This is a genomic window from Pectobacterium versatile (assembly GCF_020166435.1).
Classification (GTDB): Bacteria; Pseudomonadota; Gammaproteobacteria; order Enterobacterales; family Enterobacteriaceae; genus Pectobacterium; species Pectobacterium versatile.
The window spans coordinates 173014-221615 of record NZ_JAINZP010000007.1; the positions used below are offsets into that span (position 1 = coordinate 173014).

Genomic DNA, 48602 nt, shown 5'->3' on the forward strand with positions numbered 1-48602 from the left:
GAAATGCCTGGCCCAGCGTCATGGAATGGCCGAGCACCGCACCTAACATAAACTGGTCTAGCGCGGTTAACATGCCGATGTGCACTAATGCCACATTTAAAAAAGGCAGCCGGACACTCAGCGGAACGCGGCTGACGGGGTAGTCATCTATTTTTTCCATGTAGATAGGTTCTCTTATATAAATTGAATGCCTTTCTCGATGAGAGAGTTAGGAATATAACCATCGATTCCAAGATGGCGACAAAATTCCTCAAATTGAGGTAAAGAATGCGCCTCTGCTTTTTGATACATATTATATATTCTGTTCTCGATTGTTTTTGGTGATACGTTCATTTTTCTGGCTATTTCTTTATTTGATAAGCGCTGTAGTATCAAGAAGATAATATCCAGTTCTGATTGGGTGAAAATACTGGTTGTTAATTCGGTTTTTAACGTGGTCGGCTTCTTTTGGTCTATATAGATGAGCGGAGACCGCGTATCCAGAGGCCTTGCATTCCACATCGTACCAATGCAAAGCTTATTTTCATCAAAGATGGGGATCTTTTCACTGACGAAGGGCGTCAGTATTTTCTTTCCATACCAATAGTGTGTTTCGATAACAGTGACTCTATTTTCACTATTTTCTGTTAATCTATCGTGTTCTTTTAAATCGTCAGAAAGTTCCGCCCAACTGGCAGGAAATTCATCATCTAGTCGTCCTTCAATATCAAAACGCATTGGCGTATTGGTATAAAGGTAAGCGGCTTTATTCATGTAAACATGGCGTGATGATAAATCTTTAATACCCCATGGTTCATTTAAACATTCCATCATAATAATCAAATTACGAATATAATCAGTCATGTTTGCTTGTGATGATGGCATCCTGCCCTCCTTAATAGGCTGGAATTAATTCAGCGGATCAATTTAGCTAAGTAATGTCGAGTATGCTTGTGCGCATATCCCGGTAGGTTCCCATATTCTTTGTAGCCCAATTTTTCGTAAAATCCCTTCGCCTGAAATCCGAATGTATCCACATAAGCCAGATGGCAACCACGCTTTAATGCTTCTTTTTCAGCAACCTGCATGAGTTGGCGGCCAAGTCCACTTTTACGATATTTCTCGCTGACCCAAAGATATTGAACTTCTAATGCACCCCACCAGGTTCTGGAGATTAACCCTGCGATAATATTGTTTTCATCGTCTTTGAAATTTAAAAAGAGAGGGGAAATATCAACAGCTTCGTACTGTTCATTGTGTTTCCAAAGGCTTGCTATTACAAATTCTTCTTCATCCGAATCTGGTGTGTTAGTAATATGTAGATTCATTACAATAAAACCTCATTATTAGCACGCTAAATTATACTTCCAATGTGAATGCTTCTTTATCATATCAAATATATTTAGGCAAGAGTGAATTTCACTCGTTCTTAGGTGGCTATATTACTCTATGATAAACAGCATAATCTGATAAGCATTGATTGTATTTTGATGATAATCAGAAAGTAAGCACGTATTTGCCTCACCAGGGAAAATACCAGATCATTTATAATGAAAATGTATGTTTTGTCGAAAAATGTGTTTTTTATGAGGGGGTAATTACTTGCTGATCTTCTTGAAAACCGATGCTGGCTAAACACAATATGCTGACTAAAAACAAGGTGGAGGCCATGATAAATCCGACCTCCTTTATCCTGCATATCTTTAACTTATTTCTGCCTCAATTTCCGCCAGAGAAACAATGCGACGTTCTGCCGCGGCACGCGTTGCGGCTTCTGCCATCATTTGAGCGCGCAGTCCATCATAAACGCCGGGGACGGAAATGGCTTCTGGCGTACCAGCATTGCGCACAAATACCGTAAAAGCCTGAATCGCGGCCGCATAGCTCGGTGCCATGCGGATCATGGGATCTTTCGGCAGCCCTTCCGTCAGGACTTTGTCATCAAAAATACGCATGACGCTGCCCTCGGTAATGCGTGATGATTCAGCCAGCCCGCCTGTACCAAACACTTCAATGCGATCGTCATAGCCATATACGGCGCGACGGGCGTTATCGATTTGGCAAAGCGCCCCGCTGGCGGTGCGCAGTGTCACCATCGCGGTATCGACGTCGTTAGCTTCAAGAAACAGCGGGTCGGCAATCACCGAACCGAAGGCCGCGATATCCGTAACTTCTTCACCAGTTAACCAGCGCACCAGATCAAAAAAGTGGATCATCTTGTCATAAAACAGGCCGCCGGAAACGCGCAGATATTCCAGAGAGGGAATGCCGTTAGGGCCGCGTGACGTGATTTGCACAGTCTGTACTCGACCCAGACGCCCCTGTGTAATGTCCGTTTGTATTGCGGCATGGTTACGATCGAAACGGCGATTAAAGCCAACCATCACCTGCTGCTGCTGTTCACCTAATTCAATCAGCGTGCTGTGGGCTTCTGCCAGCGTTGAGGCCAGCGGCTTTTCGCAATACACCTTTTTTCCTGCTCGCACGGCCGCCAGCATTAGCGGGCAATGTGTCTCTGTTGATGACGCGATGATGACGGCATCAATGTCATGAGCCGCGATGATGGCTTCTGCGTCAGGGAATACACGGGCACCGTGCTCAGCGGCAATGGCTTCTGCCCGTGCCGCTACGGGGTCGGTAACAGCAACCAGCCGTGCGAACGGGTGGTTTTTCAGGTGTTGAGCGTGTACCGAGGCAATGCGCCCGGCACCAATAAGTCCGATAGAAATCAAAACGGTTCTCCAGTAATTATTCGGTAATCATGAGCTATTGCAGGCCATTAGCCGACGGTCATGGGGAGATCGTCCGCGTCTGCCCATTCGGACAGCGAGGCATCGTAAAGGGCGACATTAGGATGGCCGAGTAACATCAGGACAAAAACGTCGGCACTGGCAGCCACGCCGTGTCCGCAATAGGCAATGACTTTTTTATTATCGAGATCGAGCGCGGCAGCGGCCTCACGCAGCCGATCCAGCGGAAGATAGGTTCCACTGTCGGCATCGAACAGGCTGGCGGCAGGCAAATTATGGCTACCAGTGATGCGTCCGGCACGACCGTAATTGTTCCCCTCTGCGCCGGAGAACTGCGCGGGCTGGCGTGCGCTAAGGATGCAAATGTGTTGGTTACCGATGGCGGCCAGCACTTCAGTTTTCTCGGCAATCAGGTGCGGGCGCAGCGAAGCGATGAACTGGCCTGCTGGACGATGGCGACCTTTGCCACTTTCCAGCGGCAGGTGTTCGCGCCGCCACTTTTGCAATCCGCCATCCAGCACAGCGACGTTATCAAAGCCAAAAACGCGTAACAGCCACCAGACGCGAGTCGCCCACCACGGATCGGCGCTGGAATAAACCACAACGCGAGTGTCGGGACGAACGCCAAAGCGTGTCATGGCAGCAGCGAAGTTCTCTGGCGTAGGGAGCATGTATTTATAGCGGTGGGTGTTATCAGACAGGTCGGCTTGTACATCAATAAACTGCGCGCCGGGGATATGGCCAGCGTGAAAATCAGCCCGTGCCGGTTCTGCGCGGTATAGCGTTTTTTCATCAGGAACTAAACGGGTGGTACAGTCAAAAATCAATATATCGGGGTCGGTCAGGTGGGCGGCGAGCCATTCGGTACTCACCAGCCCGTCAGCATGTGACGTCTTCATTGTGTTTTGTCCGTTACTCTCACAGCACCTTGTCCAGAAAGGCTTGTGTCCGAGGGTCCTGTGGATGATCAAAGAATGCCTGCGGTGTGTTGCTTTCGACGATTTTTCCTTTGTCGGTAAAGTAAATACGGTCGGCAACCTCGCGGGCAAAGCGCATTTCGTGGGTGACCAAAATGCAAGTCATGCCATCACGCGCCACATCCTGAATGGTGGTCAGCACTTCTTTGACCATTTCAGGGTCTAGCGCTGCTGTTACTTCATCAAACATCATCACTTCCGGGTTCATACATAGCGCCCGCGCAATGGCGACGCGCTGCTGTTGCCCGCCGGACAGTTCGCCCGGATAGGCGCTGGCCTTGGCTTCCAGATGCACTTTTGCCAACAGCTCACGGGCGCGCGCTTCCACGTCTCGCGCTGGCTGTTTCAACACCTGCATAGGGGCCATCATGATGTTTTCCAGGACGGTACGATGCGGGAAGAGGTTGTAGCTCTGGAAAACCATTCCTACCTTACGTCGCAGTGCCAGCGCATCCAGCTTGGGATCGTTCACCTCAATGCCACCGACGGTGATCGAGCCTGCATTGATGGGAGCCAGCGCATTGATGCAGCGCAGCAGCGTGGATTTGCCGGAGCCGGAAGGGCCGATGATGCAAACAATTTCCGAACGGGCGACGGACAAGGAAATACCGCTCAGCACGTTTGTTTTGCCAAAGGATTTATGAACATCAGTCAGGATTACCTGTGCAGGTGGCGTGTGCGTATCAGTCATCAGCGGGTTCCAAATTGCCACGTCCGTTCTAAACGGCGTGAAAATAGCGAGATCGGAAAAACAAAGGCAAAAAAGAGGATCAGCGTAATGCCATAGGCTGGCAGAATCAGGCCGGGGCGTGTTTCCGTGGTTAGAATCGTTTGGGTGATTGTCATGACTTCCTGCACGCCGACCACATTGGCCAACGATGTTGCCATGACCACTGAACAATAGAGGTTCATGGTAGGCGGTACCATCTGGCGTATCGCCTGCGGTAAAATGATCGTGAGCGTGGTGCGAACGCTACCAAAGGCGAGGGCGGCAGCGGCTTCCCACTGTGTCGTGGGGATGGATTTCAGCCCGCCGCGCACAATCTCCGAGGTATAGCCACTGACGGGGATAGCCAGTGCCACAACGGCTTTCACCCAGTCGGGAAAGCTGAACCACGTACCTGCAATCTTGATCTCAAACGGCAGCAGGAACATCACGTAAAACATGATGACTAGCCAAGGGCTGTTGCGAAAGAATAAGGTCAGAATGCGAGCAGGCAGCCGGATAATCGCAACATTGGCCATCTGGGCGGCGCCCAGCAGCGTACCGGCCAGCATGCCAATCGCCATACTCAGAATCGAAATGAGTAAATTGAGCCCGAACCCTTTTAGAATCAGCGGTAGCCAGGGAAGTAATACCGCGGAAGCGCTACCTGCGGGGAAAATTGCGTCTATGATCGTCATCGTCCTAGCCCCGGTACTTTTAGCCAACGCTCCAGCAGTTTCACCAGCAGGGTGAATATGCCCATTAATCCCAAATAGCTGAGCAGCACCACGTTCATCATTTCGAGCACATTAAAGTGTTCCGTCCAGATTTCATGCGCCACATACAGGGCTTCAGGCACCGCGATGGCATAGGCAAGCGCGGTGCTTTTGACTATCTGAGCCATGTTATTACCCAGCGCCGGCAGGCTGGTGCGAAAGGCCAGCGGCAAAATGATATGAACCATGGCGCGGGTGCGGTTGTAACCGAGGGATTCTGCCGCTTCGACGGTCGTTCTCGGCACGGCTTCAATACCTGCCCGCAGGATCTCTGCGACAAAGGCGCCGTATTGCAATGACAGGGCGATAACTACGAATTGAAACGGCGAGACCAGCGGCAGTTCGCCGTTTTGTCCGTAGGTGGAAAGATGGAAGTAGGAGCCGATACCAAAGAATAAAAAGTAGAGCTGGGCGAGCCCCGGTGTATTCCTAAATAGTTCGACATAGGCAGTGACCAGCCAGCGCAAAGGCTGCAGGCTGGACTGTCTGGCAAACACGCACAGAAAGCCAATGAGCATTGAGCCGAGGAGCGACCAGACTGCCAGCTCAACGGCAAGGGTAAGCCCCGTAAAGTATTTACGGGCTTCCCATGCGTTGTAAAACACCGAAAAGTTCCAGCCCGTTTGCTCGTAGAGTGCTTTAAACCCATCGGCGATAAATAACATCATTGTTACAGCTTAATGGCTTCTTCGTGGGCTTTTACGGCAAACGGTGCCGGTTTCAGTCCCCATTTTTTGGCCAATTCAATGATGGTGCCTTGCTTGTTCCAGTCTTTGATCACATCGGAAATGAAGTGGGTAAACTGCGGCTCGTTAAAGCGAACGGCCAGACCCCACGGGCCTTCGGTAAACGGCGTCAGGTTCTGGATGATGTAATCTTTCCAGATGCCTTCTTTGTCGTTAAGAAAACGAGCCTGAAGATAACTGTCATCGGATACCAGCGCGGCACAGCGACCGTCACGTAAGGACTGATCGACTTCCTGCTGAGTCTGGAAAGCAACGATGTTCGCGCCAAACTTCTGTTCTAACGGGACGTTCCAGCTCGATCCCTGATTGCTACAAATCGCTTTGCCTTTCACCTCTTCCCAGTTCGAGAAAGTCACGCCTTTTTTCGTCAGCAGCGCTGGGCCTGCGGCGTAATAGTAAGGTTCGACAAACTGAACCAGTTTCTTACGCTCTTCGCTAACCGTCAGTGAGGTAAACAGGATGTCGCATTTGCCCTGTTGCAAGAATTGCACGCGGTTTGCGGGCAGAACAGGCACCAGATCGACTTTGACCGTTTTACCCAGTTGCGTGGACAGGCGTTGAGTAAAGTCGTTCAGCAGATCGATGTGCAGGCCTTTGGTTTCCCCCGATGACTCGAGAAAGGCCAGTGGCGGGTTGTTGACGTTAGTACAGACTGAAATTACACCGCGATCGGCGATTTTTTCCAGTACGTCAGCGTGGGCAATCGTGGGAATGAATGATGCGGTAAGCGCAACACCACTCAAGGTCATCAGAGAACTCAGCGTTGTTTTTGACATATGATCAATTTACCTTAGTTAAGATAAGAGCCTCTGATATATTTTGCTAACGAGGCAGCCCACAGATAGAGGGGAATGTAGGGGGAACTGCCATTTTGTGTCAATAAAATCAACATTCGATTAAGTTGTATATATATCAACTTTTTGTATATGCCCGTTAAATGGAGAGAATGGAAACGTGAAAACCCGCAACGTCCAGCCTGTGGCGAACATAGCTGAAGAGGCGACTCGAACTGAAAATGTAAAAGGGGAGCTTAAGACGCTGACAAAAGGTCTGGCGGCACTGGATTTGCTGATGCACAACCAAACGGTGCGAACTAGCGATGTCGCTGATGTGCTTGCAATCGATAAAAGCAGCGCGTCACGTATTCTGCAAACGCTGGCTCAGGCGGGCTATGCGCAATCTGGCGAGCGCCGCAGCTTTGTGCTGGGGCCAAAATTGGCCGATAGGCCGAATACCGTGCGCCCAAAGAAAAGCCTGCGCGTGTGCGCTCGTCCGGTTCTGGAACGCCTATCTGCCCGTACCGGAGAAGCGGTACATTTATCGATTCTGGCAGATGAGCAGGTTTTATATCTGGATACGATCGAATCCAGCTACTCTTTGCGGGTTGATAGCCGTCCTGGCACTCTGGCACCTCTGGCGTATACCGCGATTGGCCGGATTTTTCTGGCGCTGGCGGGAGCACCCTTGCCCGATCAATTGCAGGCGCAAACGGAGCACACCATCACCGACCCACGTCTCTTTCAGATGGCGCTACAGACTATCGCACAGCAGGGTTATGCACTGCATGATGAAGAGTTTCATTTGGGTATTCGCGGTGCGGCTGCGCCCTTGTTCGATCGCAACGGTTACGTTATTGGCGCCGTTGGCGTTTCTGGCCCAACCGTACGTATTCACACCGAAGACCTCGATGCGTTGGGTGTGCTGGTGCGTGAAGAAGCGAATAAATTTATCATTGAATAATCGGATGAGACCGCGCGTTCCGGCGTGTCTCTCACCGTATGACATCAGGTTAAGGTCAATTCGGAATATGATGTAATATTGCTGTATATGCAAAATTTAAGATAGTTGTTGATTTAGGGATGGGTTGCGGCAGACTGGTAAAAAGAGAGGAATCGGGGCCAGCCCATCAACGAGAACACGATTTATCATGAAACCTGAAACGAAGGTTATCCATGCCGGACGCCATCCAGATGATTTTCTTGGTGCGGTTAATACACCGGTCTACCGTACATCCACGGTAATTTGCAATTCGATGGCGGAGTGGGACAGTAAACAGCGCCAGCAAACCTCTTTCGATGAGCCAGAACTCTTCTACGGCCGCCACGGCACCCCAACCACGAAGTCGTTGCAAGAGGCCATCGCAGAGCTGGAAGGTGGCTATAAATCCTTTGTTTATCCCTCCGGCGTGTCCGCGTGCGCGACAGCCATTTTAGCGTTTACCTCGGCAGATGATCATGTGCTGGTGCCTGACAGTGTCTATGGCCCAGTGCGCCAGATTGCTGGCACGCTGTTGAAAAGATTTCGTATCAACGTCGAGTTTTACGATCCGGCGCTGGGGGCGGATATTGAAAAATTATTCCGACCTGAAACCCGTGTGGTATACACCGAAGCGCCAGGTTCAATGACGTTTGAAATGCAGGATATACCGGCCATTGCTGAGGCCGCTCATCGTCATGGTGCCATTGTCGTGATGGATAACACTTGGGCTAGCCCGCTGTATTTTCAACCCTTTACTAAAGGCGTAGATATCTCTGTGCAGGCGGCGACAAAATACATTGTCGGCCATTCTGATGTCATGATGGGGATTGTGACCACCACCGAAGCGACCTACCAACGTCTGAAAGCGACCACGCATGAGCTGGGTTTGCTTGCCAGCCCTGACGATTGTTATCTGGCGCAGCGCGGTTTGCGCACGTTGCATGTCCGCTTGGAACGCCATTATCAAACGGGGCTTCGGCTTGCCGAATTTATTGCCCGCCAGCCAGAAGTTGCCCGCGTCATTCACCCTGCGTTACCCGGCGATCCGGGACATGCCCTGTGGAAACGTGATTTCACGGGGGCATCGGGGCTCTTTGCGTTTGCGCTCCACCCTGCGTTAAGCCACAAACGCACTGCGTTTGTTGAAGCGCTCACCTTGTTTGGCATTGGCGGTTCCTGGGGAGGCTACGAAAGCCTAATCCTACCGCTGAACCCCGTCCGATCTGTTCACCCTGATGCGCATCCTGGGACGTTGCTGCGTATTCATGCGGGATTAGAGAGTGTGGACGATCTGTTGGCCGATCTGGAACGGGCTTTTGCCCTTATTCGCCAATCTTAGCCTGCCATTCGAGGCATTTCATCGAACGACAAATCATTCTAAAAGAGAGTCATGCTATGCGAATTATTGCCTGTGGGGATTTACTGTTTTCCAGTCGCAATCTGGCCGCGCGAGTAGATAAAAATATCGTTGATCAGCTTGCGGCGGCGGATGCGGTTTTCGCCAATGCCGAATTTTGTTGCCCAAAACCCACCACGCCACCTGCGGCGGGTCGTGGCTATATCACGGCGGTGAAGCAGGCAACGCTGGACGAGTTTGTTGATTTAAATATCAAGCTGGTTTCTTTTGCCAACAACCACACGGGGGATTTTGGCTGGGAAGGCGTCGTTGATACCATTGATGCAGCAGAAGAACGCGGGCTGATTCACTGCGGCGTAGGGCGTAACCTTGATGATGCCCGTGCGGCGCGGTTCCTCGATACGCCAAAAGGGCGAGTCGGTGTCGTTGCCGTCAGCAGCACCCGTTCGGAAATCTTTGCCGCGAGTGTCGCAGGGGGCAGTGTGGTTGCACGCCCTGGTCTTAACCCGCTACGTTGGGGGCGAGCTTACGTATTACCGGACAAGGAATTCGAGCAACTACAGGGGATCACTGAACTGCTTGGCGTCGCTGCCAGTAACCGTGAAGGTGCCCGAATTGAAGTGATGGCAGATCAGGGGCCCGATCGTTTTAAATTCGGTTCGCTGTTTGAAAGTTCGATACAGATAGAGCGCGGTGAACAGGCTCACGTTCGCACGTTTATGAATGAAGAAGACTGCGCCGCGATTCTGAAAAGCGTACGCGATGCGGCAAACCGTTCTGATGTCGCCATCGTCAGCCTTCATACGCATGAAGGGGAAGGCGATGGCTGGTATGCTCCACATCCCCCAGCATTTATCGAAGATTTTGCCCGCCGGGCCATTGATGCGGGGGCATCAGCCGTGGTGGGGCATGGCGCGCATTTCCTGCGTGGGGTGGAAATTTATAATAAACGCCCGATTTTTTACAATCTGGGCAGCCTGCTGATGGAGTTTGAAGCGGGTGAATCGATTATCGCGCCAGAAATGTATGCCGCTTATGGCTACGAGCACGATGCGCGTCCTTCCGATTTGCACCGGGCGCGCGCAAAAGATCAGGAGGGGAATTTCATTGGCTTCAATGCTGAATCCCGTTTCTCCAAAAACTGTGCCGCGCTGCTGGATTACGCCGACGGGGCGCTACAGTTCACATTATTGCCTCTCGATCTGGGTATGAACCGTGAACGCCCGCTCGATCGTGGCTTACCCGTTACGGTGTCTGCGGCTCTCGGGCATGAAATTGCGGCCGATCTGACGCGTATGAGTGCACGCTATGGCACGGTATTACGCTATGACGAGGCGCTCGGAACGATCGCGATTGAATCAGCCTAGACGGCAATTCTCTGTCAGCCTATGCCTCATGAAAGAGGCATAGGTGAATATTTTCCTGCTCGTTTTTCCTCTATGCTTCTCTTTTCTCACTTTACCGGGCTGTTATACCCGTCATACTTCACGCTGCTTTGGGTTGGCTGCGTTTAGCGATCTTTGGCTTTTCTGTGCAAATCTTGGCAAGAAATGCCCCTTTTTACCCTGTTTGTCTCTGTCGGAGAGTCGATCGAATGTCGTTAAAAGCCTTACGCACGTTGGTCGCGATTGCTCAGTATGGATCGTTTGCCCGCGCGGCTGAAGCTGTATGCCTGACGCAATCTGCCGTCAGCCTGCATGTCCGCAGCCTGGAAGAAGACTTCAAGGTGTCGCTTTTCGATCGCTCACGTCGCATCCCAGTACTCACCGAAGCCGGACATCGTGCGGTGGAGCAGGCGCGGGATATCCTTGCGCAGTATGACGGCATCGCCGCCGAGTTAGGCGAGGGTGGGGAACTGGCCGGACGCCTGCGAATTGGCGCGATCCAGACCGCACTGGCTGGCGTTTTGCCCGCCGCGCTGGCTGCATTGCGTCGCGCTCATCCACGCCTGCGTGTTCTGGTGAATTCGGGGATGTCGGCGGAGCTGGCAATTCGCATTGATGCTGGCGAACTGGACGCCGCTGTGACCACTGAGCCGGTAAAACCTTATCCAACCGGTCTGGTGAGCACGCCGCTGTATCAGGAGGGATTCTGGATCGTTGCCCCACCGGCGCTAGCGTCTCTGGATGCCAGACAGCTCCTGCAAGATCGTCCTTTCATTCGTTTCGATCGTCGAGCCTGGGCTGGGCGAACTATCGATCGCGAGCTGCGCCGTCAGCGGCTGCGGGTACAAACCGATATGGAGCTGGACAGTCAGGACGCGATTATTCAGATGGTCGCCAGTGGGCTTGGCGTAGCGGTGATTCCACTGTCCGAGCGGGAGAAGAACCGTTTGGATAATCTGGTCTGTATCCCATTCGGCGAACCTCAGCAGCAGCGTCGTGTTGTGCTGCTGGAGCGCGAAGACCGCCCAGCGGCACGCCTTGCTGCGGCGCTGGCGGAAGCGATTCGAACACAGTCTGGTGACGATGTCATCCATGAGAAATAATTGAGTTAATGTCGATTTAATCTCGTTTTTTTCTCATCAGAAGTCCCGCTATGGTAGTGCCTGTTTCTTCACTTTCAGGTACTGACTCATGGTGTCCACTTCGCAGTCTATTTCCCCTCCACTATCACCGATTTTGCAAATGGCTCGGCGAGCCGCAGCGCGACGAGCCGAAGGGCATGATGTTATCGATCTGACATTAGGTGAGCCTGATTTCAGCGCGCCTGAGCATGTGATTAGTGCGGCGCATGAGGCACTCGCACAGCCGTTGACCTACTCACCGGCGAATGGTCTACCGCGCTTACGTCAGGCGATTCGGGCGCGGTTGCAGCAGGATCGTGGGCTAACGTATGGCGATGATCAGATTGCCGTTGGCTGTGGTGCAAAGCAGATTATCTTCAATGCGTTCCTCGCCACGCTACGGCCAGGGGATGAGGTCATCATTCCTGCACCCTATTGGGCAAGCTACCCCGACATGGTGCGGATGTTTGGTGGCGTGCCGATTATCCTGCCAACGGAAACGCGGAACGGGTTTCGGCTGGAGCCGTCATCCCTTGCGGCAGCGCTGAGTGACCGTACACGCTGGCTGGTACTTAATGCGCCGGGAAATCCGTCGGGTGCCACTTATGAGCCAGCGACATTGCTGGCCTTCGCGGAAATTCTTCGTCAGCATCCTCAGGTGCGTGTGCTCTCGGACGATATCTATGCGCACATCCGCTTTGGTTCGGAGCCTTATGCCACGCTGGCGGCGGTGGCAGAGGATATGAGAGAGCGTACGCTAGTGGTTGATGGCGTTTCCAAAGCGTATGCCATGACGGGCTGGCGCGTGGGGTGGGGCTGCGGCTCGGCGGAATTGGTTCGGGCGATCACATCGATACAATCGCAGAACTGTACGCAGACCAGCACGCTCAGCCAATTGGCGGCTATCGCTGCGTTGGAAGGGCCGCAGGATGGGTTGGCAGAACGAGCGGTAATCTATCGGCAGCGTCGCGACGCGGCGTTGACGGAGTTACGCCGTAGCCCATGTATCGACGTGATGACGCCCGATGGGGCTTTTTACCTGTTGCCGAAAATTCACGGTGTGCGTGACGATAATGCGTTGGCATTGCGCCTGCTTGATGCGGGCGTCGCGACGGTTCCTGGAAGCGCATTTGGTGTTCCGGGTCACCTGCGTCTGTCTTTCGCTACCGATTTGGCAGTTTTGGTCGAAGGATGCAGACGGATTGTCACTGCGCTGGAGGCAAGCGAATGATCGTCTCGCTCCTGCTGGCGCTGTTGCCTATCGTGCTACTGATCGTGTTGGGATCGTGGTTACGTCAGCACGCTTTTCTGACGGCGGCATTTTGGCCACAGGCTGAAAGGCTGGGCTATTACCTTCTGCTTCCCGCACTATTTCTGCATGGGCTGGCGACAGCGCGTCTGGATGGCGTGCCGGTAGCGGCGATGATCCTGACGCTGGTGTGCTCGACACTGGCTGTCGCTGTCGGGCTGGTCGCAGTACGCCGCTGCTTTCCTGTTGATGATGCAGCGTTTACCTCGGTATTTCAGGGCGGTGTCCGTTTTAATAACTACGTTGGCGTGTCTGCCGCTGCCGGGCTATTTGGTGCACACGGTGTGGCGCTTGCCGCCGTCGCGAACGCGGCAATTGTGCCGACGGTCAATATTCTTTGTGTCTTGATCTTCGCCCGCTACGGCAAGGCTGGGACGCCGTCATTCAAGAATATCGTGCGGCTGCTGGCGCTAAACCCGCTGGTGGTGGCCTGTGCCATCGGCATTACTTTGCAGATTACCGGGTTAGGGTTGCCGCCGGGGATTGAACCAGTAATGAAATCATTGGGACAGGCGTCGCTGCCGCTTGGGCTGCTGTGCGTGGGCGCGGCGCTGGATTTCTCTGCCGCGCGCAGCTGGCTGCGTCCTGTAGTGATTGCATCATGCGCGAAATTTATTGCGATGCCGCTGGTGACGATCGTCGCCTGCCACCTCTTTGGTCTGTCTGGCCCCGCGGCGATTGCCGCACTGCTGTTTCAGGCGCTGCCGACGGCATCGTCGTCTTACATTATGGCTCGTCAACTGGGGGGCGATGCGCCATTGATGGCGGGCATCATTGCGGTTCAGACACTGGTGGCGGGCATTGCGCTGCCGATTGCCGTCCTTGGGCTGAGCGGACTGTTATAAATTCCTCGAATGTTCTTTTTGTAACAATGCCTTGCTAACGGCATCAGTCTTTCACGTTCAGCCAGTTTTCTTTGTCATGATGAAGGCAAAATTTTACTATTCCCCAGATGTGGCCAATAAAGTCCTACTCCAGTGATTTGATATGCCAAAACCATTCACTTTGGAAGCTCGTGTCGGTGATAAGGGGGACTTTCGTTTGCGGGGCGATGGCACTGGCAAGTGTGTCAAGAAAGGTATTTAACGCCTGATACTGGTGAGCGAAAGTGTTGCACCGTTTATCAACGCAGTGGTTGAATCAATAAGCGAATTTTGCCGATATTGATGTGTCGAAGTTAAAGCATCACAGAAAAAAATCTGACATACTTTACTGACTGGCATAGGGTGATCTCATTGAGTTTTTTGGCGAAAATCAGTAGATCATAGAACTCTATGCCTGTCTCTTTTTCTGGGGATTCGTCAGCCTTCTGGGTAATAAAAAGCCGCCTTCTATGAAGGCGGCTTTTTATTACCCAGCCATTAGCCAGAAAGAGACTAATGGTATTTTAACGTAAAATAATGTTTTATCTTTCGCTGGCCATAACTGAATATTAACATCGTAATTTTGATATTTAATATTATCCAGAAGTAATGCATTCCCTCCAGGGTAATTATGAGGAGCATCGGCATTTCCTTCATAATAATTTATTTTTTCTACAGCCCCACCATCAAAAGAAATGCTGGCTTCACCTTTTTTACTATTAGGGTCTTTATCGAGAAGGTTAATATCAAGGGTTGTATTAAAAGGAACGCTGTGAATATTCACGTCAATCGTGATGTTGGCGCTGAAATCGCTGATGGAATTGACGTTGATAGTACCACAATTATCCATGCTACCAAAAGAAAATAATTGCCATGAAGCCGGTAATTTTTGACCTGTAGTTGCTGCTGTTCCTACAAAATCTGTAATTTTAGCCATTTTAATCCTCTATTGATTGTTTTTTATTAACGTCATATGTCATTAAAACATAATAAATAGGTTGTAATGCTGGGATTTATTTGTTTTTTTGACGTGTCGTATTTATTGTTATTGTAATTCCCGACGTGTTCAATATGATTTATGGATGAGGGTAATAAAGCATAGGCCAATTTAATTTCACAATGAATAATGCTTTTTTGTGTTTTTTAGTCAAATAATAATGGTTTTTTTAACTTAAATTTATACCAAGTAATTTTTGACATAGTAGATCTCTTTGGGAGAATTTATTCTAAATGAATTTTTCAACGAGGTTGATGGCGATAATAGCGTACAGCTAAGGAATTACGGTAAGCAGGCCGATGCCGATGCTGTTATACATCCGATGTTTGACCTATCTATCTGATTAATAATCAACATAATGGCCTGCATCGGGGTAATATGTTTGAAGAATTTGGCAATGGCTGAGGCGAGGCGCGCCTTTTTGGTGTGGTTAGATGATTCGGTTGTCGTCGCTGTCATTTTTTACACCTTGCGTAGGTAGGTTACAAAATTGTTATAAAAAATAAGTGAAAGGAATAACCACCCCACAGTAGTGGCGAAAATGAAGGTGGCACCCGCAATTTCAACTTCGGCCCCCGTACTTCACATTCAAAATTGTTACATTTCCTACGGGTGGTGTAAGAAACCTAAAAACGGCTTCTTCTTACGCATGGAGGGCTTTTTCAATGTCGCGACGCATTCCCTAATCCTGATAGCGTCCCTGATGCTATTATCTTTCAGTTCAGTGAGGAAGGGATACAGCAGGTAGCCTATGAGGATACGGAACATTACCAAATCACGCGTCTTTCCTGAACAACTCCGAGCGTATGTTACGTGAGCTAATGGTGGAGTAGGGGCTAAAGAGCGAGGTCACTCAAGCAGGGATGGAACCGCCCCTGCTTGAGTGACGGCAAGGAGATTATTGCGATAATCCTGCCACACTGTAATTCACTGGAAGCCAGCGATAGCCGTTGGTGGTGCCGTTACGTTCCAGACGCGTACCCACGTGGCCGATGCCGGGGAAGGGCAGATGAGCACCTGCAACCCAGTAACCCTGGCTGGCGGCGTCGGCCAGCGCCTTATTACGGGATTCCGTCGCCTGATCCATATTTGAGTCAAAGCTGATGGTGGTGTCTGGTAAGCTCATTTGCACCGCTTCCGCATGAATGATGTCTCCCCAGGCCAGCAGTTTTTTGCCTTCGCTCTCGATCAGAAAAGACGTGTGCCCTGGCGTATGTCCCGGACTCGGAATGGCGGTGATGCCGGGTAACAATGTTGCCTGCTGAGCCGGGAACGTTTTCAGCTTGTTCTCTTTACTAATAGCATCAAAGGTACTTTGCACGCGTTGAAACGCGGATTTTCTGTTCTCTGGTGCGTTCTTCAGGTTATCCGAGCTTAGCCAGAAGTCGGTTTCTGGCTGGCTGACATACACGGTGGCATTCGGGTAGCTGAGTTTCTTGTCCTGCACCAGACCGCCAAAATGGTCGCCGTGCAGGTGAGTCATCAAGACGGTATCGATCTGTTCAGGTTTGTAGCCCGCCGCAATCAGATTCGGCATTACTTTTCCCACCGTAGGGTTGCTCTGCTTGCCGTTGCCCGTATCTATTAAAATCAGGTGTTTCCCAGTATTGACCAAATAGGCGTTGATAGAGGTTTCCACCTGCGGCGTCAGCGATTTCTCTGCCAGCAGTTCGGTGATTTTTTCCGGTGGGGTGCGCTGCAACAACTTATCCATCGGCATGGTGTTGGTGCCGTCAGACAGCGCGGTAATTTCAAACTGGCCCAGCATCATGCGGTAATAGCCCGGCTGAGTTTTAATCTGCGCGATATCCTGTGCCTGAACAAATGCAGGCACGAACGTGCATGAGATGAGCAATAAGGCTAGAGGTTTCAATAACTTCATTTATTTTTGTCCTTGTTAATAATGAAAGCAGGCGAAATCGTAACAACAGATTGATTATTGACGCATGGGGCGAATTACTCAACCGTCCCACGGTTTGGCGTGTTCCCGCTGAGTTTTCCACGGCGCAGCCGCCCACCTGCAACGCGAATGATTTAGGGTATAATGTGTTTTTTAAGTGAACGAGACAGTGAAAAACATGCAGTACCCGATTAATGAAATGTTCCAGACGTTACAGGGTGAAGGCTATTTTACCGGGGTTCCGGCGGTGTTTGTGCGCCTGCAAGGGTGCCCAGTAGGCTGTAGCTGGTGCGATACCAAACATACCTGGGACAAACTGGCAGAGCGGGAAACCTCATTGGATCAGGTGCTGGTAAAAACGGAAGAAAGCGATGCCTGGGGAGCGGCGAGCGCGGATGACATTCTGGCGCTGATGGTGCAGCAAGGCTACACGGCACGCCACATTGTGATCACCGGTGGTGAACCCTGCATCCACGATTTAGCACCGCTAACGCTACAGTTGGAAAAACAGGGTTTCAGCTGCCAGATCGAAACCAGCGGCACTCACGAGGTGCGCTGTTCGCCCAAAACCTGGGTGACGGTATCGCCGAAGGTGAATATGCGCGGCGGTATGAAGGTGCTCGATCAGGCGTTGCAACGGGCGGATGAGATTAAACATCCGGTGGCGCGTGAACGTGATATTGAAGCGTTGGATGCGTTGCTGGCGCGGCTTGATGATGATAAACCGCGTATTGTGGCGCTACAGCCGATCAGTCAGAAAGAGGATGCGACCAAACTGTGCATCGCGACCTGCATCGCCCGTAACTGGCGGCTTTCCATGCAGACGCATAAATACCTGAATATTGCCTGATATGTATCGACTGCTAGTAGCGGCGTGAGAGAGGAATGCTCACGCCAGACTACAGCACCACCACTTCTTTGTTACTCGCCTTTATAGACGCAGCCGGCGGTGCAGGTTTCTTTCACCATTACGGCGCTGAGCAGCGGTAATGTCGGCTTTAACTGCTGCCAGATCCAGTGCGCGAGCACTTCGCTGGTCGGGTTTTCCAGACCGGGGATCTCATTCAGATAGTGATGATCCAACCGTTCCCATGTGGGCTTGAAGGCAGCTTTCAGTTCTGAGAAATCCATCACCCAACCGGTATACGGATCTACTTCACCGGTAATTTCCAGCCTCACCATGAAAGAGTGCCCATGCAGTCGCCCGCATTTGTGACCGTCTGGTACGTGCGGCAAATGATGCGCGGCTTCAAACTGAAAATCTTTAAATAGCGTAGTGACCATAGCGATGTTCCCGGTTTCGTTCTGAAAAAGGAGCTTTCAGAACAGAGTATGCAAAAAACCGTCGCATACTACCCGAAAGTGTCGCGTGAATCACTTATCGCCTACTTCATTAGGCTATTTCATTTGCCTGGCTGCACCAATAATGCCTACTGGATCGACGACTATTCTTCCAACTCCACGATTGCCACGTGATGCCAGCCTGATGGTAGCGGATCGGGGCGGTGGATCGTCATGTGGCTGGTGGTCAGGTTCACAACGCCACGGGCAAATAGCGCGGGCATGCCGCCTGGGTAATGGTCGACACCGAAGGCGCGACCTGTCGCCGGATTGACCCGATACGCATTGTCCAGCCCCATACCCGTCGGGCGTTCTGGGTTACAAGGAGGGCGAACATCGTACATGCCCTGTTCCGGTGAGTCGCTCTGCCGCTGTTCGAGATGCACGACATGGAAATGGATATCCCTAATGTAGCCTGCGGGCGTGCTGTGCAGGTTAATCGCTCCCTCGCTGATCCCTGCGATCTGAGAAAATTGCACTGCCTCGATCCGGCCTGGTTCGATGGCGGGATCGCGATAGCGCACGGAGATAAAGATCGGATCGGCTTTGCCCCAATGGCAGGGATGTGCAGCAACGCACTGGAACGTGATGTTGCTGAACTGTAGACGTCGGAACGCGCCACCATCGCGCGAGATCAGGCCGATCGCACGGTTGGTATCGTAAATGGCGCAGTTGCTGACGGAAATATCTTCAATGTCGGCAAAGGTTTCGGTGCCGATCTTCAGAGCGCAGCTTTTGGAGCGCAGCAGGCAATTGCTGATGACCACCTGCTGTACCTTCCGTTGCAGGTGGGGGGGCTTGTGGGTAGTTTTGATACAGAGCGCATCGTCGGCAGCGCTCAGAGAGCAGTTGCTGATTTGCACTTGCTGGCAGCTATCAAGATCCAGCGCGTCGGTATTTGCCATGCTCAGATCGTTATCAATCGTCAACCGCTCGACGATGATCTGACGGCAACTGACCAGATGCACGGTCCACATCGGGGCGTGTTCAATCGTAAAATCACACAGGCGGACGTGCTCGCAATCCTCAAAGACCACAACGCGTGGGCGATGCTGTGCAGGCAGGCGATAGCCCTGATCGTCGGGTTCCGCAGAGAAATAGGCGCCGGCATTTCCCATGATCTTACCCTGACCACAGATCGTGATATTGCGTTGTTGGTAGGCATAAAGAAATGCACGGTGCGACAGCTCGGCCATGCTGATCGTCGTGGCCTGCGCAAACTGTTCATAGTCACCGCTGACGATGAGCTCAGCGCCCGCCTCCAATTGCAGACAAAAATTGGAAGGTAGCAACAATCCCCCTAACAGATAGCGCCCCGGTTCCACCGTCAGGGTGCCGCCGCCCTGTGCCGCAATCCGATCGATAGCCTGCTGAAAGATGGCGGTATCCGGCGTGATGCCGTCGGCAGCGGGGGAGTATGACTGAATAGAGTGCTTCATCGCTTTATCCTATCTGATCGAGCCTGTTCCGATTGCAGCACGTTTGCGGGTTTTTAGCTGTGTCTGTCATGGTGAAATCTGCGGAGGTTGGAGCGGGCTTCACAGCGCACGGCGCGCGGCGTAAGGGAATGTGAAAGGCATAACGAAGAGGACGATGCGGCGCGTTATGCCGTGTGTGTTTCATCACACTTTTGCGCCGTTTTCTCGCTTTTGCCGCGCGCATGGCGTGGTTTTGTTGTTTTTGTGTTTCTTATTTGTGAATTAAATCTCTTTTTGGTGTGGTGCACCGGTTAATGATGTGAGGCACCTCCCTGCCACATCACATAGGGCTCACACCGCGTGGTTGAAACGCCCGCTAACGTGGTGCGGTCATCAGCATTTCTTCCGTCAGCCCCGCAAATCACGCGTTTTCCCGCCGTGATGGCTAGCGCGATAAAACGGGTTCTGCCTATCTTGTCAGGGTCGAGAAATGGTTTGATTCACGGCTATGTACCTACCTGCTTTCTCATCTATATCGCCACACCAGTACGCCAGACACACACAATAATAATGTCGTTGGGGGAAAAATGAGATTACCTGGACTGATTGTCATCGCCTTCTCTGCGCTCTGTTCGTTCGCGCAGGCTGCTGAACCCGTGGAATTACGCCTCTCCTGGTGGGGAGGAAACAGCCGTCATCAGGCGACCTTGACGGCGCTGGAAGCGTTTCAGAAAAAGTATCCGAACATCAGCGTGAGACCAGAATATACCGGTTGGGACGGGCACCTATCCCGCCTGACGACGCAGATTGCCAGCGGTGAAGAACCGGATGTGCTACAGGTAAACTGGAACTGGTTGCCGATTTTTTCCAAGACGGGCACCGGATTTTATGATCTGAATAAGCTGACCGATACGCTGAAATTACAGGATTTCCCCGAAGATGCGCTGAAACCCGCGACAATTGACGGCAAGGTGAACGCGATTTCCACCTCGCTGAATGCGCTGGTGATGTACTACAACACGGAAACCTGGAAGAAGGCGGGGCTGCCGTATCCCACCACTTGGGATGAGCTGTTCCATGCGGGCAAGGTGTTTAAAGAGAAACTGGGCGATAACTATTTCCCTATCGCCTCGCCTGCGCAGGACAGCGGTGAAGGCGTGCTGGAGTTGATCAACTATTACATGACGCAGAAATACCAGATCGGCATGATCGATGAAAAGAACAAGCGCTTTAACTACAGCGAGGCGCAGTGGATCGAGGCGTTTCGCTTCTATAAGCGTTTGATCGACGAACATGTGATGCCGTCTTCGAAGTATTACAACGCGTTTGGTAAAGTCGGGATGTATGAAACACGCCCCTGGATTAACGGGGAATACGGCGGGGCACACCTGTGGATTTCGGTCGTGAAGAAATACGCCGATCCGCTGGCGGCACCCGGTAAGCTCGAATTAGGGCCTTACATTATGACGCCGGGATCGGATAACTCTGGGCAGTTCTTCAAACCGTCGATGCTGTTTGCTATCAGTAAAAACACGAAACATCCGAAAGAAGCGGCGCTGTTGCTGAATTATCTGATGAACGATCCTGAAGGTGCGCTGCTGATGGGCACCGAGCGCGGCATTCCGCTCAGCCGTATCGCCAGACAAACGCTGGAAGAAAAGCAGAAACTGGATACGAACGATCTATCGGTTGCAGGGCTCTCAATGGCGCTAGAAAAACCGATGCAAACGCCTGTTTCCTCTTATCTTGAAGATCCGCAGCTTGCCAGCCTGATCCTGCAAACCATCGAACAGCTCGACTATGGCAAGAAGAGCGTGGAAGAATCGGCGAAAAACTTCAGCAGTTCAGGTGAGCGCATTCTGAAACGGGTGGTTCGCTAGGTCGTTGCTGACTAAGATCGTGATTAATTAAGGTAGTGACTGTCGGTGCGTTACGTGAGTTCAGCCAACTGCTGTTGCAGGCTATCGGCTAACGCGCGTGGACGCCCGGCGTCAAACATCACATGCAGACTCACCGGATAATCCCGGTGTTGCAGGCAGAAATCCTCCATCTCATGCCCAATCCCGTACAGCGCCTGAATATTGGTTTTGGCGATTTCCCGCAGCGTCCAGTTGTTCTCCACCTGTTTGCAGTAGTGCAGCGTAAAGAAGGCTTTCTGTGCGTGAACAAAGGCGCGACAGTACAGCGTCAGACCACGCCATTCCTGCTGCCAGCGCACGCTAAGCGCTTCTGGCATCGTGTGTTCGCGGGAGAATTGCAGTGCGGCCTGCTGGCACTGTTCCGCCAACAGCCAGGCGGCATCTTTCTCTTTCGCAATGTGATAGAGATTCTGCGAAGCCAGTTCCGCATGCTGCGGATCGAACGTAATATCCTGACCGGAACCCGGCAGCCAGTGGTTACGGTTGAGCTGGCCGTACAGGCTCCAGATCGCTTGACCAAAGCTGGTCGGCAGCAGGCTGTGACGGTGGAAAACGTGGTGACGCGCATACAGCGATAGGGAAATGGCCTGATGAGCCTGATCCAACAAGGCGAGCATCGCATGCAGCACGGTATCGTCCGGCTGCCATTGGTAGCGCGTCATTAGCCACTGTGCAAACAGCGTGCTTTCGTTTGCCGCTGCGGTCTGGTTAGTCAGCAGTCGGGAACAGGCAAACAGCGTAAATTCGCTGAGCGTGCCGATCACGCTGTGATTATCTACGCCTTCCCAACTGATGCGGCACAGGGCGCTGACAATCGCGGGATTTTTCTCCCGGCACCACAACAGTCTTCCTTGAACTTCGGTGTAGCGCAGGAAGGGGAGATTGCCCCAGCCGACCTCTTCGCCAGCCAGATCCAGCTCAACCCAGACTTCACGCCCGTTGATGTCCAGCAGCGCCGGATTATTGGGGAACTCAGGCCAGAAGCGTTCCGGCGTGACTTTGATGGCGACGGAGACCGATTCTGGCAGCGTGCGAATGGCGTTCAGGACATTACCGATATCCTGATGGCTGGCAGGAAACGCACGCAATACCAAATGGCGCTGGTGGTAGTGCATCACACGGGCGACGGCGGAAAATAGACGGTGATAGATCTGCTCGCTGTCGGCGTTGGTCGGCCAGTGCGTGGTAACGGGAACGACGCCGTTGATCGCATCGCCGGAAGGGGCGGAAAAGCGCAGCAGGCTATCGCTGTTGGAGATCGCCAGAAGCAGGCCGCTCAGCCGTGGAATTTGCTGCATCAACAGTTCGACTTTGGCGGCAAGGTAGTCGCACCAAAAATCGGTATCCATGCGAAGGCTATGTGTGTCGTCGAGTAATTCTGGGTGATGAAGCAGTAAATCCGTGGGAAACGACAGCTCTTTGCATTGCAGATATAGCGCTAGCCCCTGTTCACGGCAGTGCGCCGCGACCTGATTCAGGTAAACACAGCGGGAACGCTGCTGGCTGCTGATGCGATCGTCAAAACGCGCATTATTGTAGGCTTCCGGCGTCACCAGTTTATCCAGCAAATCCGCTGCGCCCAGCACCAGCGTATTAAAGCCGTGCTCACGGGCATAATCGACGACCGAGATGACTTGTTGCCAGTGCCAAATGTCTTGCGTATTGAGCTCCAGTGCGCGTCGTTGCCACATCATTTTTCTCCCGTTGCCACTGGCGTGAGTATCGCATTGATGTGCTATCGCAAAGGATAAATTCCTGAAGCGAACGCCAGAAATGTGAGCCTGTTCGCTTCTTTATAGAAGAGCGGTCAATACCGGATAATTTCAAAAATAGGCTCTCCAGAGGCGTCCAGTCAGCTATAACACTTTAAGCAATAAGGACTATCAGAAAAACCATTTAGTCATTTTGGTTATTTAATATTTCCATCATTTCTTTAATTGTTAAGATGCAGACCGTTACCCTTATCCTCCATCCATCTTTTTATTGCCTATTTTTGTATTAGCGTCGTTGGCTAACAGCACAGGCACAAGGAAACAGAAATCACAATGACTACTCCGGTTTCCCCCACTTCATTGCTTCCGCTGAGTGTGGAGCAATTAACGCGTTTACAGGCGGCAACCGGTGATTTCTCATCGACGCAGCTAGCCTGGCTATCCGGCTATTTCTGGGGTTTAGTACAGCAGCCAGGGAATGTGCAACTGGGGGCGATCGCTGCCACGGCAACGACAGCATCCGCAGTCACGGTGCTGGTACAAACGATTACGCTGATTTCCGCCTCACAGACCGGCAATGCGCGCCGGGTCGCAGAACAGCTGCGTGACGATCTGCTGGCAGCCAAGCTGTCCGTCAATCTGGTCAATGCGGGTGATTACAAATTCAAGCAAATCGGGCAGGAAAAACTGCTGCTGATTGTGGCCTCGACGCAGGGGGAAGGGGAGCCGCCGGAAGAGGCGGTCGCGCTGCACAAGTTCCTGCTGTCCAAAAAAGCCCCAGAAATGAAAGACACCGCGTTTGCCGTGTTTGGTCTGGGCGATACTTCTTACGAATTCTTCAGCAAGGCGGGTAAGGATTTCGATAGCCGTCTGGCTGAGCTAGGTGCGGAACGCCTGCTGGATCGCGTTGATGCCGATGTCGATTATCAGGGGCTTGCCGAACAATGGCGACGCCAACTGGTGGACATTTTACAGGCGCGGGTGCCGGTTCAGGGTGACGCCGTCGCGCAGATTGCCGCTCAGGGCGCACTGGATGAAATTACCAGCAGCCCGTACAGCAAAGCTTCACCGCTGCATGCCACGTTTGCCGTCAATCAGAAAGTGACTGGGCGTAACTCCGAAAAGGATGTTCGCCATATCGAGATCGATCTGGGCGATTCTGATTTGCGTTACCAGCCGGGAGATGCGTTGGGCGTGTGGTTCGATAACGATCCCGCGCTGGTGCAGGAATTGCTGGAACTACTGTGGCTGAAAGGCGATGAGTCTGTCAGCGTTGACGGCAAGACGCTGCCATTATCGCAGGCGTTGAAAAGCCACTTTGAGCTGACGCAGAACACGGCACCGATTGTCGAGAAGTATGCGGCACTGTCGCGTAATGAAACGCTGCTGTCGCTGTTGGCCGATAAGCCTGCGCTTCAGCAGTTTGCACAGCGTACACCGCTGGTCGATATGGTGCGACAAGCGCCGACTGAACTGACGGCGGAGCAACTGCTGGGTCTGCTGCGTCCGCTGACGCCGCGTCTTTACTCTATTGCCTCCTCGCAGGCGGAAGCCGAAAGTGAAGTGCACATCACCGTTGGCGTGGTGCGCTACGAATACGAAGGCCGCGCGCGTGCCGGTGGCGCATCCAGCTATCTGGCCGACAGGCTGAGCGAAGACGACGAAATCCGCGTCTTCATCGAACATAACGATAACTTCCGTCTGCCTGCTAACTCCGATGCACCGGTCATCATGATTGGGCCGGGCACTGGCATTGCGCCGTTCCGTGCGTTTATGCAGCAGCGCGATGCCGAAGGGGCAGAAGGGAAAAACTGGCTGTTCTTTGGTAACCCGCACTTTACGGAAGATTTTCTGTATCAGGTTGAATGGCAGCGCTACGTCAAAGATGGACTGCTAACCCATATCGACCTGGCCTGGTCACGCGATCAGGCGAACAAGGTGTATGTGCAGGACAAACTGCGAGAAAAAGGTGCGGAAGTCTGGCGCTGGATTCAGGACGGTGCACACTTGTACGTGTGTGGTGATGCCAACCGTATGGCAAAAGACGTCGAGCGGGCACTGCTGGATCTGATAGTTGAGCATGGCGGCATGGACAGTGAACAGGCCGATGAGTTTTTAAGCGATCTGCGCCTTGAGCGCCGTTATCAGCGAGATGTGTACTAATGAGTGAAAAATACGTTTTCAGTGAAAAACACCCCGGCCCCTTAGTGGTAGAAGGGAAACTCGCTGACGCAGAGCGCATGAAGACAGAAAGTAACTTTCTGCGCGGCACGATTGCTGAAGACCTGAACGATGGTCTGACCGGTGGCTTTAAGGGCGATAACTTTCTGCTGATCCGTTTCCACGGTATGTATCAGCAGGATGACCGCGATATTCGCGCCGAACGTGCCGAGCAGAAGCTGGAGCCGCGCCATGCGATGCTGCTGCGCTGCCGTCTGCCTGGTGGCGTGATGACGCCAGAGCAGTGGCTGCGGATCGACAAATTTGCGACTGAAAATACGATCTACGGCAGTATTCGTATCACGAACCGTCAGACGTTCCAGTATCACGGCATTCTCAAATCGAACGTGAAACCGGTACATCAGATGCTGAATAGCATCGGGCTGGATGCGCTGGCGACGGCGAATGACATGAACCGCAACGTGCTGTGTACGTCTAACCCGATCGAATCCGAACTGCATCAGCAGGCGTATGAGTGGGCTAAAAAGATTTCTGAGCATCTGCTGCCGCGCACGCGGGCCTATGCTGAGATCTGGATGGATCAGGAGAAAGTGGCAACGACGGATGAAGAGCCGATTTTAGGTTCAACGTATCTGCCGCGTAAATTCAAAACCACGGTCGTGATCCCGCCGCAGAATGATATCGATCTGCATGCGAACGATCTCAACTTCGTTGCGATTGCCGATAACGGCCGTCTGGTGGGCTTCAACGTGCTGGTGGGCGGTGGGCTTTCTATTGCGCACGGCGATAAAGAAACCTATCCGCGTACCGCCAGTGAGCTGGGCTACATTTCCATTGAGCATACGCTGGCCATCGCAGAAGCGGTGGTGACCACGCAGCGCGATTGGGGTAACCGGACTAACCGTAAAAACGCGAAAACCAAATACACGCTGGAGCGTGTAGGCGTGGATAACTTCAAGCAGGAAGTGGAAGCGCGTGCCGGTGTGAAATTTGAAGCCGTGCGCCCTTATGAATTCACTGGACGTGGCGATCGCATTGGCTGGGTAAAAGGCATCGACAATAAATGGCATCTGACGCTGTTTATCGAAAACGGTCGTGTTCTGGATTATCCGGGGCGTCCGCTGAAAACCGGTCTGGCGGAAATTGCCAAGATCCACAAAGGGGATTTCCGGTTAACGGCGAACCAGAATTTGATCATCGCGGGCGTTCCTGCGCGTAGCAAAGCGAAGATTGATGCGCTGGCGCGTGAGCACGGCCTAATCGATGACGGCGTCAGCGAGCAGCGTAAGAATTCGATGGCCTGTGTGTCGTTCCCGACCTGTCCACTGGCAATGGCGGAAGCCGAACGCTTCCTGCCGGAGTTCGTCACGAAAGTGGAAGGCATCATGCAGCAGCACGGCGTGGGCGATGAACATATCGTTCTGCGTGTGACGGGCTGCCCGAACGGCTGCGGCCGTGCGATGCTGGCAGAAATCGGCCTGGTGGGTAAAGCTATGGGGCGTTATAACGTGCACCTTGGCGGGAATCGCGAGGGGACACGCATTCCCCGCATGTATCGCGAAAATATTAATGAAACCGAGATCCTCGCGGACATCGATCGGCTTATCGGGCTGTGGGCGCAAGATCGCCAGCCGAATGAAGGCTTCGGTGATTTCGTGATTCGTACCAACATCATTAAACCGGTGCTGGATCCCGCTCGCGATTTTTATGACTGACAGGAGAGCCTGATGGCCGAATTTAATCTTGAGGCGCTCAACGCGTTACCGAAAGCGGAACAGACAGCTGAGTTGGCTACGGTGAACAGTCAGCTTGAATCGCTGTCTGCGCAGGAAAGAGTGAGCTGGGCGCTGGAGAATCTGCCGGGCGACTATGTTTTGTCGTCCAGCTTCGGCATTCAGGCGGCGGTATCGCTGCATCTGGTGACGCAACAGCGGCCGGATATTCCGGTTATCCTCACGGATACGGGCTATCTGTTTCCTGAAACCTATCAGTTTATTGATGCGCTGACAGAGCAGTTAACGCTGAATCTGCAAGTGTATCGCGCAACGGAGTCTCCGGCCTGGCAAGAGGCGCGCTACGGTAAGCTGTGGGAGCAGGGCGTGGAAGGCATCGAACGCTATAACCTGCTGAACAAAGTCGAGCCGATGAACCGTGCGCTGAGTGAGCTAAAAGCGAAAACCTGGTTTGCTGGCCTGCGCCGCGAGCAGTCTGGCAGTCGTGGGGAATTACCGGTGCTGGCGATTCAACGTGGCGTCTTCAAATTCCTGCCGATTATCGATTGGGATAATCGGACTGTGTATCAATACCTGAAAGGAAATGGCCTGAGTTACCATCCACTATGGGATCAAGGCTATCTATCCGTCGGCGATACACACACCACCCGCAAATGGGAACCGGGTATGGCCGAAGAAGAAACACGCTTCTTTGGCCTGAAACGCGAATGCGGACTGCACGAAGGGTAAAAGGCATCTGACACATTGTCGTTTGCCTGCCATGCTGTCTCTTAGCCATATTTTTATGTAGATGCAGATACGGTTTCGTGCGCCACAATATTGCCATTCCATGCTACTTCGTAGCACGCGCCCGACACGGGGCGGCTCAGCGCCGCTCGCCCCGTGACCCCTGGCTTTCCGGCGCAAATTATGCCGCGAATGCGGTGCCTTCGTCGGTATCGGGCTTTACGGCCCGCTTGCGACACGTTCCATACGTGGCGCAAGCTTTCGCCGCGTCCCTGCGGCTCATCCTAAGCTCGCTATCTCCTCAGCATAATTTTTTACGCCGGAGAAGAGCAAAATCTGCGAAGCCTGTGGGTTTGTGTATAAGAAACCGTCTTTATTAGGGGAAACCCCCACCTAATCACAGTTGTGAACAGGGTGTTATTCCATTACGGAACTTGTCATTCCAATTCGGCATTTCATAAGTGTTCTGTCCGCACCGTATAGTCGCATTATCTATTTTTTTGCTTAGTTAAGGCGACTGTGAACTATCTCCCTTTATTTGCCGATCTTCGTCAGCGTCCGGTACTGGTTGTGGGCGGCGGCGAGGTTGCTACGCGCAAAATCGATCTGCTGCAACGCGCGGGTGCGGAGATAAAAATTGTCGCACAGGCGCTGGCGGAACCGTTGGCGGCTCAGCATCAGGCTGGGCAGGTTGAATGGCTGGCGCATACTTTTACGCCAGAGCTGTTATCCGGCGTGTTTCTGGTCATTGCCGCTACGGATGACGCCGAGCTGAATGCCGCGGTATTTGAGGCGGCGAACCAGCGTCATTTGCTGGTGAACGTGGTGGACGATCAGCCGAAGTGCTCGTTTATTTTCCCCTCGATTGTCGATCGCTCTCCGCTGGTGGTGGCGATTTCCTCGGGTGGACAGGCACCGGTGCTGGCGCGTCTGCTGCGTGAAAAACTGGAATCATTACTGCCTGCCAGTTTGGGCACGATGGCGGACATCGCCGGAAGCTGGCGCGACAGAATTAAAACCCGACTGCATTCGATGCCAGCACGTCGTCGCTTTTGGGAGCGGCTGTTTGTCGGACGCTTTGCGTCGCTGGTGTCTGCTGGTCAACTGGCGCAGGCCGAAGACGAATTGCAGCAGCAACTGGTGCATCAGCAAGAGGAACAGCAGCAACCAGTGGCCGCACGCGGTGAAGTCGCACTGGTTGGTGCAGGCCCCGGCGATGCCGGACTGCTGACACTGCGTGGATTACAGGTGATGCAGCAGGCGGACGTGGTGCTGTATGACCATTTGGTCAGCGCTGACGTGCTGGATCTGGTGCGCCGCGACGCAGAACGCATCTGTGTTGGAAAACGTGCCAGTGCGCATTCGTTGCCGCAGGATGAGATTAATCAGCTACTGGTGAAGCTGGCGCAGGAAGGGAAGCGGGTAGTACGCCTGAAAGGCGGCGATCCCTTCATTTTCGGCCGCGGCGGCGAAGAGTTACAAGCGGTCGCGCAGGCGGGTATCACATTTCAGGTCGTGCCCGGCGTGACGGCTGCGGCGGGCGTCACGGCGTATGCGGGGATTCCGTTAACGCACCGTGACTACGCGCAGAGCGTGCTTTTTATTACCGGACACTGTCGCCCGGATGGCGACGAGTTGGACTGGTCAACGCTGGCGCGTGGCCGCCAGACGCTGGCGATTTACATGGGAACGATGAAGGCTGCGGAGATTTCGCAGCAACTGATCGCGCATGGCCGTTCATCGCAGACACCCGTTGCCGTGATCAGTCGCGGCACCCGACACGATCAGCAGGTGCAAATCGGTACGCTGCAAGAATTAGAACATTTGGCACGGCAAGCGCCGACACCAGCGTTGCTGGTGATTGGCGAGGTGGTGGATCTACATCATCAGATTGCCTGGTTTGGTCAGACAACGCCGACGGTGCCGCAAGACAGCCGCCCAGCGGTAGTAAACTTGGCTTAAGGAAAGGGTATGGACGAGAAACGACTCACGCATTTACGGCAGCTTGAAGCCGAAAGCATTCACATCATCCGCGAAGTGGCGGCCGAGTTCAGTAATCCGGTGATGATGTACTCCATCGGCAAAGACTCTTCGGTGATGCTGCATCTGGCGCGCAAGGCGTTCTATCCGGGAGCGCTGCCTTTCCCGCTGCTGCACGTTGATACCGGCTGGAAATTTCGTGAAATGTACGAATTCCGCGACCAGACGGCAAAGGCCTACGGCTGTGAACTGCTGGTGCACCGCAACCCGCAGGGGGAAGCGCTGGGGATTAACCCCTTTGTGCACGGCAGCGCCAAACACACCGACATCATGAAAACGGAAGGGCTGAAGCAGGCGCTGGATAAATACGGTTTTGATGCCGCGTTTGGCGGGGCGCGCCGCGATGAAGAGAAATCGCGTGCTAAAGAACGTATTTACTCCTTCCGCGACCGCTTCCACCGCTGGGATCCGAAGAACCAGCGCCCAGAGCTGTGGCATAACTACAACGGCCAGATCAACAAAGGCGAGAGCATCCGCGTTTTCCCGCTCTCCAACTGGACCGAGCTGGATATCTGGCAATACATCTATCTGGAAAACATCGATATTGTTCCGCTGTATCTGGCCGCGCCGCGTCCGGTGGTGGAACGCGATGGCATGCTGTTGATGGTGGATGACGATCGCATCGATCTGCAACCGGGCGAAGTGATCGAACAACGCATGGTGCGATTCCGCACGCTGGGCTGCTGGCCGCTGACGGGGGCGGTAGCATCGGAGGCGCAGACGCTGCCGGAAATCATCGAAGAGATGCTGATTTCCACGACCAGTGAGCGTCAGGGAAGGGTAATTGACCGCGATCAGGCAGGTTCAATGGAGCTGAAAAAGCGTCAAGGGTATTTCTGAGGAATCGTCGAATGAGCCAAATTTCGTTAAAAGACACAGCGGCAGAAAATGCGGCTGAGAAAGATGCAGTCGTCATCAACAATGCGATTGCACAACAGATCGCCGAGCAGGGCGGTGTGGAAGCTTATTTACATGCGCAGCAGGATAAAACGCTGCTGCGTTTCCTGACCTGCGGTAGCGTCGACGACGGAAAAAGTACGCTGATTGGCCGGTTGCTGCACGATACGCGCCAAATTTATGAAGATCAGCTCAGTACGCTGCACAATGACAGCAAGCGTATTGGAACGCAGGGCGAAAAGCTGGATCTAGCATTGTTGGTCGATGGGCTTCAGGCCGAGCGTGAGCAGGGCATCACGATTGACGTGGCTTACCGCTATTTTTCTACGGAAAAGCGCAAATTCATCATCGCCGATACGCCGGGACACGAGCAGTACACCCGCAACATGGCGACTGGCGCATCAACCTGTGAGCTGGCGATTCTGCTGATTGACGCTCGCAAAGGCGTATTGGATCAAACCCGTCGTCACAGCTTTATTGCGACCCTGCTGGGGATTCGCGATCTGGTGGTGGCGGTGAACAAAATGGACTTAGTGGATTATCAGCAAACGGTGTTTGAGCAGTTTAAGCAGGATTATCTGGATTTTGCTCAGCAACTGCCTGCCGACCTGAATATCACCTTTGTGCCGATTTCCGCGCTGGATGGCGACAATGTCGCGACGCCGAGTACGACGATGGGCTGGTATACCGGGCCGACGCTGCTGGACGTGCTGGAAACGGTCAATGTGGCACAGCGCACGCTGGAACAGCCGATGCGCTTCCCGGTGCAATATGTGAACCGCCCGAATCTGGATTTCCGTGGCTACGCAGGAACGCTGGCATCCGGCATTATCCGCGTTGGGCAACGGATTAAAGTGCTGCCGTCCGGCGTAGAATCTACCGTCAGCCGTATTGTGACCTTTGACGGTGATTTACCGCAGGCGCAGGCGGGTGAAGCGATTACGCTGGTGCTGGCGGATGAGGTAGATATCAGCCGCGGTGACCTGCTGGTCGATAGCAGCGAGTCGCTGAAAGCGGTGCAGCATGCGCTGGTGGATGTCGTCTGGATGGCGGAGCAGCCGCTGGTGCCGGGACAAAGTTACGACATCAAGATTGGCGGCAAGAAAACGCGCGCTCGGGTCGAGAATATTCAGTATCAGGTTGAGATCAATACGCTGACGCAACGTGTAGCGGAGAACCTGCCGCTGAATGGTATCGGTTCGGTTGAGCTGATTTTTGATGAGCCGCTGGTGCTGGACAACTATCAGCACAACGCGGTGACGGGCGGGATGATCTTCATCGATCGTTTGAGCAACGTCACAGTGGGCGCGGGTCTGGTGCGGGAACCTATCGAGCAGGTGTATCAGGAGCCGGGCGCGTACAGCGCGTTTGAGCTGGAACTGAATGCGCTGGTGCGTCGCCACTTCCCACATTGGGGTGCGCGCGATCTGCTGGGAGGCAAATAACGTGTCTTTACGCGATGAACCGACTGACGATAACGTCGTCTGGCATGCGCACGATGTCACCCGAGAGTCGCGCGAAACGCTGCATGGTCATCAGGGCGTTGTTATCTGGTTTACCGGGTTGTCTGGATCCGGTAAATCCACGCTGGCGGGGGCGCTGGAACAGGTGCTACATCAGCGTGGTGTCAGCACCTACCTGCTGGATGGCGATAACGTGCGGCACGGGTTGTGCCGCGATTTAGGCTTCACCGACGACGATCGGCGCGAAAACATCCGCCGCGTGGGTGAGGTCGCAAAACTGATGGTGGACGCGGGTCTGGTCGTCCTGACTGCGTTTATCTCGCCGCACCGCGCCGAGCGTAAAATGGTGCAGGATTTACTGGGCGAAGGGCAGTTCATCGAGGTCTTCGTGGATACGCCGTTAGCGACCTGTGAAGCGCGCGATCCCAAGGGTTTGTATAAAAAAGCCCGTGCGGGAGAGCTGCGTAATTTCACTGGGATCGACTCGGCATATGAAGCACCGGAAGCGCCGGATAGTCATCTGAATGGCGAACAATTAGTAACACATTTGACAGACCAATTGTTAGATCTGCTGGGCAAGCGAGCTATTATCAAGCTCTGATATCCCGCTTTTTTCACCGCGCCAGTGGGTGATAAGGGGACGAATGGGAAAGATTATGCAAAATGCCACGCAGTTAACGATTAGCAAGACTCGGCCAGCGCAACAAGAAGAGGATGACGGCGTTTCCTACCTGTTTATGGGGGCGGTCACGGGGTTCTCTTTTTATTGGTTGGCCTTCACTATCCCTTTTTTGGTATACGGCTCCAATACCACGTTTTTCTTCATGCTCTACACTTGGCCGTTTTTTCTGGCGCTGATGCCGTTTTCAGTGTTGGTTGGCGTCGGGTTTAGCTTTTTGCTGAGAGGCTATCTTTTTTATACGCTTTTTGCGACAGGGCTGACGGTGGTCTGCCTGTTCTGGTTGGTATTTTCTTTTCTGACGGGGTGGTAAAAGAAAAAGGCTGCCAGCGCGGAAGACGCTGACAGCCTACGGTTTACCGTTTTAACGTATTTACAGTATTTTGCTCAGGAACGCCTGCGTGCGCGGGTTACTCGGATGCGTAAAGATCGCCTCTGGCGTTCCTTGTTCCTGAATAATCCCCTGATCGATAAAGATCACTCTATCGGCCACTTCTCGGGCAAATGCCATTTCATGGGTCACGATGACCATCGTCATGCCTTCGTTCGCCAGCGTTTTCATGACTGCCAACACTTCACCAACTAGCTCTGGGTCCAGCGCGGATGTCGGTTCATCAAACAGCATGATCGCCGGTTCCATCGCTAACGCGCGGGCAATCGCGACACGCTGCTGTTGTCCACCGGACAGGCTGTTCGGCCAGGCATCGATTTTATCCAGCAGGCCGACCTTGCTGAGCAACGCTTTCGCTCGCTCAACGGCCTGCGCGCGGGATAATTTTTTCACATCCATCGGTGCCATAATCACGTTTTCCAACACCGTCATGTGCGGAAATAGATTAAAGCGCTGGAAGACCATCCCCACGCTTTCACGCACGCGATTGATATTGGTTTTCTGATCGTGAATGGCAAAACCGTTGACCGTAATCTCGCCTGCTGACAGTGTCTCCAGTGCGTTGATACAGCGCAGAAAGGTACTTTTTCCTGAACCGGATGGGCCAATCAGACAGAGCACTTCCTGAGGCGCGATATCACAGGAAATACCACGCAGGACATGCGTATCGCCAAACTGTTTTTGCAGGTTTTTAACGTGAATCACTTTTGCCAAACCTCATTTCCATGTGCCGCACCAGCAGCGAGAGCAGGAAAGTAATAACCCAATAAACGATAGAGATCGCTAGGTAGGGTTCCCAGTACGTGGCGTAAGCCCCTGACACCGTACGAGCGGCATAGGCGAGATCCGCCAATCCGATTGCTGAAGCCAGCGATGAATCCTTCACAATCGCGATGGCGTTGTTGCCCAGCGGTGGCAGCATGCGGCGGAAAGCCTGCGGCAGAATGACTTTCCGCATGGTACGGCCATAGCTCATTCCGAGAGAGCGTGACGCTTCCATCTGGCCGCGATCGATCGACTGAATGCCAGCACGGAATATCTCGGAGACATAGGCACCCGCATTCAGCGTAATTGCCACGACGCAAGAGAGGAACGCACCGTAATCTGAGCGCAGCGTACGGGCAAAATCGACCGACATAATATTGCTGGTCACCAGCAGTCCATCACGCGGATTGATGAACAGCGGCACCAGTGCGAAGTGCACCACCATGATTTGCACAAACAGCGGCGTGCCCCGGAAGGCGCTGATGTAGATGCGTACTGGCCATTGAACGCCGTAGTGCAGGATATATTTCCACGGCCCGTGCGGCGCTTGCGCTAAGCGGCCCAATCCGAGCGTTAATCCCCAGCAGGTGCCAAGAATGACACAGATAATGGTGCATTTGATGGTCATCCAGGTGCCTTCCATAAATAGCGGGGCATATTCCTGAATGATCTCCCAACGAAATCCCGTCAAGATCGTTTCCTTTTTTGAATAGGCTAACGTAATGATTATTCTAAATTAAACCGGACAGGCTGGCTGTCCGGTTGATGCGACGTCTCGCGTGAGGCGATGGAGATCTGGAGAGGTGCGCAGTGTCTTGCAGGCGTTATTCTGCGGGTAAGGTCGGAACGTTGTTATCAAACCAGGTTTGATAGATCTTGGCGTAGGTGCCATCAGCAACGATTTTTTTCAGCCCTGAGTTAATCTTCGCACGCAGCTGATCGTTGCCTTTCGCGACGGCGATCCCGAAATACTGGCGTTCGAATTTGGCGTCGGAAACCAGATTGAACTGTTTTTCAGGGTGAGTCTTAATGTAAAACTTCACCACGCCCACGTCGCCAACCGCTGCGCCCACACCATCTTCATACAGCTCTTGTAACATTAACGGGGTGTTATCAAAGCGCTTAATCGATGTACTGTTTTTGCCTAATACGTCGGACACCACGATATCGGCGGTGCTGGAGTTCACGACACCAACTTTGTGATCTTTCAGCGCTGCAATCGAGTCGATCGTCGAGCCTTTAGGCACCACAATGGACTGCTCAGCAGGGAAATAAGGTGTGGAGAAATCGACCATTTGCTTACGTTTGTCGGTAATCGTGATACCGGAAATGATAATGTCGCGGTCGCCGGAGTTAAGGGTCGCGAAGATCCCTTCCCACGGCGTATTGATCAGCTTGATATTAAAATTCTCCGCCTTGGCGATTGCTTTAATAATATCAATATCAAAGCCTTCCAGCTCTTTCTGCGCGTTTTCAAACTCAAAGGGACGATAGGTGCCGCCAGAGCCGACAACGTAAGTGGGTTCAGCGGCAAAGGCGCTAGTAGAGAGTGCGGTTGCGAAGAGCGCACTAACGAATAACAGTTTTTTGAACATGGTTTTCTCCTAGTTTAAATGTAACATTTTCTTTTTTTATGCACTTTGTATGCATAAAAATACACAGATAGCATTAATGGTTCAACTGACGTTTTTCCTATGGGCGGTTTTATTCACATGGCTCCTGCGCACTTGCGTCTTCTGATGAATAGAAAGTACGAGAGGATGAATGGATGAAATGAGTGTGACGTGGGTGCGCGTTTGGCATGCTCTTTTGCCCGAAATATCCCCATTTGGGCATGTGGCAGGGTGAATATTGCCTCCCACTGCTGGACACAGTGGAGTCGAAACAAAAGTTATGGGATGATTAGGCGGTTTTTCAGGGGGCGGGATGGGAAAGCTTACGCTGTTATTATTGATATTGCTTGGCTGGCTTCAGTACTCACTGTGGCTGGGCAAGAATGGCATTCATGATTATGTTCGGGTGAAGGATGATGTTGTTGTCCAGCAGGGGAACAATGCCAAATTAAAAGACCGTAACGAACAGCTGTTTGCTGAAATTGATGACCTCAATGGCGGTCAGGAAGCGATTGAAGAGCGCGCACGCAATGAACTGGGTATGATCAAACCCGGTGAAAGCTTCTATCGTCTGGTGCCAGAATCTAGCCACCGTAACGCGAATACGGCGTCATCTAATAACGCTTCATCCAACAATACACAACGTTGACGCATGCAGATACCACGCCTTTCCCCGCCTGAAATTGTTGCTGTTTTGCCCGCTGCGGGTAACGGCAGCCGGATGCAAAACGATCGTCCTAAGCAGTATCTGACGATTGGCAATGATGCGACCGGTCATAAAACCATTCTCGAACATACCATCGACGCGCTTTTACGCCATTCACGCGTACAGCGTGTCGTCGTCGTTATCAGTCCAGATGACGTATTCTTTCATACTCTGGCGATTGCCAAAGATTCCCGTATTTGTGCCGTGACGGGCGGGCAGCAGCGTGCGGATTCCGTACTGGCTGGGCTGGCTGCCGTTGACGATAGCGCGTGGGCGTTGGTGCATGACGCGGCGCGTCCGTGTCTGCATCAGGACGATCTGACGCGCCTGCTGGCGATTGTCGAGCAGAGTGACGTTGGTGGAATTCTGGCCGCACCGGTTCGTGATACCATGAAGCGCAGCACGGACGGGTTTATCGATCGCACGGTAGAACGTAACGATTTGTGGCATGCGCTGACGCCGCAGCTTTTTCCTGCGGCGCTGTTGAAACAGTGTCTGCAACGGGCGCTTCAGGATGGCGTTGCCGTCACAGATGAAGCCTCTGCGCTGGAATATTGTGGCTATCGCCCGCAAATTATCAGCGGACGTTCGGATAATATCAAAGTCACGCGTCCAGAGGATTTGGCATTAGCCGAATTCTATTTAACCAGTTTGCAGTAACCTCATTTTATTCGTTAAATTTATTTGTTAAATACATATAAGGAGAACGCGCGATGCGTATCGGTCACGGTTTTGATGTCCATAAGTTCGGTGGAGAAGGTCCGCTGGTGATCGGTGGCGTGCGAATTCCTTATACTCAAGGCTTGCTGGCGCATTCCGATGGGGATGTGGTGCTGCACGCCGTGACCGATGCCCTGTTGGGCGCTGCCGCGCTGGGCGACATTGGCAAGCTGTTTCCTGATACTGATCCGGCCTTTAAAGGCGCTGACAGCCGTGGCCTGTTGCGTGAAGCCTGGCGTCGTATCAACGATAAAGGTTATCAGTTGGGAAACTTGGACGTCACGATTATTGCGCAGACGCCAAAAATGGCACCGCACATCCCGCAAATGCGTGTGAACCTGGCGGAAGATTTGCAGTGCCATATGGACGACGTCAATGTGAAAGCGACCACGACGGAACAACTGGGCTTTACAGGTCGCGGCGAAGGTATTGCCTGCGAAGCCGTTGCCCTGCTGGTGAAAAAAGAAACGGGCGAAATTGTCGCGTGGTAAGTCGTTGGTTTATCGACAATACTTTATTAAGAATAGAAAATTAACAGTATAAAAAACAATGTCATGATCGTGCTTCGCCCGATTATGCACTTTGTAGGATAACGATGGAAAATAGCGAACAACTCGTCTGGCTGCACGGTGAACCACAGGCTACTGGCTCATTGAAATCCACTGCGGAAGACTTTCTGGTGGTGGAAGATCTGGGGTTTCAGCCGGATGGCGACGGTGAACAGGTATTGGTGCGTGTACGCAAGCGCGGATGCAATACGCAATTTGTGGCCGAGATGCTGGCGAAATTTGTTCGTCTACCGCTGCGTGCCGTCAGCTATGCGGGCCTGAAAGATCGTCATGCTGTCACCGAACAGTGGTTCTGTCTGCACATGCCAGGAAAAGAGACGCCCGATTTCACCTCGCTGGAACTGGAAGGCTGTGATGTGCTTGAGGTGATTCGCCATCGTCGCAAGCTGCGGATCGGTACGCTGCGGGGTAACCATTTTACTCTGGTGCTGCGTCAGGTCAGCGATCGAAACGAAGTTGATGCTCGTTTGGCGCTGATTGCCGCGAAAGGCGCGCCTAATTATTTCGGCAGCCAGCGTTTCGGGCGCAACGGAAATAACCTTGAGCAGGCCCGTCTTTGGGCAAATAACGAGATTCGGGTAAAAGAACGCAGTAAGCGGAGTTTTTATCTTTCTGCCAGCCGCAGTGCGATGTTTAATCAGGTTGCCAGTGCAAGACTGGCAGGGCAGCAGGCGAAAACCGTCTTGTGTGGTGATGCATTGCAGCTGACAGGGCGCGGCAGTTGGTTTGTTGCTAAGGCTGATGAACGGGAAACTTTGCAGACGCGCCTTGATGCTGGCGAGCTTCAGATTACTGCGCCGCTGCCCGGAGATGGTGAACTGGGCACGCAGGATGACGCGCAGCTATTTGAAAAGCAGGCTTTGGTCGGACAAGACACACTGTGGTCTTTGGTCAAGCGTGAGCGGGTCGAACCTGCACGGCGTGCGGTACTGCTGTATCCACAACAGATGCACTGGGAATGGCAGGATGACGCAACCGTGAAAGTGACATTCTGGCTACCTGCGGGTAGTTTTGCGACCAGCGTGGTGCGTGAATTGCTGCATTCACAGCAGGATACCGATCTCGGTGCCTGATGTACTGCGATACGTTTTTTGCAGAACATAGTTGCAGAGAATAATGCTGGCAACCGTGCGATAGCGGCGGCTGGCTTACCCCTGTGCGGGAAAATTGCTGTATTGGTGACGAGGTTAACCAGAGCTGAGGTTGGCGGGGAATGGTAAACAAGCGTATAGAAACGTTGTTGGCACAACTGCGCCAGCAGGGCATTCAGGACGAACGTCTGCTGAAGGCGATAGAAGCCGTACCCAGAGAACGTTTTGTTGATGAGGCTTTCGAGCATAAAGCGTATGAAAATACCGCTCTGCCTATTGGTTCTGGGCAGACGATTTCGCAGCCGTATATCGTTGCGAAGATGACGGAATTGCTCAGCCTGATGCCCGAATCCCGCGTGCTGGAAATTGGCACTGGGTCGGGTTATCAAACGGCAATTTTAGCGCATTTGGTTCGGCACGTTTGCTCGGTTGAGCGTATCAAAGGGCTGCAATGGCAGGCTAAACGTCGCTTAAAGCAGCTTGATCTACATAATGTTTCTACCCGTCATGGCGATGGGTGGCATGGCTGGGCGTCGCGCGGGCCGTTTGATGCCATCATCGTGACTGCTGCACCGCTGGAAATTCCCCTAGCGCTGATGGAGCAACTTGATGAAGGCGGTGTGATGGTATTGCCCGTCGGTGAACAGTCACAATACTTACAAGTTGTGCAACGCCATGCTGGCGAATTTATTATTCAAACGGTTGAAGCTGTTCGGTTTGTTCCGCTGGTCAAAGGGGAATTAGCCTGATACCGTGGCGTTGGTATGCATTTGTTGTTAAGTCTTTAAAATTTCAACATAACTGTTTTATAGTGCGAATTTGTTGATATTGTTAGCATCTAATCATCGCGGTGCCTTTCCCGTTTTGCTTATGCGCCAGCGATGGTGAAGTAGCGATCTTTCTCGTTCCAATTAACGAATAAATCACCGGATACCGGTTATACTACAATCACTTACGCGATAGGTAGTTGAGCTACGGCCAGTTAAGCGAGAGCAGATGCGAGGCTGACATGTCCGAATTGAGTTCTGGATACTACTGTTTTTTGAATGTTATCGACACTTTTTGAACGCTATAGTTATAGAGGAGTAAGGCGCATGGGAAGCCGAATGATGAATTTGCGTCACATTGCTGCTTGTACGGTGGTTGTCTTAGGATTGGCGGGATGTACCAATAATAATTCCAAATCCGCACCGATCAGCAGCGTTGATGGAAATACGGGCAGCCGAGGGGGGATGTTATCTGCGCCACCATCACGCATTTCAACAGCGGGTGAAAGCGTGGCAACAACGTCCGACGGACGAATTGTTTACAATCGCAGCTATGGCAATATTCCGAAAGGCAGCTATAGCGGCGGCAGTTCTTACACGGTTAAACGGGGCGATACCCTTTTTTATATCGCGTGGATTACCGGTAATGACTACCGGGATCTGGCGCAGCGCAACAATATCCCTGAGCCGTACAGCCTGAATGTGGGGCAATCACTGAGCTTAGGCAGCGGTTCCGGCAACAACGCTTCGGGCGGCGGCCTGACGAGCGGTGGTGGAATGCTGGCAACAACCGATGCCACACGCGGTGGTGTACCAACGCCGCCATCAAGTGCGCAAATACAAACTACATCGGTTGATTCTCAGTCAACTAATGCGTATTCTGGTAATCAGGGTAAACAGAATGTAGGTAAGATGTTACCTACGACAGGTGCACCAACAACCGCTCCTGTTTCCGCACCAGCGGCTGTTGCCAGCAGCAATACGGCTGCTGTCGGCAGTTGGCGTTGGCCTACCGATGGGAAAGTCATAGATAGTTTCTCCGCTTCCGAAGGGGGAAATAAAGGGATTGATATCGCCGGCTCACGTGGGCAACCGATCACCGCAACCGCCAGTGGGCGTGTGGTGTATGCGGGGAATGCGCTACGTGGTTACGGAAATCTGATAATCATCAAGCATAATGATGACTACCTCAGTGCCTATGCCCATAACGATACGATGCTAGTCCGTGAGCAACAAGATGTCACGGCAGGACAAAAGATCGCTACGATGGGCAGTACGGGCACCAGCTCAGTTCGCTTGCACTTTGAAATTCGTTACAAGGGGAAATCCGTAAACCCGCTGCGTTTTCTGCCGCAGCGATAAATCGGGCAGAGTATTTCGGTATTCTGCCAAGGGATCACGGGTAGGAGCCACTTATGAGCCAAAGTACGCTGAAAGTTAACGAGTTACATGAAGATGCCGATTTCGAAGAAAATGGATTTGACGTTTTTGACGATAAAGCGCTGGCAGAGGAAGATACCAATGATAATGACTCGGCGGAAGACGAGCTGTTATCGCAAGGGGTCCCACAGCGTGTCTTGGACGCAACACAGCTCTATTTGGGAGAGATTGGCTATTCGCCGCTTTTAACCGCAGAAGAAGAAGTTTATTTTGCCCGACGCGCGTTGCGTGGTGATGTCCCATCACGCCGCCGGATGATCGAGAGTAACCTGCGGCTGGTGGTGAAAATTGCCCGCCGTTACAACAATCGTGGTCTAGCGCTGCTGGATCTAATTGAAGAGGGGAACCTCGGCCTGATCCGTGCGGTTGAAAAATTCGATCCAGAAAGAGGATTCCGTTTTTCAACCTACGCAACCTGGTGGATTCGACAAACGATAGAACGGGCGATCATGAATCAAACCCGTACCATCCGTTTGCCGATTCACATTGTCAAAGAACTCAACGTTTACCTGCGCACTGCGCGCGAACTGTCTCATAAACTGGATCACGAGCCGAGTGCGGAAGAAATTGCCGAACAGCTTGATAAACCTGTTGATGACGTCAATCGCATGCTGCGCCTGAATGAGCGTATTACTTCCGTCGATACCCCGCTGGGTGGTGATTCGGAAAAAGCACTGCTGGATATTCTGGCAGACGAAAAAGATAACGGACCTGAAGACACCACTCAGGATAACGATATGAAGCAGAATATCGTTAAATGGTTGTTTGAGCTTAATGCCAAACAGCGTGAGGTGTTGGCGCGTCGTTTCGGCCTGCTAGGGTACGAAGCGGCTACGCTGGAAGATGTGGGTCGTGAAATCGGCTTAACGCGTGAACGTGTTCGCCAGATTCAGGTTGAAGGCTTACGCCGCCTGCGGGAAATTTTGCAGGTCCAGGGGTTGAGCATTGAAGAACTGTTTCGTGAATAATTAGTGACGAGTTGCTGATGTCTTGAAATAAAAAATGGTGGGTTTCCCCACCATTTTTTTATGCTTGTATTCGCCCTTTCACACGACAGAGCGGTCCGACGGCGATTAGCGTACGATATTCGCCAGCAGGAAATCGACGATTTCGCTGGTTTTAATCATTTGCTTTTCACCGACCCGACGGTTCTTATATTCAATTTCTTCGCTATCTAGATTGCGATCGCCAATCACGATGGTATGCGGTACGCCAATCAACTCCATATCGGCGAACATCACGCCCGGACGCTCTTTACGGTCATCAAGCAGAACTTCAATGCCTTTAGCGCGCAGTTGCTGGTAGATATCTTCAGCCACTTCCTTCACGCGGAAAGACTTATGCATGTTCATTGGCAGAATAGCAACGTGGAAAGGTGCAATTGCGTCTGGCCAGATGATGCCGCGTTCGTCATGATTTTGCTCAATCGCTGCTGCGACAACGCGCGTCACACCAATACCGTAGCAACCCATCGTCAGCGTCTGGTTGCGGCCGTCTTCACCTTGAACTGTGGCTTTCAGCGCTTCAGAATACTTACTGCCCAGTTGGAAGATATGGCCTACTTCGATACCGCGTTTAATTTGCAGTGTACCTTTACCGTCTGGACTGATGTCGCCTTCAACCACATTACGGATATCTGCAACCTGCGGTAGCGTAACGTCACGTTCCCAGTTGATGCCAAAATAGTGTTTGCCATCGATGTTCGCGCCAGCGCTGAAGTCGCTCATGGCCGCTACGGTACGATCGACAACGACAGGAATTGACAGCTTGACCGGACCCAGTGAACCCGGGCCTGCGCCGATAGTTGCACGAATCTCTTCTTCCGTTGCGAACGTCAGCGGGCTGGCTACCTGAGCAATTTTCTCCGCTTTGATTTCGTTCAGTTCGTGATCGCCGCGAACCAGTAATGCAACCAGTTTATGGCCGCTTTCTTCCGTTGCTTTAACCAGCAGCGTCTTCACGGTTTTTTCTACTGGCAGTGTAAACTGCTCAACCAGCTCGGCGATGGTCTTGGCGTTTGGCGTATCAACCAGACGCAGCTCTTCCGTCGCTTCGGCGCGGCCTAACTTCGGCGCAACCGCTTCTGCCAGCTCAATGTTTGCTGCGTAGTCGGATTCCGTTGAGAAAACGATATCGTCTTCACCGTTGGTCGCCAGTACCTGAAACTCATGGGACGCGTTACCCCCGATAGAACCGGTGTCTGCCTGAACAGCTCTGAAATCCAGATCCATACGGCTGAAAATCTTGCTGTAAGCGGCGTACATCGCGTCGTAAGTGACCTGCAACGATTCCTGTGAAGTGTGGAAAGAGTAGGCGTCTTTCATCAGGAATTCACGCGAGCGCATTACGCCGAAACGCGGGCGCACTTCATCGCGGAATTTGGTTTGAATCTGGAAGAAATTCAGCGGCAGCTGCTTGTAAGAGCTGATTTCATTGCGAATCAGGTCAGTAATGACTTCTTCGTGTGTTGGGCCGAGAACAAATGGGCGTTCGCCACGATCGACAAAACGCAGTAGTTCCGGGCCATAGTCCACCCAACGGCCACTTTCCACCCATAAATCTCCAGGCTGAACAACGGGCATGGAAACTTCAATCGCGCCAGCGTTGTTCATCTCTTCGCGCACGATATTTTCAACTTTTCTCAAAACACGTAAACCGGTCGGCAACCAGATGTAAAGGCCGGAGGCCAGTTTACGAATCATTCCTGCCCGGAGCATCAACTGATGGCTGATGACTTCTGCATCGGCTGGCGTCTCCTTGAGTGTGGAGAGCATGTATTGGCTAGTACGCATGGGGTTTTAGTTCCGTTAGAACGACAAGTAGCATAGGGCTGCCGTGCAGCCGAAGGCACATAAAAAGTGTCTTAGTTTACCAGCGTGGGCGGCGTGTCAAAAGAGAGCAGGGACAATTTTAGAATATATTGCTGCGGTTCGTGTATTAACACGTGTGTGACGGGTCGAGACTCAATACTTCGGTTTGTTCTTCGCAGACGCGCCAGCGCACATTGAATTCCAATAGCAAAACGGCGTATTCCCGCGTGGCACTTTCCCCTTTACGGTAGGCGGGGCGCGGATCCTGTGCCAATACCTGCGAGATAAAGCGTTTCAACTGGGGATATTTTTTGTGGTGTTCTGCGATCTGGCTTCCCGCGAAGGCGGAAAAAACTACCGGCATCGCGGCATCGGGGGCCATTTGGGCAAAACCCGCTCGCGCCTGAGGATGGCTTTCTGCAAAGGGTAGATAAGGTTTGATATCGATGACCGGTGTACCATCAACCAGATCAAGGCTGCCTAATTCGAGCGTAATGGCATCGCCTTTTGCACGGATCCCTTTTAGCTCAACCAGCGACATGCCAACAGGGTTAGGGCGGAAGGTAGAACGCGTAGCGAAAACGCCCGTACGGGTGTTTCCTCCCAGACGCGGTGGTCGAACCGTCGGACGCCAACCGCCGTCCATCGTTTGATGAAAGATGAACAGGATCCAAATATGACTGAAGTCTTCCAGCCCCCGCACACATTCCGCCTGATTGTACGGCGGTAATAGCTGAAGCTCTCCGCCTCCGTCTTCAATCAGACCTGGTTGCCGCGGAATGGCAAACTTTTCTTTATACGGTGAGCGGATAATCCCGATCTGATTGAAAACAAATTGACTCATTGTGCAGAGACTTTCAGCGCAGTGCCTTGGCAAACGACCTGGCTGTAGCAACCTGCTACGCCGCTGACGGTTTGGCATTCATGCAGTAAAACTGCATTGGCTTTCATTGCGGTTGCGCGGTTTTGCATTCTTTTACGCGCATTTGCCGCGTTAGGGGGAGAATCCTGAGCGCTGACCTGACATGAGGATCCTGAAACTTCGCCCATATCACGGAAAGGTTTACCGACTAATTCTTCTGCACTTTTATATAACACCGCTGGCGTCGGGCGAGCCGCTGGCTTCGGTTTAGGCGCAGGTTCTACAGTCTTGGTTTCAAGAGCGGGTTGAGGTGCCGGTGCCGGTGGCTTCTGAAATAAAGAACAGCCTGTCAGCGACATGGCCAACAATATAAAGGGAACAGCACGCATTAAGGATTCCTCTGCTTTTTCTCAAAGAGCGGGTATTGAAGCAAGCAATTGCACAAATAACAAGACGGGCCGTAGCCCGTCTTAACAATATCTTTTAATTAAACGCGTTAGGGTGGGGTTACCAGCCTTTCACTGCGCCGCCATTAAAGGTTTTGTTTGCAGCATCGTTTACTTCGTCAGACTGATAAGCCTGAACGAATTTCTTCACGTTTTCAGCGTCTTTGTTGTCTTCGCGTGAAACCAGCAGGTTTACATACGGAGAGTCTTTCTCTTCAACAAACAGGCCATCTTTGGTTGGCGTCAGGTTAATCTGGCTAGCATAAGTGGTGTTGATTACCGCCAGCGCGATTTGTGCGTCATCTAAAGAACGTGGCAGCTGTGGTGCTTCCAGCTCAACCAGTTTGATGTTTTTCGGGTTTTCGGTCACATCCAGTACGGTTGGCAGCAAGCCGACGTTGTCTTTCAGTTTAATCAAACCGACTTTCTGCAGCAGCAGCAGGGAACGGCCCAGGTTGGTTGGGTCATTTGGAATAGCGACTTGAGCGCCATCTTGCAGTTCATTCAGCGATTTGATTTTTTTGGAATAACCCGCAATTGGGTAAACAAAGCTGTTGCCGACAGAAAGCAGTTTATAGCCACGATCTTTGATCTGTTGATCCAGATAAGGTTTGTGCTGGAAGGCATTCAGATCGATGTCACCTTTGCTCAGGGCTTCGTTTGGCAAGACGTAATCGTTAAATGTGACTAACTCGACGTCCAGACCGTATTTGTCTTTTGCCACTTTCTGCGCAACTTCTGCAACTTGTTGTTCTGCGCCAACGATAACGCCAACTTTAATATGATTAGGATTCTTTTCTTCCTGACCACATCCCGCGAGTGCCAGAGCACCAATGAGTGCGCCAATGGTCGCAATAGATTTCAGTTTAATCGCCATATCCTTACCCCTAATTAACTATTTTCTTGACAGATGCCTTCAGGCAAATGCGTATTGTGGTGAGATTACTTGTGTGTGACAGCTTTTACTGCCCTGTCGCCGCAGAATTGAATCAGGTAAACCAAAACAACCAGTAATATTAATACCGTATTCATGACCGTCGCGTTATAACCAATATAACCATACTGATAACCAATTTGACCTAAGCCGCCTGCGCCCACGGCTCCACCCATAGCAGAATAGCCTACGAGCGTAATTAGCGTGATGGTTGCGGCATTAATTAGCCCTGGTAATGCTTCCGGCAGCAATATCTTTCTGATGATCTGCATCGGCGTCGCACCCATTGCTCGAGCGGCTTCGATCAGGCCGGTAGGAATTTCAAGCAGCGCATTTTCCACCATACGGGCAATAAAAGGTGCCGCACCGACGGTAAGAGGAACGATCGCCGCTTGCAGGCCAATAGAGGTTCCGACAATGATGCGAGTAAAAGGAATCATCCATACCAGCAAGATAATGAACGGAATCGAACGGAAGATGTTTACCAGTGCAGAAACGATCCGATAGATCTTGGGATTGGCGATGATTTGCCCCGGACGCGTGGTATACAACAAAACGCCCACAGGTAAGCCAAGTACAAAGCCAAAGAAACCAGAAACGAACGTCATCGCGACGGTTTCCCATACTCCCTTAACCATTAACCACATCATTGCTTCAGACATAACCCAGAACCTCAATTGTAACGTGACTTTCCTGCAGGAATTGGATTGCGGCTTTGATATCTGCCTCGTTGCCGTGCATTTCTGCCAGCATGATGCCGAACTTGACGCCACCAGCGTAATCCATCTGGGCACTGATAATGTTGTTGTTGATGTTAAAGCGTCGGGCAACCTCGGACAGCAGCGGAGCATCCACCGACTTACCCGTAAATTCCATCCGTAATAATGGCGTGGTATCTGGGCGATAGTCAGGGGACAGACGGGCGAGGTAATCGTCAGGGATGTCCAGGTGCAATGTTGACTGAATGAATTTCTGCGCCAGCGGCGTTTTCGGGTGTGAGAAGACTTCGCTTACGGTGTCCTGCTCGATAAGTCGTCCGTCGCTGATCACCGCAACCTGATCGCAAATGCGTTTCACCACGTCCATCTCATGGGTAATAAGAAGAATGGTTAGGCCCAAGCGGCGATTGATGTCTTTCAGTAATTCGAGAATCGAGCGCGTTGTTGCAGGATCTAATGCACTGGTTGCTTCGTCACACAGCAGAACTTTAGGATTGCTCGCTAACGCACGGGCAATAGCGACGCGCTGTTTTTGTCCGCCGGACAAATTGGCTGGATAGACATCGTGCTTATCTGCCAGACCAACCAGCTCCAACAACTCGTTGACTCGTTTGGTTATGTCGGCTTTCGGCGTGTTATCCAATTCCAGCGGTAGTGAAATGTTGCCAAAAACGGTGCGAGAAGCGAGCAGGTTGAAATGTTGGAAAATCATGCCGATTTGACGGCGTGCGCGCGTCAACTGGCTATCAGACAGTTGAGTCAATTCTTGCCCATCTACCAGAACTTTCCCTTCTGTCGGTCGCTCCAATAAATTGACGCAGCGGATCAATGTACTTTTACCTGCGCCTGATGCGCCGATAACGCCATAAATTTGCCCAGTGGGAACATGAAGGCTGACATCAGCAAGCGCGGTAATTGTCCGCCCGTTCTGCTGGAAAACCTTAGTAATATTAGAAAGTTCAATCATATGTTTTTATCGTGAGTGCCTATGGCTGGATAAATCAGTTTCTGAATTAACAGAATATGAAATGGATGTTAGGGCGTCTAGACGTCTAAGTCAATCGGGATTGTCATGGCTCTGCATTCTCCCTCTCGGCGAAAACATGCGATACTACCGCGTAATTTAGGCATTCAGGAGCAAAGTCAGTGGCACAAAGCGTTCCAGCAGTTTTTCTTGATCGTGACGGCACGATCAATGTCGATCACGGTTATGTTCATGACATTGACCATTTTCAATTTATTGACGGCGTCATTGATGCCATGCGTGAGTTGAAAAGCATGGGGTTCGCGCTGGTTGTTGTGACGAATCAGTCCGGCATCGCCCGCGGTAAGTTTACAGAAGATCAGTTTATGCAACTGACGGAGTGGATGGACTGGTCGCTGGCCGATCGTGGTGTTGATCTGGATGGCATCTATTTTTGTCCGCATCACCCTGAAGCTGGGGAAGGTGAGTATCGCCAGAGTTGTGATTGCCGTAAGCCTGAGCCGGGCATGCTGCTTTCTGCACAGCGTGAGTTGAACATTGATATGGCAGCTTCTTATATGGTGGGAGACAAATTAGAGGATATTCAGGCTGCAATGGGTGCTGGTATAGGAAAAAAACTGCTGGTTCGTACTGGTAAACCCGTCACTGAGCAAGGCGAAGCACTGGCTGATGGTGTGCTGGAAAGCCTCGCAGACCTGCCAAAATGGATAAAAACGCGCAGTTAACAAGCGGAACGAATGAAAGATGCGCAAACAGAAAAAAGTTTACGAGATTTGCTTGCGCTTCTGAATCGGATCCCTATAATGCGCCTCCATCGACACGGCGTTGTGAACACACAATCGGGTGGATAAAGAAAGAGAAAACACTTTAAAATAAGCGTTGACTCTGAAGGTGAAAAGCGTAATATACGCCACCTCGCGAAGTGGTTAAGACCACAACGCACTGCTCTTTAACAATTTAATCAGACAATCTGTGTGGGCACTCACAAGACCGTATCTTAACGATATAAAAAAGTCTTGAAGAGTGAACAACAGTAAATTCATTACGAATA

At 52.2% G+C, this 48602-nt stretch carries 47 protein-coding genes and 1 pseudogene (1 of these 48 running past the window's edge); 24 read left to right on the top strand and 24 right to left on the bottom strand.

Annotated elements, in window-relative coordinates:
- From K7X24_RS10920 to K7X24_RS10960, 9 genes are all read right to left on the bottom strand, one after another.
- On the bottom strand, positions 1 to 160 hold the beginning of the coding sequence (locus K7X24_RS10920) for a cytosine permease (RefSeq protein ID WP_224554876.1). The gene continues 1130 nt to the left of window position 1, outside the view; the window shows 160 of its 1290 coding nt (coding positions 1–160); it begins with the start codon at positions 158 to 160; the stop codon falls past the left edge of the window.
- A gap of 14 nt (positions 161 to 174) precedes the next feature.
- Positions 175 to 864 carry a helix-turn-helix transcriptional regulator gene (locus tag K7X24_RS10925; protein WP_224554878.1) on the bottom strand — a complete coding sequence of 230 codons (690 nt, stop codon included), beginning with the start codon at positions 862 to 864 and terminating at the stop codon, positions 175 to 177.
- Positions 865 to 893: 29 nt separating this feature from the next.
- On the bottom strand, positions 894 to 1307 hold the full coding sequence (locus K7X24_RS10930) for a GNAT family N-acetyltransferase (RefSeq protein ID WP_224554881.1): 414 nt from the start codon (positions 1305 to 1307) through the stop codon (positions 894 to 896).
- 375 nt (positions 1308 to 1682) lie between these two features.
- Positions 1683 to 2711, bottom strand: a complete 1029-nt coding sequence (locus tag K7X24_RS10935; protein WP_224554883.1) for a Gfo/Idh/MocA family oxidoreductase — start codon at positions 2709 to 2711, stop codon at positions 1683 to 1685.
- Positions 2712 to 2758: 47 nt separating this feature from the next.
- Positions 2759 to 3628: a sulfurtransferase gene (locus K7X24_RS10940; RefSeq protein ID WP_224554885.1), complete on the bottom strand. Its 870-nt coding sequence runs from the start codon at positions 3626 to 3628 to the stop codon at positions 2759 to 2761.
- 19 nt (positions 3629 to 3647) lie between these two features.
- Positions 3648 to 4397 carry an amino acid ABC transporter ATP-binding protein gene (locus tag K7X24_RS10945; protein ID WP_044208070.1) on the bottom strand — a complete coding sequence of 250 codons (750 nt, stop codon included), beginning with the start codon at positions 4395 to 4397 and terminating at the stop codon, positions 3648 to 3650.
- On the bottom strand, positions 4397 to 5110 hold the full coding sequence (locus K7X24_RS10950) for an amino acid ABC transporter permease (protein WP_039507702.1): 714 nt from the start codon (positions 5108 to 5110) through the stop codon (positions 4397 to 4399). Before K7X24_RS10950 ends, K7X24_RS10945 begins: the two co-directional genes overlap by 1 nt.
- The gene (locus K7X24_RS10955; protein ID WP_224554886.1) at positions 5107 to 5856 is read right to left on the bottom strand and encodes an amino acid ABC transporter permease; all 750 of its coding nucleotides are present in this window, start codon (positions 5854 to 5856) and stop codon (positions 5107 to 5109) included. Before K7X24_RS10955 ends, K7X24_RS10950 begins: the two co-directional genes overlap by 4 nt.
- Positions 5857 to 5858: 2 nt before the next feature.
- Positions 5859 to 6710, bottom strand: coding sequence for a transporter substrate-binding domain-containing protein (locus K7X24_RS10960; RefSeq protein WP_224554888.1), 852 nt, complete (start codon positions 6708 to 6710; stop codon positions 5859 to 5861).
- A 178-nt stretch (positions 6711 to 6888) separates the two neighbouring features.
- Here K7X24_RS10960 and K7X24_RS10965 point away from each other — a divergent pair, with 178 nt between their 5' ends.
- The 6 genes from K7X24_RS10965 to K7X24_RS10990 all read left to right on the top strand — a co-directional run bounded on the left by K7X24_RS10965 (position 6889) and on the right by K7X24_RS10990 (position 13709).
- Complete coding sequence (locus tag K7X24_RS10965) at positions 6889 to 7674, top strand: IclR family transcriptional regulator (RefSeq protein WP_224554890.1); 786 nt, start codon at positions 6889 to 6891, stop codon at positions 7672 to 7674.
- A 187-nt stretch (positions 7675 to 7861) separates the two neighbouring features.
- Positions 7862 to 9031, top strand: coding sequence for a cystathionine beta-lyase (gene metC / locus K7X24_RS10970; RefSeq protein ID WP_224554892.1), 1170 nt, complete (start codon positions 7862 to 7864; stop codon positions 9029 to 9031).
- A 56-nt stretch (positions 9032 to 9087) separates the two neighbouring features.
- Positions 9088 to 10416 (top strand): CapA family protein, encoded by a 1329-nt coding sequence (locus tag K7X24_RS10975; protein ID WP_224554894.1) that lies wholly within the window; start codon positions 9088 to 9090, stop codon positions 10414 to 10416.
- Positions 10417 to 10643: 227 nt separating this feature from the next.
- Positions 10644 to 11537: a LysR family transcriptional regulator gene (locus K7X24_RS10980; RefSeq protein WP_040031127.1), complete on the top strand. Its 894-nt coding sequence runs from the start codon at positions 10644 to 10646 to the stop codon at positions 11535 to 11537.
- 88 nt (positions 11538 to 11625) lie between these two features.
- Entirely contained in the window at positions 11626 to 12786 is a 1161-nt protein-coding gene (locus tag K7X24_RS10985) for a pyridoxal phosphate-dependent aminotransferase (RefSeq protein ID WP_224554896.1), read from the top strand.
- On the top strand, positions 12783 to 13709 hold the full coding sequence (locus K7X24_RS10990; RefSeq protein ID WP_224554898.1) for an AEC family transporter: 927 nt from the start codon (positions 12783 to 12785) through the stop codon (positions 13707 to 13709). Before K7X24_RS10985 ends, K7X24_RS10990 begins: the two co-directional genes overlap by 4 nt.
- A gap of 49 nt (positions 13710 to 13758) precedes the next feature.
- On the opposite strand, the pseudogene K7X24_RS10995 reads toward K7X24_RS10990, so the two are convergent.
- From K7X24_RS10995 to K7X24_RS11005, 3 genes and pseudogenes are all read right to left on the bottom strand, one after another.
- Positions 13759 to 14087 (bottom strand): annotated as a pseudogene (locus K7X24_RS10995) (IS4 family transposase); the annotation flags it as partial.
- Between the two features lie 127 nt (positions 14088 to 14214).
- Entirely contained in the window at positions 14215 to 14664 is a 450-nt protein-coding gene (locus tag K7X24_RS11000) for a hypothetical protein (RefSeq protein ID WP_224554900.1), read from the bottom strand.
- 958 nt (positions 14665 to 15622) lie between these two features.
- Complete coding sequence (locus K7X24_RS11005) at positions 15623 to 16606, bottom strand: MBL fold metallo-hydrolase (protein WP_224554902.1); 984 nt, start codon at positions 16604 to 16606, stop codon at positions 15623 to 15625.
- A gap of 196 nt (positions 16607 to 16802) precedes the next feature.
- Here K7X24_RS11005 and queE point away from each other — a divergent pair, with 196 nt between their 5' ends.
- Entirely contained in the window at positions 16803 to 17474 is a 672-nt protein-coding gene (queE, locus tag K7X24_RS11010) for a 7-carboxy-7-deazaguanine synthase QueE (protein WP_224554904.1), read from the top strand.
- Positions 17475 to 17545: 71 nt separating this feature from the next.
- On the opposite strand, the gene queD is transcribed toward queE, so the two are convergent.
- Positions 17546 to 17908: a 6-carboxytetrahydropterin synthase QueD gene (queD, locus tag K7X24_RS11015; protein WP_224554906.1), complete on the bottom strand. Its 363-nt coding sequence runs from the start codon at positions 17906 to 17908 to the stop codon at positions 17546 to 17548.
- Between the two features lie 161 nt (positions 17909 to 18069).
- The gene (locus K7X24_RS11020; RefSeq protein ID WP_224554908.1) at positions 18070 to 19404 is read right to left on the bottom strand and encodes a glycoside hydrolase family 28 protein; all 1335 of its coding nucleotides are present in this window, start codon (positions 19402 to 19404) and stop codon (positions 18070 to 18072) included.
- Between the two features lie 566 nt (positions 19405 to 19970).
- Here K7X24_RS11020 and K7X24_RS11025 point away from each other — a divergent pair.
- A complete protein-coding gene (locus K7X24_RS11025) occupies positions 19971 to 21263 on the top strand; it encodes an ABC transporter substrate-binding protein (protein ID WP_224554910.1) in 1293 nt (430 codons plus the stop codon).
- A gap of 50 nt (positions 21264 to 21313) precedes the next feature.
- Here K7X24_RS11025 and K7X24_RS11030 read toward each other — a convergent pair whose 3' ends face one another.
- Positions 21314 to 22993 carry a hypothetical protein gene (locus tag K7X24_RS11030; protein WP_224554947.1) on the bottom strand — a complete coding sequence of 560 codons (1680 nt, stop codon included), beginning with the start codon at positions 22991 to 22993 and terminating at the stop codon, positions 21314 to 21316.
- A 354-nt stretch (positions 22994 to 23347) separates the two neighbouring features.
- On the opposite strand from K7X24_RS11030, the gene cysJ reads away from it, so the two are divergent.
- From cysJ to K7X24_RS11070, 8 genes are all read left to right on the top strand, one after another.
- Positions 23348 to 25177, top strand: coding sequence for an NADPH-dependent assimilatory sulfite reductase flavoprotein subunit (gene cysJ, locus K7X24_RS11035; protein ID WP_224554912.1), 1830 nt, complete (start codon positions 23348 to 23350; stop codon positions 25175 to 25177).
- Positions 25177 to 26910 (top strand): assimilatory sulfite reductase (NADPH) hemoprotein subunit, encoded by a 1734-nt coding sequence (gene cysI, locus K7X24_RS11040; protein ID WP_224554914.1) that lies wholly within the window; start codon positions 25177 to 25179, stop codon positions 26908 to 26910. Before cysJ ends, cysI begins: the two co-directional genes overlap by 1 nt.
- A 12-nt stretch (positions 26911 to 26922) precedes the next feature.
- Positions 26923 to 27657 carry a phosphoadenylyl-sulfate reductase gene (locus K7X24_RS11045; protein WP_103972385.1) on the top strand — a complete coding sequence of 245 codons (735 nt, stop codon included), beginning with the start codon at positions 26923 to 26925 and terminating at the stop codon, positions 27655 to 27657.
- 516 nt (positions 27658 to 28173) lie between these two features.
- The gene (gene cysG, locus K7X24_RS11050) at positions 28174 to 29616 is read left to right on the top strand and encodes a siroheme synthase CysG (protein WP_224554916.1); all 1443 of its coding nucleotides are present in this window, start codon (positions 28174 to 28176) and stop codon (positions 29614 to 29616) included.
- 9 nt (positions 29617 to 29625) lie between these two features.
- Positions 29626 to 30534 (top strand): sulfate adenylyltransferase subunit CysD, encoded by a 909-nt coding sequence (cysD, locus tag K7X24_RS11055; RefSeq protein ID WP_103861716.1) that lies wholly within the window; start codon positions 29626 to 29628, stop codon positions 30532 to 30534.
- A 74-nt stretch (positions 30535 to 30608) separates the two neighbouring features.
- On the top strand, positions 30609 to 32036 hold the full coding sequence (gene cysN, locus K7X24_RS11060; RefSeq protein ID WP_107333735.1) for a sulfate adenylyltransferase subunit CysN: 1428 nt from the start codon (positions 30609 to 30611) through the stop codon (positions 32034 to 32036).
- Positions 31975 to 32655: an adenylyl-sulfate kinase gene (gene cysC / locus K7X24_RS11065; RefSeq protein ID WP_211007099.1), complete on the top strand. Its 681-nt coding sequence runs from the start codon at positions 31975 to 31977 to the stop codon at positions 32653 to 32655. Before cysN ends, cysC begins: the two co-directional genes overlap by 62 nt.
- Before the next feature lie 55 nt (positions 32656 to 32710).
- The gene (locus tag K7X24_RS11070; protein ID WP_029368162.1) at positions 32711 to 33046 is read left to right on the top strand and encodes a DUF3561 family protein; all 336 of its coding nucleotides are present in this window, start codon (positions 32711 to 32713) and stop codon (positions 33044 to 33046) included.
- A 60-nt stretch (positions 33047 to 33106) separates the two neighbouring features.
- Here the strand turns inward: K7X24_RS11070 and K7X24_RS11075 are convergent, their stop codons facing one another.
- From K7X24_RS11075 to K7X24_RS11085, 3 genes are all read right to left on the bottom strand, one after another.
- Positions 33107 to 33829, bottom strand: coding sequence for an amino acid ABC transporter ATP-binding protein (locus tag K7X24_RS11075; RefSeq protein ID WP_103942500.1), 723 nt, complete (start codon positions 33827 to 33829; stop codon positions 33107 to 33109).
- Positions 33816 to 34580, bottom strand: a complete 765-nt coding sequence (locus tag K7X24_RS11080) for an amino acid ABC transporter permease (protein ID WP_005973498.1) — start codon at positions 34578 to 34580, stop codon at positions 33816 to 33818. Before K7X24_RS11080 ends, K7X24_RS11075 begins: the two co-directional genes overlap by 14 nt.
- Before the next feature lie 133 nt (positions 34581 to 34713).
- Positions 34714 to 35484, bottom strand: coding sequence for a basic amino acid ABC transporter substrate-binding protein (locus tag K7X24_RS11085; protein ID WP_116586551.1), 771 nt, complete (start codon positions 35482 to 35484; stop codon positions 34714 to 34716).
- Positions 35485 to 35815: 331 nt separating this feature from the next.
- Between K7X24_RS11085 and ftsB the strand changes: the two genes are divergently transcribed.
- The 7 genes from ftsB (at position 35816) to rpoS (ending at position 41763) form a co-directional block, all read left to right on the top strand.
- Positions 35816 to 36151: a cell division protein FtsB gene (gene ftsB, locus K7X24_RS11090; protein WP_224554918.1), complete on the top strand. Its 336-nt coding sequence runs from the start codon at positions 35816 to 35818 to the stop codon at positions 36149 to 36151.
- A gap of 3 nt (positions 36152 to 36154) precedes the next feature.
- Entirely contained in the window at positions 36155 to 36868 is a 714-nt protein-coding gene (gene ispD / locus K7X24_RS11095; RefSeq protein WP_224554920.1) for a 2-C-methyl-D-erythritol 4-phosphate cytidylyltransferase, read from the top strand.
- 53 nt (positions 36869 to 36921) lie between these two features.
- Positions 36922 to 37419, top strand: coding sequence for a 2-C-methyl-D-erythritol 2,4-cyclodiphosphate synthase (ispF, locus tag K7X24_RS11100; RefSeq protein ID WP_224554922.1), 498 nt, complete (start codon positions 36922 to 36924; stop codon positions 37417 to 37419).
- Positions 37420 to 37523: 104 nt separating this feature from the next.
- A complete protein-coding gene (gene truD / locus K7X24_RS11105; RefSeq protein ID WP_224554924.1) occupies positions 37524 to 38570 on the top strand; it encodes a tRNA pseudouridine(13) synthase TruD in 1047 nt (348 codons plus the stop codon).
- Between the two features lie 140 nt (positions 38571 to 38710).
- A complete protein-coding gene (locus K7X24_RS11110) occupies positions 38711 to 39337 on the top strand; it encodes a protein-L-isoaspartate(D-aspartate) O-methyltransferase (protein WP_224554926.1) in 627 nt (208 codons plus the stop codon).
- A gap of 357 nt (positions 39338 to 39694) precedes the next feature.
- Positions 39695 to 40717 (top strand): murein hydrolase activator NlpD, encoded by a 1023-nt coding sequence (nlpD, locus tag K7X24_RS11115; RefSeq protein ID WP_224554929.1) that lies wholly within the window; start codon positions 39695 to 39697, stop codon positions 40715 to 40717.
- A gap of 53 nt (positions 40718 to 40770) precedes the next feature.
- Complete coding sequence (gene rpoS, locus K7X24_RS11120; RefSeq protein WP_224554931.1) at positions 40771 to 41763, top strand: RNA polymerase sigma factor RpoS; 993 nt, start codon at positions 40771 to 40773, stop codon at positions 41761 to 41763.
- 105 nt (positions 41764 to 41868) lie between these two features.
- On the opposite strand, the gene proS is transcribed toward rpoS, so the two are convergent.
- From proS to metN, 6 genes are all read right to left on the bottom strand, one after another.
- A complete protein-coding gene (gene proS, locus K7X24_RS11125; RefSeq protein ID WP_224554932.1) occupies positions 41869 to 43587 on the bottom strand; it encodes a proline--tRNA ligase in 1719 nt (572 codons plus the stop codon).
- 145 nt (positions 43588 to 43732) lie between these two features.
- The gene (gene tsaA, locus K7X24_RS11130; protein WP_224554934.1) at positions 43733 to 44449 is read right to left on the bottom strand and encodes a tRNA (N6-threonylcarbamoyladenosine(37)-N6)-methyltransferase TrmO; all 717 of its coding nucleotides are present in this window, start codon (positions 44447 to 44449) and stop codon (positions 43733 to 43735) included.
- Positions 44446 to 44856: an Rcs stress response system protein RcsF gene (rcsF, locus tag K7X24_RS11135; protein WP_039541112.1), complete on the bottom strand. Its 411-nt coding sequence runs from the start codon at positions 44854 to 44856 to the stop codon at positions 44446 to 44448. Before rcsF ends, tsaA begins: the two co-directional genes overlap by 4 nt.
- 118 nt (positions 44857 to 44974) lie before the next feature.
- Positions 44975 to 45790, bottom strand: coding sequence for a MetQ/NlpA family lipoprotein (locus tag K7X24_RS11140; RefSeq protein ID WP_224554936.1), 816 nt, complete (start codon positions 45788 to 45790; stop codon positions 44975 to 44977).
- 65 nt (positions 45791 to 45855) lie between these two features.
- Positions 45856 to 46509, bottom strand: coding sequence for a methionine ABC transporter permease MetI (locus K7X24_RS11145; protein ID WP_224554939.1), 654 nt, complete (start codon positions 46507 to 46509; stop codon positions 45856 to 45858).
- Positions 46502 to 47533 (bottom strand): methionine ABC transporter ATP-binding protein MetN, encoded by a 1032-nt coding sequence (gene metN, locus K7X24_RS11150; protein ID WP_224554941.1) that lies wholly within the window; start codon positions 47531 to 47533, stop codon positions 46502 to 46504. The genes K7X24_RS11145 and metN overlap by 8 nt, the downstream gene beginning before the upstream one ends.
- A gap of 179 nt (positions 47534 to 47712) precedes the next feature.
- Between metN and gmhB the strand changes: the two genes are divergently transcribed.
- The gene (gene gmhB, locus K7X24_RS11155) at positions 47713 to 48276 is read left to right on the top strand and encodes a D-glycero-beta-D-manno-heptose 1,7-bisphosphate 7-phosphatase (protein WP_039530687.1); all 564 of its coding nucleotides are present in this window, start codon (positions 47713 to 47715) and stop codon (positions 48274 to 48276) included.
- Positions 48277 to 48602 lie beyond the last annotated feature (326 nt).

Excerpts from the sequence above, each read along its gene's own strand:
- K7X24_RS10925 (WP_224554878.1), bottom strand. The coding sequence starts at position 864 with ATGCCATCATCACAAGCAAACATGACTGATTATATTCGTAATTTGATT.
- K7X24_RS10930 (WP_224554881.1), bottom strand. The coding sequence starts at position 1,307 with ATGAATCTACATATTACTAACACACCAGATTCGGATGAAGAAGAATTT.
- K7X24_RS10940 (WP_224554885.1), bottom strand. The coding sequence starts at position 3,628 with ATGAAGACGTCACATGCTGACGGGCTGGTGAGTACCGAATGGCTCGCC.
- K7X24_RS10945 (WP_044208070.1), bottom strand. The coding sequence starts at position 4,397 with ATGACTGATACGCACACGCCACCTGCACAGGTAATCCTGACTGATGTT.
- K7X24_RS10950 (WP_039507702.1), bottom strand. The coding sequence starts at position 5,110 with ATGACGATCATAGACGCAATTTTCCCCGCAGGTAGCGCTTCCGCGGTA.
- K7X24_RS10955 (WP_224554886.1), bottom strand. The coding sequence starts at position 5,856 with ATGATGTTATTTATCGCCGATGGGTTTAAAGCACTCTACGAGCAAACG.
- K7X24_RS10960 (WP_224554888.1), bottom strand. The coding sequence starts at position 6,710 with ATGTCAAAAACAACGCTGAGTTCTCTGATGACCTTGAGTGGTGTTGCG.
- metC (WP_224554892.1), top strand. The coding sequence starts at position 7,862 with ATGAAACCTGAAACGAAGGTTATCCATGCCGGACGCCATCCAGATGAT.
- K7X24_RS10975 (WP_224554894.1), top strand. The coding sequence starts at position 9,088 with ATGCGAATTATTGCCTGTGGGGATTTACTGTTTTCCAGTCGCAATCTG.
- K7X24_RS10980 (WP_040031127.1), top strand. The coding sequence starts at position 10,644 with ATGTCGTTAAAAGCCTTACGCACGTTGGTCGCGATTGCTCAGTATGGA.
- K7X24_RS10985 (WP_224554896.1), top strand. The coding sequence starts at position 11,626 with ATGGTGTCCACTTCGCAGTCTATTTCCCCTCCACTATCACCGATTTTG.
- K7X24_RS10990 (WP_224554898.1), top strand. The coding sequence starts at position 12,783 with ATGATCGTCTCGCTCCTGCTGGCGCTGTTGCCTATCGTGCTACTGATC.
- K7X24_RS11000 (WP_224554900.1), bottom strand. The coding sequence starts at position 14,664 with ATGGCTAAAATTACAGATTTTGTAGGAACAGCAGCAACTACAGGTCAA.
- K7X24_RS11005 (WP_224554902.1), bottom strand. The coding sequence starts at position 16,606 with ATGAAGTTATTGAAACCTCTAGCCTTATTGCTCATCTCATGCACGTTC.
- queE (WP_224554904.1), top strand. The coding sequence starts at position 16,803 with ATGCAGTACCCGATTAATGAAATGTTCCAGACGTTACAGGGTGAAGGC.
- queD (WP_224554906.1), bottom strand. The coding sequence starts at position 17,908 with ATGGTCACTACGCTATTTAAAGATTTTCAGTTTGAAGCCGCGCATCAT.
- K7X24_RS11020 (WP_224554908.1), bottom strand. The coding sequence starts at position 19,404 with ATGAAGCACTCTATTCAGTCATACTCCCCCGCTGCCGACGGCATCACG.
- K7X24_RS11025 (WP_224554910.1), top strand. The coding sequence starts at position 19,971 with ATGAGATTACCTGGACTGATTGTCATCGCCTTCTCTGCGCTCTGTTCG.
- K7X24_RS11030 (WP_224554947.1), bottom strand. The coding sequence starts at position 22,993 with ATGTGGCAACGACGCGCACTGGAGCTCAATACGCAAGACATTTGGCAC.
- cysJ (WP_224554912.1), top strand. The coding sequence starts at position 23,348 with ATGACTACTCCGGTTTCCCCCACTTCATTGCTTCCGCTGAGTGTGGAG.
- cysI (WP_224554914.1), top strand. The coding sequence starts at position 25,177 with ATGAGTGAAAAATACGTTTTCAGTGAAAAACACCCCGGCCCCTTAGTG.
- K7X24_RS11045 (WP_103972385.1), top strand. The coding sequence starts at position 26,923 with ATGGCCGAATTTAATCTTGAGGCGCTCAACGCGTTACCGAAAGCGGAA.
- cysD (WP_103861716.1), top strand. The coding sequence starts at position 29,626 with ATGGACGAGAAACGACTCACGCATTTACGGCAGCTTGAAGCCGAAAGC.
- cysC (WP_211007099.1), top strand. The coding sequence starts at position 31,975 with ATGCGCTGGTGCGTCGCCACTTCCCACATTGGGGTGCGCGCGATCTGC.
- K7X24_RS11070 (WP_029368162.1), top strand. The coding sequence starts at position 32,711 with ATGCAAAATGCCACGCAGTTAACGATTAGCAAGACTCGGCCAGCGCAA.
- K7X24_RS11085 (WP_116586551.1), bottom strand. The coding sequence starts at position 35,484 with ATGTTCAAAAAACTGTTATTCGTTAGTGCGCTCTTCGCAACCGCACTC.
- ftsB (WP_224554918.1), top strand. The coding sequence starts at position 35,816 with ATGGGAAAGCTTACGCTGTTATTATTGATATTGCTTGGCTGGCTTCAG.
- ispD (WP_224554920.1), top strand. The coding sequence starts at position 36,155 with ATGCAGATACCACGCCTTTCCCCGCCTGAAATTGTTGCTGTTTTGCCC.
- ispF (WP_224554922.1), top strand. The coding sequence starts at position 36,922 with ATGCGTATCGGTCACGGTTTTGATGTCCATAAGTTCGGTGGAGAAGGT.
- truD (WP_224554924.1), top strand. The coding sequence starts at position 37,524 with ATGGAAAATAGCGAACAACTCGTCTGGCTGCACGGTGAACCACAGGCT.
- K7X24_RS11110 (WP_224554926.1), top strand. The coding sequence starts at position 38,711 with ATGGTAAACAAGCGTATAGAAACGTTGTTGGCACAACTGCGCCAGCAG.
- nlpD (WP_224554929.1), top strand. The coding sequence starts at position 39,695 with ATGATGAATTTGCGTCACATTGCTGCTTGTACGGTGGTTGTCTTAGGA.
- rpoS (WP_224554931.1), top strand. The coding sequence starts at position 40,771 with ATGAGCCAAAGTACGCTGAAAGTTAACGAGTTACATGAAGATGCCGAT.
- proS (WP_224554932.1), bottom strand. The coding sequence starts at position 43,587 with ATGCGTACTAGCCAATACATGCTCTCCACACTCAAGGAGACGCCAGCC.
- tsaA (WP_224554934.1), bottom strand. The coding sequence starts at position 44,449 with ATGAGTCAATTTGTTTTCAATCAGATCGGGATTATCCGCTCACCGTAT.
- rcsF (WP_039541112.1), bottom strand. The coding sequence starts at position 44,856 with ATGCGTGCTGTTCCCTTTATATTGTTGGCCATGTCGCTGACAGGCTGT.
- K7X24_RS11140 (WP_224554936.1), bottom strand. The coding sequence starts at position 45,790 with ATGGCGATTAAACTGAAATCTATTGCGACCATTGGCGCACTCATTGGT.
- K7X24_RS11145 (WP_224554939.1), bottom strand. The coding sequence starts at position 46,509 with ATGTCTGAAGCAATGATGTGGTTAATGGTTAAGGGAGTATGGGAAACC.
- metN (WP_224554941.1), bottom strand. The coding sequence starts at position 47,533 with ATGATTGAACTTTCTAATATTACTAAGGTTTTCCAGCAGAACGGGCGG.